Raw genomic sequence first — 49,760 nt, 5'->3', positions numbered from 1 at the left:
CGCGGCGCGTGCCGTTCCTCCCAGATGCCGTGGTCGGGCTCGTGCCAGCGCCGCGAGACGGCCTCGGCCATCGCCTGGACCATCGTCCAGTCGGCGTCCGACAGCGAGCCGCGGGCCGTGGCCAGCTGCACCACGAGGTCGACGACCGGGCCGAACACGTCCAGCTGCACCTGCTGGTTGGCGAGGTTGCCGACGCGCACCGGACGCGAACCCGCGTACCCGGGCAGCGTGTCGATCACGGCCTCGGCACCGAGCTGCGTGCCGTGCAACGTGTACAGCGGGTGCAGGCGCTCGGGACCGGGGATGGTCTCCAGGACGCCGTGCAGCCACGCCAGGAAGCCGTCGGCCTCGGCGAAGGACCCCACCGACACGAGCGCGGCGGCGGTCATCGCGCCGTCCCGCAGCCAGCAGTAGCGGTAGTCCCAGTTGCGGACACCGCCCAGCTCCTCCGGCAACGACGTGGTGGCCGCCGCCATGATCGAACCGGAGTCCTTGTGCACCAGGCCGCGCAACGTCAACGCAGAGCGCAGCACCAGGTCGGTCTGCACGGTCGGCAGCCGAAGCCCCGCCGCCCAGTCCGACCAGTAGCCCGCCGCACGATCACGGCGGACCGACTCGGCCAGCGCGTGCTCGGAGAGGTCGTCGGTGCCGCACCGCAGCTCCAGCAACACCGCCGCGCCCTCACGCGGCCGGACGACCGCGCGAGCGGTCTCCTGGACGCCGTCGGAGGTGATCTCCCAGTCGACGCCCGGCGAGCGCAGCACCATCGGGTCGGACGTGCCGACCACGCGCAGGCCGTCGCGCTCACGCAGCAGCCGCACCGGCACCTGGCCGAACTCGGGCCGCGGCGCGAACGTGATCACCGCGTTGGTGGAGCCGCTGATCCGCCGCACGAGGTCCGTGCGGTGCGACGCGAGGTCGTGCTCCAGGTAGTCCGTCACCAGGAGCCGTGACCAGCGGGTCTCCACGATCATCGTGCCCGGCAGGTAGCGCTGGCCCAGCGGCAGCGACCCGTGCTCCGGCTTGATCGAGAAGTGCCCCGCGTCCGGACCGCCCAGCAGATCGGCGAAGATCGCGGCCGAGTCCGGTTCCGGGTGGCACAACCAGTTGACCTTGGCGTCGGGCGTCACGAGGGCCACCGAACGCTCGTTCGCGAGCATCGTCAGCCGCTCGATCGGCACGGCCTGGTCGCCGTGCAGCCACGCCCGGCGCTCCTCCAGGAGGAACGCGAGGACCGTGGCCACGTCGGCCGGGTCTTTCACGTAGTGCTCGGCCAGCGACTCCCCGGCACCCACGCGGATGCCGACGTCGGGACCGGACAGGCGCGCGAACGCCTTCTCGTCCGTCACGTCGTCGCCCAGGAAGATCGCCGCGGTGGCGCCGACCTGGTGCCGCAGGATGTCGAGGGCGTGGCCCTTGTTGGTCTCGACGACCGCGAGCTCGATGACGGCCTTGCCCTCGGTGACCTGCACACCTTCCCAGGTGCACGGACCGGAGCGGACGGCGTCGAGCACGCGCTCGCCGATGGAGGCCTCGGCGCGGCGCACGTGCACCGCGATCGAGGCCGGCTTGACCTCGAGGTGCACGCCCTCGTGGTCGTCGACGATCGCTTCCAGCTCCGCTTCGATGCGGCGCAGCAGCGCCTTGGCGTTCGCGTCCAGCGCGTGGACGAAGCCGACGTCGAACTCGGAGCCGTGGGAACCGACCAGGTGAACCTCGCCGGGCAGGCGAGAGAGCGTGGCCAGGTCGCGCAGCGCACGACCTGAGATCACGGCCGATGTGGTCTCGTGCAGGATCGCGAGCGAACGCAGCGCGTTCACCGACTCCGGAAGCGGGCGAGCCTGCTCCGGGTCGGCCACGATCGGCGCGAGTGTTCCGTCGTAGTCGCTGGCGACCAGCAGTCGCGGGGTCCGCGCGAGCTGACAGATAGCTCTGCGCAGGTCGGCGGGGAGGGCCTCGGCGGTCAACGCCCCTCCTGGAGCACTCGTCGGGTTGATATGGGGATCTGAAAGGATTCAGACCGAGGTCTGCGTGCCCAACGCCTCCAGGAACGACCTCGCCCAACGGTCAACGTCGTGGGTGAGGACTTGGCGGCGCAGCGCGCGCATCCTACGGCGGCCTTCAGCAGGATCGATGTCGAGGGCGGCCTGCAGAGCGTTCTTGACACCGTCCAGATCATGGGGGTTCACCAGGAACGCACTGGTCAGTTCTGCGGCAGCGCCGGCGAACTCGCTGAGCACCAGAGCTCCACCAAGATCATATCGGCAGGCCACGTACTCCTTGCAGACCAGGTTCATTCCGTCCCGAACAGGCGTCACCACCATGACGTCGGCGGCGCTCATGAACGCGACGAGCTCCTCGCGGTTCACCGACTGGTGCAGGTAGTGCACCACCGGTTTGCCGACCCGCCCGAACTCGCCGTTGATCCGGCCGACGGACTGCTCGATGTCCTTGCGCATGGTCTTGTAGTGGTCGACGCGCTCCCGGCTCGGCGTGGCGAGCTGGACCATCGCGACGTCCTCGGGGTCGACGCGGCCGTCCGCGATCAGCTCGTACAGAGCCCGGATCCGGACGTCGATGCCCTTCGTGTAGTCGAGACGGTCCACGCCCAGCAGGATGCGCTTGGGGTTGCCGAGGTCCTCTCGAATCTGCCTCGCGCGGGCCTGCGTCTCCTTGCGCCGGGCCACCGCGTCGAGGCCCGCGCTGTCGATCGAGATGGGGAACGCGCCGACGCGCACCGTTCTGTCGCCGACCTGCACGACACCTGGCCGGGTCCTGACACCGACCGTGCCGCGGCTGGGCTCCAGGCCGACGAGCCGGCGAGCCAGCCAGAGGAAGTTCTGCGCGCCGCCGGGCCGGTGGAAGCCCACCAGGTCGGCGCCGAGCAGCCCGCGGATGATCTCCGTGCGCCACGGGAGCTGCATGAACAGCTCGACCGGCGGGAACGGGATGTGGAGGAAGAAGCCGATCTTCAGGTCGGGTCGCTGTTCGCGCAGCATCGCCGGGACGAGCTGCAGCTGGTAGTCCTGCACCCACACCGTCGCACCCTGCGCGGCGATCTTCGCGGTCGCGTCGGCGAACCGCTGGTTGACCTGCCGGTAGGAGTTCCACCAGTGCCGGTGGAACGCGGGCTGCGCGACGACGTCGTGGTAGAGCGGCCAGAGCGTGCCGTTGGAGAAGCCCTCGTAGTAGTCCTCGACCTCTTTGGCCGACAGCGGGACCGGGTGCAGCAGCAGGCCGTCGTCCTCGAACGGCGACACGTCGGCGTCGGCCACGCCCGGCCAGCCGACCCACGCGCCGCTGTGTGAGCGGAGGAACGGTTCGAGCGCGCTCACCAGCCCTCCAGGACTGTGCTTCCACCGCTCTGTGCCGTCGGGCAGGCGCTCCAGGTCAACCGGGAGCCGGTTGGCCACGACTACGAATTCCGCCCCGTTCTCGCCAATGTCCATGCTCACAAACACCCAGGCTAGTGCGGACGCGTGTCCGGGGCGTGTCGTGTAACCCCCGTCACAGCAACGTTCACTCCAACCGACGCTTGGTGGGTTTGAGCGGTCCGGACATGCGCGGACCAGCGAACTTGCGCTCCAAACGGCCCAGTCCGGTGCGCACCGGCTGGGCCAGGTACTCGCCGAACACGACCCCTCCGGCCAGTGCGAGAGCAATACCACTCGCGAACACCAAAGTGCTCAAACCGGCCGGATCGCCCTCCGCGGTGAGCTGGAACAGGCCCCGGTAGGTGGTCCAGCCGGGCAGCAACGGGACCACGCCCGCCTGCACGACGACGAGCGTCGGGATGCGCAGCCGGCGGGTCATCGTCGCGCCACCGAACCCGGTGATCGCGGCGGCCACGGCCGAGGACAGCAGCGCGTCCAGACCGAAGCTCGTGACCAGACCGTAGGCGGCCGTGCCGATCGCGCCGGAGATGGCGGCGGCGACGAGCGCACGAGGCCGGGCGTAGCAGGCGAGCGCGAAGAACGCACTGGTCGCCGCGCCGGCCGCGAACTGCATCGGCACCGCGGAGATCAGCGCGGGCAACGGGTCGCTGAGCTTGATGTCCAGTCCGAAGTGGACAGCGGCGCGGATCGCCAGCGCGACGCCCGCGATCAGACCGGCGCTGAGCAGCACGGTCTCGACGGTGCGGCCCGCGGCGGTGACGTTGTAGCCGGAGATCGCGTCCTGCACGGTGCTGACCAGCGCCAGCCCGGACAGCAGCACGACGATCCCGACGGCGACCAGCAGGCTCGGCCGCACCGGCAGCAACCCGGTCGAGAAGATGGCGAGCGCCGCGCCGGTGCCGAGCGCACCACCGACGAGCTGCTGGAAGAAGAACGGCAGGTTGCGCCGGTTGAGGACACGGCCGACCCGGTCGACCACGGCGGTGATGGCCGCGGCGGTGATCGCGAGCACGAGCCCGCCACCGACGAGGAACGCGACCGCTCCGGCCATTCCTCCCCATGCGGCCGTGGCGACCCAACGCGGATACGGGTGCTTGGCGTTGGTGATGTCTTCAAGCTCTTTGTGAGCGTGCTCGATCTCGCCGAGATTGCGCACGAGATGTTCGACCGCGGCGAGTCGCGTGTAGTCGAGACTGCGTTGCCGGACGACTCGGATCGACGTGATCGGGGGCGCCTCTGTGCCGCGGTGACAGGACACGCTGATAGAGGTGTAGATCACGTCGACTTCCGTGTGCGGAAGTCCATAGCTCTCGGTGACTGAGAGAATCGTGGCTGTTACGTCCGCCGCGCCCGCGCCGCTGGACATCTGGACCTCGCCGATCTTCAGAGCGAGATCGAGTACCAGGTGAACCGTGGTGTCATCGGGCAGAGCGGGGCCGTGCAGGTTGTTCGTGGAAATCTCGCGCACCTCCGTCGTGTGATCGTGAGAGGTCCTTCGACTGTTGCTGTGGCGTCTGCCACCTCCGATCGGGCGACCCAAAAAGGAGGACATGATCACTGTCCGTTGGTTACCCTCCTGACCTGGTCAAGGCGGCCTGTCCGGCGCACTGATCCACTCAGTTGGTTGGTGTGCCTCCTACCGGAGCAATCCGATCACACTGAGAGCAGACCGTTCGCCGCAGGTAGCTCCCGCAACGGGCGCTTACGATGTTCGCGAACACGAGCCAGGCCGGCGTAGCTCAATTGGCAGAGCACTCGCCTTGTAAGCGAAAGGTTAGGGGTTCGATTCCCCTCGCCGGCTCTTATCCGACGAGGGTTCGCCCAGGTGGGCGGGCCCTCGTCTCAATTCGATGTGACAGTTCGTCAGCTTTTGCGAACCAGTCCGGTGAACCCCGCGACTGACAATGTGGCGAACGACCATCCCAGGATCTGCACCACCCAGCCTGCTCCGGTCGCCCACTGCCCGGCTGGTCCGTTCGCCAGTTCGCACCTCGGTGTGCCGCCGAGCTTCACGAGCGGGATGGCGAGATCCGCCGCAAGACTGATTCTGTTCACCGGTGAACAGGCGTCCGGGCCGCGGTCCTTGGCCGGTGCAAGGCCGTTATAGGCATTCGTTGTCCACACGAGACAGAGCGCCAGGACGAACGTGACGAGCAGTCCGGCGACCGCTCTCGACGGCTTGTAGCCGTAGCCGAGGGTGACGCCGAGGAACCAGTGCCAGAGCTTGTTGCCGGGGTCGCCGCGGCGGCGGAGGTCCCGTTGCTGGGCGATCAACACCTTGCGGGCGGTGTGCTCGTGGCCGGCGGCGCGGTGCACGGCCGCAAGTTGTTGGTACGGCTGGGCTTCGTAGGTGAACGTGTGATCGCGCAGCATCCGGAGCCACACATCGGTTTCCTGCGGCTGGTTCGGGTAGGTCAGTCCGTCGAGCGCCAGGCTGAACCAGGGAGCCTCGACCAACTCCTCCTCGCCGAGCGAGAGCAGGTTGCCCACCTTCGTGCCGGACAGTTCGAGCTCGTGCCCTCTGCGGCGGTTGACCAGCTCGCTCGACTCGATGACGAGCTCGCCGTTCACCACCGCGTCCATGAGGTCCACGGTGGACAGCCTGCTGTTCGACTCGATCGTGGCGTTGGTGATCGTGATGCTCGCACCCACCTTCGTGCGGTGGAGCACGAAGGCCTGGCCGTGGTCGTTGCGCACCGATCCGTTGACGACGAGACCCGCGCCGATGTGCGTGTCGACCATGCGGACCGTGTCGGCGCCGTTCGAGCGAGCGTCGAACGCGTTGAGCCGCACCTCGTGCAGGAACTGCGCGCCGTCGAGGAGCAGGGCCGTGCCCGCGGCGCTGCGCAGCACGGCCCCTGACATCCGCAGGTTCCTCGCCGTGGCATCGGTCAGCAGCACTGCCGCGCTGTCGCCGCTCGCCTTGACGAAGGCGTTGTTGAGGTTGAGGTCCCCGCCGATGGTCGCGTTGTTGGCGACGAGGGCCAGACCGTCCTCGCTGACGATCACCGCCTCGTGGAGGTACACCTCACCGCCGATGTCGCAGCTGTCGAGCCAGACCCGGCTCGCGTACAACCGGTCGGCCTGCACGCTCCGGCTGACGTGCAGGCCGGTGGCGAACAACGGCATCGCGGTCGCGCCGGACAGCAGCAGTGACCCGTCGATGCGTGCGTTCTCGAGGTCGACGATCCCGGTGCAGCGCGTGCCCCGCATCGTGAGGTAGCGGGTGCGCAGGTTCTCGGCGTGCAGTCCCGGCAGCGTGGACCCGTCGAGCGACAGCGCCGGCAGTTCGGTGTCGTGCATCGAGAGGGGTTCCTCGAACACGCAGTCGTCCAGCTGCAGGGCCGTCGAGGTGCTGATGAAGTCGAGGTCGAGGGCACCGGCGACGCGTGCACCGACCACCAGGATTCCGCGTGGGTCGACACTGCCCGAGCGCAGCAGGTCGCGGATGGCCTGGGCGCGCAGCACGTTGTCGTGGCGACGACCGAGACGGAGGATCTCACCGGCCTCGGCGGCGCGTTTCATGTCCTGCTCTGTCTCACTAGGACGTGACATTGTGGGCACCATGTCCTACCTCGCGGATAGCGCGCGCTACGACCAGATGACTTACCGGCGCAGTGGCCGCAGCGGTCTCAAGCTGCCGGCGATCTCGCTCGGTCTGTGGCACAACTTCGGCGGCGACCGGCCGTACGAGCTCGGCCGCGGCATCGCGCGGCGGGCGTTCGACCTCGGTGTCACGCACTTCGACCTCGCCAACAACTACGGGCCGCCTTATGGCTCGGCGGAAGTCACGTTCGGGCAGATCCTCTCCGATGATCTCAGGCCCTACCGCGACGAGCTCGTCATTTCCACCAAGGCCGGCTACGACATGTGGCCAGGGCCGTACGGGGAGTGGGGCAGCCGCAAGTACCTGCTGAGCTCGCTCGACCAGTCGTTGACCCGGATGGGCCTCGACTACGTCGACATCTTCTACTCGCACCGGTTCGACCCGGAGACTCCGCTCGAGGAGACGATGGGCGCGCTGGTCAGCGCGGTGCAGCAGGGCAAGGCGCTCTACGTCGGCATCTCGTCGTACTCGCCCGCGAAGACCCGTGAGGCGGCCGAGATGCTGCGAAGTGCGGGCGTGCCGCTGCTGATCCACCAGCCGTCGTACTCGATGCTCAACCGCTGGATCGAGCCGGAGCTGCTGGACGTGCTGGAGGAGGTCGGCGCGGGCTGCATCGCGTTCTCGCCGCTCGCGCAGGGCATGCTGACCGACCGCTACCTCGACGGCGTGCCGGCGGACTCCCGTGCGGCGCAGAACAAGTCGCTGTCGACGGACCTGCTGAGCGACGAGAACCTCAGCCGGATCCGCGCTCTCAACGACATCGCGAAGTCACGAGGTCAAAGCCTGGCGCAGCTCGCGCTGACGTGGACGATCCGCGACCCGCGCGTCACGTCGGCGTTGATCGGCGCGTCGTCCGTCAACCAGCTGGAGCAGAACCTCGCGGCCCTGCAGGCACCGCCGCTGACCGACGACGAGCTGGCCGAGATCGACAAGCACGCAGTCGAGTCGGGCATCGACCTGTGGGCCACGAGCTCCCAGGCCGACTGACCAACCGCACGCGGGGACCTTTCGTGCGCTTCTGCCGCACGCGGGGCCCCCGCGTGCGGTCCTGCCAAACGAAAGCTCCCCGCGTGCGGTCAGAGCGGGTGGCGGGGGAGGCGGATGGTGAAGGTCGTGGCGCCTGGGCGGCTGGCCAGGGTGATGGTGCCGCCGTGGGCGTGGACGAGGGATTGGGCCACGGCGAGGCCCAGGCCGCTGCCGCCGCGTTGGCGGGTCCGCGAGTTGTCGACGCGGTAGAACCTGTCGAAGATCCGCTCCTGGTCGGTCTCCGTGATGCCCGGACCGGTGTCGCTCACCTGCACGACCGCCCAGCCGTCCTCGGCCCGCACCCGCACCGACACCGCGGTTCCGGCCGGCGTGTGCACGGCCGCGTTGGTCAGCAGGTTGTCGAGCACCTGCCGCAACCGCGTGGCGTCCGCGCGCATGGTCACCGTGTCCGCGTCGATCTCCAGCGAGTGCGACGGACGGACCGCGCGGAAGGCGTCTCCGGCCGCCTCGGCGATCTGCGCCAGGTCGAGCTCCTCCGGGCGCAGCGGCGGTTCGGACTCCGCGGAGTCCAGGCGTGCCAGCAACAACAAGTCGTCGAGCAGCACGCTCATCCGCGACGCCTCGGACCGCAGCTTCTCCAGGTGCTTCTCGCGTTCGCCCGGCTCGTTGGCCGCCGCGTACCGGAAGAGGTCCGCATAGCCGCGCAACGACGTCAGCGGCGTGCGCAGCTCGTGTGACGCGTCGGCGATGAACCGCCGCAGTCGTTGCTCTGCGGCCGTGCGTGCGGCCAAAGAAGTGTCGATGTGCGCGAGCATCTTGTTGAACGCCTCGCGCAGCTCGTCCACCTCGACACCGCCGCCGTCGCCGTCCACCCGCACGGTGAGGTCGGCCGAGTCGGTCAGGTCCTGCGAGGAGATGTCGTGCGCGGTGTCGGCCATGTCCGACAGCGGCCGCAGCCCTCGCCGCAGCAGCGCCTGACCGCCGACGACCAGCGTGACCAGGGCAGCGAGGAACGCCGCCACGCTGACCGTGATCAGCTGGGAGATCGTGCCGTCCCGGTCGTTCATGGGCGCGGCGCTGACCAGGACGATCTCGTTCTCCTTGATCGGGCACGCGCGCAGCCGGAACTTGCCCTCGCCGCGCAGGTACCCGGTCTCGAGGGTGTCCTTGGTCAACGCCTTCTTCGCGATCTCGTCGAACTCCTCGCGGTCGTCCGGGTGCTGGTCGCCGGGCTGGGCGACCAGTTCGCCGTTCTCCACCTTGTAGACGACCGCGAACCAGGTCGGCGGGAGCTTGGTGACCTTGCCGTAGTACTCGACGTCGTGGGACGCGCCGGTCTGGCTCATCGCCATCTGGTCGTCGAGCCGCTTGTCGAGGAACGTCTTCATCGACGTCACCATGACCGCGCCGACGATCGCGAACACCGCGAGCGCCAGCGCGCCCAGACCCAGCGCGAGCCGCGTGCCGAGGCGGAGCGGCCGGTTCATCCGGGGTTTCACTCCGCGGCTCGGCGGAGCACGTACCCCACACCGCGCACGGTGTGGATCAACGGCTCGCGGCCGTCGTCGAGCTTGCGGCGCAGGTGGGAGACGACCAGCTCGACCACGTTCGAGCGGCCGCCGAAGTCGTACTCCCACACGTGGTCGAGGATCTGGGCTTTCGTCAGCACCGCCGGTGAACGGCGCATGAGGTACCTGAGCAGCTCGTACTCGGTCGGGGTCAACGTCACCAACTTGCCCGTGCGACGGACCTCGCGCGTGTCCTCGTCCATCACCAGGTCTGCGACCTTCAGCACAGATCGCTTCCACGACGGGCCTGTCGAACGGCGCAGCACGGCCCGCAGCCGGGCCATCAGCTCCTCGACCGAGAACGGTTTGACGAGGTAGTCGTCGCCCCCGCGAGTGAGTCCCGCCACACGGTCCGCAGTGCCGTCACGAGCCGTCAGAAAGACCACGGGGACCATCGCCCCGGCCGCGCGCATCCGATCAAGAACGGTGAATCCGTCCAGGTCAGGCAGCATGAGGTCGAGCACGACGATGTCCGGTTGGAACTCGGCGGCCTCTCGCAAAGCCTCCTCACCGTTGAGCGCGGTCGCGGCCTGCCAGCCCTCGTACCGGGCGACCGTCGCGACCAGGTCAGCGATGTGCGGCTCATCGTCGACGACGAGCAATCGAACCGAGTTCCCCTTGTCCACGTGCTCATGGTGCGTCACCTGGTGCTCACCTCGCTCGATCGACAGGAAGTCGACAGCGCGGGCATAGGGGAGCCACAGCTCGGACGCTGAGGATCGAGAAAGACCGAACCGACTGCCGACCGCCCTGACCGAGGAGCCCGCCGTGACGACCACCCTGCAGCAACCCGTGCGACCGGCTCCGGCCGGCCGGGCGACGCCGCACAAGGTGCTGGCCAAAGCCGGCCTCTACGCGTTCCTCCTGGCCAACGCGGCGTTCGCGACGTACCTGTTCAACGCCGCCGGCGTCGGCTCGAACAAGCTGGTCAACTTCGGCCGGCTGACCGGGCTCTACGGCGCGCTGGCGATGGCGTTCCAGCTGCTGCTGGTCGCGCGGCTGCCGTGGCTCGACCGCCGGTTGGGCATGGACAAGCTGACCTCGTGGCACCGCTGGACCGGCTTCACGATCTTCTGGATGCTGATCGGCCACCTGACCTTCATCGCGTTCGGCAACGCGGGAGACGACGGCCCGATCGCGGAGATCATCCGGCAGGCCACCGAGCTGGAAGGCATCCTCCGCGCGCTGGTCGCGTGGACGATCATCATGGTCGTCGGCGTGGTGTCGGCCCGGTTCGCGCGGCGCAAGCTGGCGTACGAGACCTGGCACTTCATCCACCTGTACACCTACATCGCGATCTTCCTGGCGTTCACGCACCAGGTCGCGGTCGGCAGCACGTTCCGCAAGTCCGCGCTCGCGACCGGCTACTGGTGGGCGCTCTGGGCGTTCGCCATCGGGTCTGTCGTGATCGGACGGTTGGTGCTCCCGTTCTGGCGCAACTGGCGCCACCAGTTCCGCGTCGCCGCGGTCGTGCCGGAGGCGCACAACGTCGTCTCGGTCTACATCGAGGGCAAGGACCTGGACCGGCTGGGCGCTAAGGCAGGCCAGTTCTTCCTGTGGCGCTTCCTGACCAAGGACCGCTGGTGGCAGGCCAACCCGTTCTCTCTGTCCGCGGCGCCGAACGGCAAGTACCTGCGGCTCACCGCGAAGGCGCTCGGTGAAGGCAGCGCCGACATCCGCAACGTCAAGGTCGGCACCCGCGTGTTCGCCGAGGGCCCGTACGGCGCCTTCACGACCATGCACCAGACCAAGCAGAACGCGCTCCTCGTGGCGGGTGGTGTCGGTGTCACGCCGATCCGCGCGCTGCTGGAGGAGATCAAGGGGCACGTCGTGGTGCTCTACCGCGTCACCGACCCGCGCGAGGCCGTGCTCCTGCGCGAGCTCGAAGGCCTCGCACGGGCCAAGGGCGCGGTGTTGCGCCTGGTCACCGGCTCCTCGAAGACGATCACCGCGAACGGTCCGTTGCTCGGCCCGGAGAACATCAACGCGCTGGTGCCGGACGTGTTGGACCGCGACGTGTTCATCTGCGGCCCCAACGGCATGACCGACGCCGTGGTGCGCAGCCTCGACGAACTGGGAGTGCCCAGCAACCAGGTCCACGCCGAGCGCTTCGCGCTGGCCAACTGAGAGGTCGACGACGTGAAGAGGGCAATTCCCGTTCTGGCGCTGAGTGTCGCGGGCCTGGTCCCGGTCTGGCTGTACTCGCCGGGCCCGGCGCACGAGGGTGAGATCAGCGAGGTCGCCGCGCCGGAAACCCAGCAGCAGACCCAGGCACCGAAGACGACCAGTGCGGCTCCCAAGACGTCCGGGGCCGCACCGACGACCCAGCAACAGCAGCAGCAGCAGCCGACCCAGCAGCAGGCCCAGGCCCGCACCGTGAACGGCCCGGCCGTGAACACGTCCGAAGGCACCGTGCAGGTCCAGGTCACGTTGCAGGGCACCAAGATCACCGACGTGAAGGCCGTGCGGGCACCCAACAGCGAGCCGACCAGGATGGCGTTGCCGATCCTGAAACAGGAGGCGCTGAAGGCCCAGAGCGCTGACATCGACACGGTGTCCGGCGCGACCGCGACCTCGCAGGGCTACAAGCAGTCGCTGCAGGCCGCGCTCGACGGAGCGCAGTAGCGATGTCGTTCCGGGGCGTCGAGCAGATCATGGGCCTGCCGATCTCGGTGGACCTGCGGGACCGGGACGCCGCCCTGGCCGAACGGGCTTTCGCCTGGTTGAGAGAGGCAGACGCCCAGTTCTCGCCGTTCAAGCCGGACAGCGAGGTGTCGAGGCTGGACCGGGGTGAGCTCACCAGGGAAGAGCTCACCCCGGACCTGGTCGAGGTCCTCTCGCTGTGCGACTGGTACGAGGAGTCGACCGGCGGCGCGTTCACCGCCCAGGTGCCGGGACGCGGGCTCGACCCGTGCGCCGTGGTGAAGGGCTGGGCCGTGCAGCGCGCCGCCGACATCCTGCGCGAGGGCGGAGCGACGGCGTTTTGCGTCAACGCCGGTGGCGACGTCGTCGTGGCCGGCGAGCCCGAGGCCGGAAAGCCTTGGCGCGTGGGCGTTCGGCATCCAGACATCGCTGATCAGATGTGTGTCGTTCTTGGAGTGCGGGACGGAGCTGTTGCCACGTCAGCGTTGTACGAGCGCGGCCAGCACATCCTGGACGGCCGTACCGGTAAGCCCGTCACGGGAATTCTTTCGGTCACGGTTTTCGCGGACGATCTCGCCATCGCCGATACCACTGCCACAGCAGCGTTTGCGCTGGGCAGGGACGGGATCGAGTGGGCAGCGGCGCAGGAGGACTGCGAGGTCTTCATCGTCGACGAAGATCGTCGGGTGTTCCGCAGTCCTGGACTTCCGGTACACATCTGTTAACATGCCCGGCCAACGGAGCTTCGACTCCGGGGCACGGATTTCGTTGATCAAGAGCTGATCGGAGCTCGCGCTCGGGGCAAGACCCGGCCAGCTGTTGACCAACTACTCGTGCGGAACAGCCCGTGGGTGAGCGAATTCGGGAGCGCTCCCCACGGGCTGTTCCTGTTTTCCGGTGATCTCCTGGACGGCCACGTCCGTGGTCGGCACGAGCCTTGATCCTTCCGGCCCGTAGACCGCGCGAGGCTCCGGGAAGGCGAAGAGCAGCGCCAGGAACAGCACCGCGGCGAGGACGATCGACAGCGGCAGGCTGATGTCCACCCCACCGGCGAGATCACCCAGCGGCCCGACGAACTGGCCGGGGATGTTGGTGAACAGCAGGCCGACGACCGCCGCGACCCACCACGCCGTCATGCCGCGCCAGTTCCAGCCGTGCGCGAACCAGTACCGCCCGCCGCGTTGCCGCCGGTTGAAGACCTGCAGCGCCTCCGGGTCGTACCAGCCGCGCCGGGTGAACAGCCCGAGCATCATGACGACCATCCACGGGGTGGTGCAGGTGACGATCAGCGTGGCGAACGTCGAGATGCTGCGCACCAGGTCGAACCCGAACCGGCCGATGAAGATGAAGGCGATGGACAGCGTGCCGACCAGCACCGTCGCCCGCACGCGCGACAGCCGCGGGAACACCGACGAGAAGTCCAGGCCGGTGCCGTAGAGCGCGGTCGTGCCGGTCGACATGCCGCCGATCAACGCCAGCAGGCAGACCGGCAGGAAGAACCACTGCGGGGCGATCGCCAGCAGCCCGCCGACGAAGTCCTGGGTCGCCGGGTCCACAAAGGACGGTGCCTTGGTGGCGATGATGCCGGCGGTGGCGAGGCCGAACAGGAACGGGACGAGCGTGGCGACCTGGGACAGGAACGCGGCGGCGACCACCCGGCGGCGCGGGGTGCTCGCCGGGATGTAGCGCGACCAGTCGCCGAGGAACGCGCCGAACGACACCGGGTTAGACAGCACGATCAGCGCCGAGCCGATGAACGCGGGCCAGAACAGGTCGTCCGAGGTGATCATGCCGGCGTACGACGGGTCGAAGTCGCCCGCGAAGGCCACGACACCGAGCACGAACAGCGCGGTCGCCGAGACGACCGCGATCTTGTTGACGAAGAGCATGAACCGGAACCCGTACGTGCACACGACGAGTACGAGCACGGCGAAAACGGCGTACGCGATGGCGTAGCTGACTGTGCTGCGCGGCAGTCCGAACAGCCGGTTCGCGCCGCCGACCAGCGCGTCACCCGAGCTCCAGACCGCGAGCGAGAAGAAGGCCACCGCGACCAGCAGCGACAGGAACGAGCCGACGATCCGTCCGTGCACGCCCAGGTGCGCCGATGACGACACCGCGTTGTTGGTGCCGTTGATCGGGCCGAAGATCGCCATCGGGCAGAGGATCAACGCGCCCACCAGCACACCCAGCAACGTCGCGGCCAGTCCCTGCCAGAACGAGAGCCCGAACAGGATCGGGAACGCGCCGAGCACGCACGTGGAGAACGTGTTGGCGCCACCGAAGGCCAGCCGGAACAGGTCGAACGGCGTCGCCGTGCGCTCCTCGTCCGGGATTCGCTCGATCCCGTTGGTCTCAACCTGCGTGACCGGGGGTGCGTTCTCTGCCATGGGCGCGGTCTCCTCGCAGGTCAGCAGCCAGTGCGCCGACGCTACAAACCCGGCGTGCCCCCAACCATTGGATGATTCATCCAATCTCCGTCCGCAAATTGGCCAAAACATCCTGCCTTTTTGGCACGCGGGGGCCCCGCGTTTCCCAGGCGGGTACGCGGGGCCCCCGCGTGCCAAAAATTAGGCGTAGCGGTCCTCGTTGAAGTCGAGGTTCACGGCCGAGCAGCCCAGGTCGCGGCCCATCGCGTCCAGCACGTCGACCAGCTCCAGGCTGCTCAGCCAGTCGCGAGGGATGGCCTCGGTGCCGTGCAGCGCGCCGAGGATGTTGCCGGTCAACGCCGCCGTGGCGTCACTACCGCCGGAGTGGTTGGCCGCAGCGCGCATGGCGTCCACGAACTGCACGGGCTTCGGATGCGTGAGCACCGTGTAGACCGCGATCGCCAACGCCTCGGGGCCGGTCCAGCCGCTGCCTAGCCGGTCGACGCGCACCGAGCCGGTGCCGTCGTGCTCCTCGGCCAGCACCACGGCGCGCGTGAGCACGGTGGCCGTGTAGGTGTCGTCGCGCAGGACACGACCGATGACCTGGTCGATCGCCTCGCGCAACGGCCTGCCCTTCACGGCGAGCAGGTGGATCAGCAACGCCAGCGCGCCGCCCGAGACCCAGCCGCCGGTGCCGCCGTGCGTCAAAGCAGCAAACCGGCAGCCCAGGTCGTACGCGATGGCCGCGGAAGGTGCGAAACCCGCAGGTGCGGTGCGCGTGACGCCGTTGCAGCCCGACGACTCGTTGTGCGGATCGGTCGGGGTGGACATCGTGTCCGCCGCGAGCGCGCGCAGGCACGTCAGGCCCGGCGAACGGCTCTCGTACAGCCGTTCGTCCGCGAGCAGCCCTGCCGCGCCCCGCTCGGGGGCCGGTTGCTGCTGGGTGACGAGCCAGCGCCGGTAGCTGTGCCACACCATCTCCGACGGTTCCCACTCACCGGTCCGCTTCCCGCGCACCCAGGCGCGCAGGTAGCCGTCGGCGGTGAAGAGCGTCAGCTGGGTGTCGTCCGTGAAGAGCGCGGGCTTCGGCGGGGCGAGCACACCTTCGGCACCGTGTTCGCGCTGGATGTCAGCCCAGCCGAGGTACTGCACAGGCGCGCCGAGCGCATCACCGAGAGCGCCGCCGAGAAGACACCCGGCGCCGCGGTCAACCACGGAGTTCCGATCTCGCGGCACGGGGTGAACAGTAGCGTCCCGCGAACTTGAACCGTACTTGTATCTGAGACCCCGGCCGGCACACCTGTTGAAGTGACAAGGTCAGCGGGCGTGAGGGAGGGGCATGCGGAGCAAAACCGGACTCGAGTTCGGCGTGCTCGGTCCACTCCAGGTGCTCGCGGACGGTCGGCTGATCCAGCTCGGTCGTCGCGGCATGCGCGGACTGCTGGCCATGCTGGTCGTCGAGGCGAACCGACCCGTCTCGATCGACCAGATCGTCGACGCGCTGTGGACCGACTCGCCGCCGGCCACTGCACGGACGATCGTGCACGGCTATGTCTCGCGGCTGCGCAAGGTGCTGGAGGAGGCCGACCCGTCGGCCTCCGCGACGATCCGCACGACGCCGACCGGCTACCAGCTCACCGTCGACCCGTGGCGCCTCGACCTGCACCGCGCCCGGCAGCTCGTGGCGTCTTCCCGCGGCAAGCCCGCCGCCATCAGGGCGGGCTTGCTGCGCGAGGCGTTGGGTCTGTGGCGCGGGCCGGTGCTGTCCGACGTGCCGGGCGACCCGATGACCTCCGACCTGGAGGAGCTCCGGCTCTCCGCGTTGGAGGAACGCATCGACGCCGAGCTCGAACTGGGCCGGCACCTGGAGCTCGTGGGCGAGCTGCGCGGGTTGTGCACCGAGTACCCGTACCGCGAACGCCTGGTGGCGCACAGCATGCGGGCGTTGTACCGGTCCGGGCAGCGGGCTGACGCTCTGGAGGCCTATCAACGGTTCCAGCGTCGGGCCAGCGAGGAGCTCGGCATCGATCCCGGGCCGCAGCTGCGGTTGCTGCAGGAGCAGGTGCTGCGCGACGACCCCGCTCTCAGCTTGATCGGCCCGGTCGAGTCGCGTCCGGTCGCGCCGCGGGCCGGGATCGTGGCGCCGGCGTTGTTGCCCGCTTCTGCTTCGCGGTTGTTCGGCCGCTCTGACGACATCGCCTGGCTGGACCACGTTTGTGCGGCGCGGAACCTGCTCGGCACGACGGTGGCTGTGCTGACCGGTGCTCCTGGGGTGGGCAAGAGCGCTCTCGCGATCACGTGGGGGCACGAGAACGCCGAGATGTTCCCGCACGGCGTGCTGTTCGCTGCTCTGGGCGACACCGAGCCGAGTGAGGTGCTGACCAGGTTCCTGGTGGCGCTGGGTGTTCCGGCCGATGGTGTGCCGGTAGGTGTGGAGGACCGCGTCGGGCTGTACCGGTCGCTGCTCAACCGCCGCCGCGTGCTGGTGGTGCTGGACGACGCGACGGGCTTCGAGCAGGTGCAACCGTTGCTGCCGCCGGGTTCCGGCTCGGTGGTGCTGGTGACGTCGCGCTCGCACCTGGAGCGGCTGGTCGTCACGAACAGCGCTCGGGTGCGCAAGCTCGGCCCGTTGGACGACGAGGCCGCGCGGGAGCTGGTGGACGACGTGCTGGGGAGGCCGTTGTCCGCGGAGGACCCGGTGGCTTCCAGAAAGCTCGCCGAGCTTTGTGGTGGGTTGCCGCTGGCGTTGCGAGTGGCCGCCGCGAAGCTGGTGATCAGTCCTGAGTGGACGGTCGAGGAGCTGGTCGGGGAGCTGGCCGACGACGGGCACCGGTTGCGTGGCTTGGACCTACCTGAGGCAGGCGTGGGGTGTCGCGGGCGCTGGACCTGTCGACCCGCGACCTGCCGTCAGAGCTCGGCGAGGTGTTCACGTCCGTCGGCCTGGCGCCCGGCCGCTGGATGTCGTCGCACGCCGTTGCCGCGCTGACCCGGATCCGGCTGGAGTCCGCCCGTTCGCGACTGGCCCAGCTCGTCGAGGTGAACCTGCTGGTCGAGCCGTGGCCGGACGGGTTCACGATGCACGAGCTGGTGCGGCTGTACGTGCGGGGAGCGGGCCGTTCCGACTTGGACTCGTTGCGGCGCTTGGTGAACTACTACCTCGTCGCGTGCGACCACGTCCGCCGGGCCATCCGACCGGCGCGCGACGGCCTGGACTTCGCGTTGGGGGACAACGGTTCCACGTCGTTACCGGGCTTCGGCGACCCGATCGACTGGTTCGACCAGGAGTGGCCCAACATCGTCGCGATCGTGCACGCGGCCGCCGAGTCGGGCTTGCACGACCAGGTGTGGCAGCTGGTTCGGCTGCTGCACCCCTACGCGACCGTGCGCGCACTCACCGGGGAGTGGGTGGCGTTGGTCGGGTTCGGCCTGGCCGCGGCCGAGGTGACGGGGAGCCGCCTCGGACAGGTCCTGATGCTGGACACGACCTACACGACGAACGCCCGGCTGGGACGACCTGTCCTGCTGCCGGACGCTCGCCGCGCGCACCGGATCGCGACCGAGCTGGGCGAGCGCCAGTATCTGGTGCTGACGCTCGCCCAGCTCGCGGACGTCCTGTTCCGGCTGAAGCACCACGACGAGGCGTTGCTGCACTTCTGGGAGTCGGTGCAACTCGCGCAGCAGGCAGGTGACGTCGTCGGTGAGGGCCACGGGCTGAACAACGTCGCCCAGGTCGAACAGGCCCGTGGACGCGTGGACGTGGCTCTGCAGCACCAGGCTCACGCGGTCGAGGTGTACCGGCGTTCCGGTGACCAGGTGGCGTTGATCCGCGGTCTCGCGAACCTGGCCGAGCTGTCACTGCAAGCCGGCTCCTTGGACCAGGCCGAGTCGCTCGCCCGCCAGGTCGTTGACCAGGCAGCCGTCGCCGAGGTGACCTATTTGGAGGGATTTGGTCGCCAGGTGCTCGGCGGAGTGCTGCTCCGGCGGGCGGAATGGGTTGCTGCGGCAGCGGAATTGACGGAGGCGCTGCGGCTGTACGCGCAGGTCAACTCGGCTCGCGCGGTCGAGGTGCGGGCGGCTCTGGACTCGCTGTCGTCCGAGGTTTAGCGGGTGTTTAGTCGTCTGGTCCCAAAACATGGGATGTTGGAGGTGCAGGCCGCCGAGTGGGGGATTACCGAGGGGGTAAGGCGGCCGCGTTGAAGAGGCCCGACCGGCATTCGGGGGAGTTTGCCGGTCGGGCCGTTCTGCTTGTCAGAAGTTCTCTTCGGTGCACCTGGCGAGCGGCAACAGCTCTGGGCGCTTCGGCGCCAGGCCGTCGCCCATCGACTCGCCCCGCAGCGTCCGGCCGATCCACGGGACGACGTGTTCGCGCGCCCACTTCAGGTCGGCCTTGCGCTGGGTGACCCAGTCCGTTTGTTCGAGTGCGGGCCACGGTGCGTCCCACGCGTGGTCGTCCGTCAGGCCCAGCACTTCCGCCGTCCTCAGGGCGACCCGCTGGTGGCCTTCCGGGGACAGGTGCAGCCTGTCCTCGCTCCACGCGCGACGGTCGTGCAGTGCGTGCATCGACCAGAGATCGACCATGCGGCAGTGGTAGCGCTCGGCGATCGACCACAGGTGGGTGTTGTAGATGGCGATCTTGCCGCGCAGGCTCCTGAGGAGCGGGGTGGATCGGGTGTCGAAGCCCGTGAAGATGACCACGTCTGATCCTGCGGCTCTGAGGTCGGCGACCGCTACCTCGTAGACCTCGGCGAGAGCATCGGGGTCGCTGTTCGGGAGCATGATGTCGTTGCCGCCGCCGCAGAAGGTGACGAGGTCCGGTTTGAGGTCGATGGCCAGGGGGACCTGTTCGTCGATGATCTCCTGGAGCATCTTGCCCCTGATCGCGAAGTTGGCGTATCTGAACTCAGGTGCTCTCTCGGCGATCATTCCGGCCAGGCGGTCTGCCCAGCCGACGTAGGTGTCTCCCGGGCCCGGGTCGTCCATGCCCTCGGTGAAGCTGTCCCCCAGAGACACGAGACTGTTCCATCGCAGCAGCACGTGCGTTCCCCCTACTCTTGCGACTCCCTGCCTTGCCGTGCGTTGCCTGCGGCTCCCGATCGCAGGCGACTGCTTAGCATGCACAACGAAACGGTGGTTACGCCACCGTCGGTTACGGCATCGTAGGATTTGTCGCTTTGGGTGACGATTCTTTTACCACTCGATCGAGTGGAGCTTGAGGCTGATCTCGGGTGATCCATGGGGATTCGAGGGGATTCGTCTTGTTTGGTCGCTAGTTTCTGCCGGGTGCGTTACGGATTGCCGCTTCCTACCGTTTCGTTGGGTGTCGCGCTTCTCACAGTCGGGGTGCTGGCCGGGGTGGCCATGTCGACCGGGGTTGTTCCTGTGCCCGGGCCGTCTGGGGCGGCCCCTGACGAGCCGGAGGTGGAGCAGCTCGGTGGGGAGGAGCCTCCGATGGAGTTCACTCCCGTGCCTTCCGCGGTGAAGGTGGCGCCGTCGTCTTCGGGTGCTCGGGGGCCGGTGGTGGTCACTCCGCCGCCGCATTCGAATCCGGTGGTTCGGCCGGAGGGTTCGGAGCCTCGGAGCAGCGTGGTGGGGACGACTGTGGTGCCTTCGGTGGACTTGCCGGTGGTGTCATCTTCCAGTGCAGCCTCGTCGGTGGCCGTCGTTCCGACGGACGCACCGGTTCCGTAGGCGGGCGTGGTGGCGTCTGCAAGTACCGCCAACTCATGATCAAAATGCTGATAACTGCTACCAACGTGGAAAACCCCCGCAGCGACATCGGCGCGTGATGTCGCTGCGGGGGCCGTGGGACCTTTCCGAGGGGGAGCGCCGCCGCCGATCAGCTCCCCCTCGGAAAGGGGTGGGACCACTGCTCGGGACGCCGCCGCCGATCTGCCCCGAGCAGTGGGGTTGGGACCGTCTCAGGGGGCGCCGCCGCCGATCTACCCCCTGAGACGGGGTCTGGGTCAGCCGCTGGCCACCACGTCCAAAGTGGACGGGGTGGAGGGCTGGTGGTCGTCGTAGGCCGAGCGCAGCCTCAGCTCCGCGCCCGGCGAGGCACCGATGGTGTCGAGTCCGAGTAGAGCGGCGCCGACCACCGGGGGGAGGTCGACCACGCGGACCTGGGCCAGGGGCGCCACGTTCAGGATTTGCTGGCGGATCGGGGCCAGCAGGAACTCGCCCTGGCCCGTCATCACGCCGCCGCCGAGGATGACGTCCACGGCTTCGTCCACCAGGTCGAGCTTCTTCAGGGAGACGGTGGAGAGCAGGACGATCTCTTCGACCAGGCGGTCGACGATGGCCTGGGCCACGGCGTCGCCCGCGGCGGCGACCTCGAAGAGGATCGGGCTGAGGGGGTGCGGGTCGAACTTGATCTCCTCGAAGTGGAGCTTTTCCACGACGTTGGAGATCGAGGTCTCGCCGTAGTAGGACAGCAGGGCGGGGAGGAGCTCGGTGGGCTTGCCTCGGCCGTCTTCTGCGCGGACGGCCAGCCAGAGAGCCTGCTCGCCGAGGTGGCCGCCGCCGCCCCAGTCGCCGGAGATCTGGCCCAAGGCCGGGAAGCGGTGGGTGCGGCCGTCTGCGGCTACGCCCACGCAGTTGATGCCTGCGCCGCAGACCACTGCCACGCCGACGCCGGACGCGGTGCCGGAGCGCAGGAGAGCGAAGGTGTCGTTGCCGACGACGACAGAGGGAGACCAGCCTCGCTTGGTGATCTCTCGCGTCAGGTCCTCCTCCTCGCGGGGCAGGTCGGCGCCCGCGAGGTAGGCGGCTGTGTGCGAGGCGATCGGCTCGTCGGGGGACAGGCCCGCTTGAGCGGCGGCTTCGCGTGCCAATGCTTCGAACACGTCGAGGCCGCGCTTCATGCCCACTGTCTGCGGAGGGGCGCCGGGGCCGCGCGTCTGCGCGAGCACCTTGCCGTCCGCGTCTACCAGCAGGACTGCGGTTTTGCTGTTCCCGCCGTCGATGGCGAGCACCCGGTCGGTCATCGGTTTCAGTTTCCCTTCACCCACGGCAGCAGATCGCGGTTCTGCGCGATCAGCTCATCGGCCAGCTGGTCCGCGATGGCGTGCTGGCCGATCAGCGGGTGGGCGAGCAGTGCGTTCGCCACTCGGTCGCGGCCGCCGTGGATCGCGGCCTCCAGTGCGAGGTATTCGTAGGCCGTCACGTGCGAGATGAGGCCGGAGATCGACGGTTCGACCGGGCGGACGGGCAGCGCGACGCCGCCGTTGGAGTCCACTGTGGACGAAACTTCGATCACGGCATCGTCCGGGAGGAACGGGAGTGAGCCGTTGTTCTGGACGTTCACCACGTGCTTCTCGGCGCCGGCGCCACCCGTCAGCGCGTGCACGAGCTGCACGGCCGCTTCGGAGTAGTAGGCACCGCCGCGCTGGGAGAGCTGTTCCGGCTTGGTGACCACGGAGAGGTCGCTGTAGATGTCGAGCAGCTCCTTTTCCACCGTGGCCACGACTTCGGCGCGCGGGGGTTCGGTGAGCTGCTTCTTCACGACCTCGTCGTGGTTGTAGAAGTAGTTCAGGTAGTACGAGGGAACCATGTTCAGGCGTTGCATCAGCGAGGCGTCGATGCCGATGTGTTCGGCGAGACCCTCGGCGTGCTGGGAGAGCAGCTCCGGCAGGCGGTCGACGCCGTCGACGTACACACCGCGTTCCCAGGTGAGGTGGTTCAGGCCGACGTGCTCCAGTTCGACCGAGGACGGGTCGACGCCGAGCAGGCCCGAGGTCCAGCGCTGGAAGGTGATCGCCACGTTGCACAGGCCGATCGCCTTGTGGCCCGCCTGGAGCAGAGCGCGCGTGACGATGCCGACCGGGTTCGTGAAGTTCACGATCCAGGTGTTCTCGCCGGCGATGGAGCGCACTCGGTCGGCGATGTCCAGGACGACCGGCACGGTCCGCAGGGCCTTGGCGAGGCCACCCGCGCCGGTCGTCTCCTGGCCGACGCACCCGCACGTGAGCGGGAACGTCTCGTCGGAAGCTCGGGCCGCCTGGCCGCCGACACGCAGCTGGAGAAGCACCGCGGACGCGCCCTCTACGCCCTGTTCCAGGGACGTGGTGGTGCGCACCTTCGCCGGGTGGCCCGCGTGGTCCAGCAGACGCTGGCTGAACGGACCGATGATCGACAGACGGTGCTCGTCCGGGTCGACGAGGACGATCTCGTCCACCGCGAGGCTGGTGCGACGGCCCGCAATGCCGTCGATCAGCTCCGGTGTGTAGGTGGACCCGCCACCGACGACGGTGAGTTTCATCCCTTGACTCCTGTGAAGGTGATGCCCTTGACGAACGACTTCTGGGCGAAGATGAAGAGGATGATCGCCGGGATCATCGTCAGGAACGTCACCGCCATTGCTGAGTTCCACTGCACGATGTGCATGCCCTTGAACGAGGCGAGGGCCAGCGAGAGCGTCCACTGGTCCTTCACCTCGCCCGTGTAGAGCAACGGGCCGAAGTAGTCGTTCCAGGTGAACAGGAAGCAGAACAACGCGGTGGCCGCGATGCCTGGCCTGGCCATCGGCACGATGATCCGCACCAGTGCCTGGAACTCCGAGCAGCCGTCCACCCTCGCGGCGTCCACATAGGACTGCGGGATGGTCAGCATGAACTGGCGCAGCAAGAAGATGCTGAACGCGTCGAACAAGAAATAGGGAGCGATCAACGGCACCAGCGTGCCGGTCAGGCCGAGCGACGACCACGTGTCGTACAGCGGCACCGCGACGACCTGCGGCGGCAGCATCATCGCGCCGATGACCAGCAGGAAGGCCACGTTCCGCCCGCGCCACTTGAGCTTCGCGAGTGCGTAGGCCGCCGGGATCGACGAGATCAGCATGCCCGCGGTCGCGAGCAGCGAGTACGTGAGGCTGTTGAACAGGTACTGGAACAGCGGGGCCTTGTCGAAGACCTCGATGAAGTTCTCCCAGTGCCATTCGCGCGGCCACAGGTCCGCGGTGAACGCCTGGTTGTCCGACATCACCGCGGTGAGGAAGACGAACACCACCGGAGTCGCGAACATCAGGCCCAGCGCGATGCCGAGCGCGTGCGTGGCGACCCAGTTGAGGATTCCCCTGACATCGCGGGGTTTCTTCGGCTGTTCCGGCTCGGTGGAGACGTCCACCGGTGGCTTGGTGAGCGTGGCGGTCATGCTCCCGGACCCCCTTCTTCAGCCGAGGAGTTCTTGCGCATCCGCTGCACCAGCACGATGGTCACGGCGAACGAGATGGCGAACAGCACCGTCGCCATCGCGGCGGCGTAACCCATGTCGAACTGACGGAAACCCTTGGTGTACAGGTAAACCGGGAACGTCAGGGTGGAGTTCTCCGGGAATCCGAGGTACTTCGTCGAACCGGTTGTGTCCGCCGAACCGGAGGCCGCGGATCCCGCGACCACCGCCTGGGTGAACAACTGCAGCGCGAGGATCACCGAGTTCACGATGCCGAAGAGCAGCACCGGGGAGATCGTCGGCAGCGTGACGTGCCACCAGCGGCGGATCGGGCCGGCGCCGTCGAGCTCGGCCGCTTCGTACTGCTCCTGCGGCACGTCCAGGATCGCCGCCAGGATGATGATCATCAGGTCACCGGAGATCCACAGCATGATCGCGGTGATGCCGGGCTTGGCCCACGACGGGTCGGAGAACCAGAGCGGGCTCTGCAGCCCGAAGATGTCGAGCAACTTGTCGAGCGGGCCGTCGTTGGGGCGCAACACCATGAAGAACACGAGTGTCGCGGCCACCGGCGGCGCCAGCGAGGGCAGGTAGCAGAGTGTGCGGATCAGGCCGACACCGGACTTGAGACGTGCGATGACCGACGCCACGCCCAGCGCGAACACCGTCCGCGCGATCGTGAGCACCACGACGAACCACAGCGTGTTCGTGAGCGACTTGATGAGCAGGTCGTCCTTGAACATGAACGTGTAGTTGTCGAGGCCGGTGAACTCCGGTGCGTTGATCAGGTCGTACTTCGTGAAGGAGAAGACGACCGTGGCGATCAGCGGATAGCCGAAGAACAGGACGAACCCGATGAGGGCCGGGGCCATGAACCCGAGTACGGCGAGACGGTGGCGGGCACGAGCCCGCCCCCTGCCGGGGGCGGGTCGGGCGCCGAGCGTGGCGGTCATCGCGCAGATTCCCTTACTTGCCGCTCTTGGCGATCTGGTCGTCGATCGACTGGTCGACCTTCTTCAGGCCGGCCGCCAGATCCGGGACCTTGCCGGACGTGTACTCGGCCGCGAAGTCCGTGACGGCCTTGATGTGCGCGTCACCGATCGGGGTGACCGGGTTGCCCTTGAGCTTGTCGCTCTTGGCCAGGTCGATGAACGTCTTGAACTGCTCGTCGACCTCCAGGCGCTTGTCGTCCATGGCGGCCTTGGTGCTCGGGACGTTCTTGATGGCGTTCGAGAGGTCGACGATCGTGTCGGTGTCGAACGACAGGTGCTTGATCAGCTCCCACGCGGCGCCGGGGTTCTTGGCGCCCTTGGGAATGCCCATGATCGTGCCGGTGGTGAAGGCGGTGCCGTAGTCGGCGGGCTTCCAGGTCGGGAACGGAGCCGTGTTGAACTTGATCTGCGGCGCCTGCGCCTTGAGGAAGGCGGTGCGGTACTCGCCGTCCATCATGATCGCGATCTTGCCCTGGTGGAACGCGTGGTCAGCGGAGTACTCCTGGCCGAGGCCCGCGCGGAAGCGCTCCAGCTGGTCGAACCCGTAGAAGTCCACGAGCTTCTTCTGGAACGTCATCATCTCGGTGAAGCCGGGGGAGGAGGCGAGGCCCGACTTGCCGTCCGCCGTGGCCCACTCGGCGCCGAAGTTCGGAGCCAGGATGGTCGGGCGGTTGGCGTAGAAGCCCATGGTGGGCAGGTAACCCGCGACCTCGATGTCGCCGTTCGGCGCCTTCTTGGTCAGCTTCTTCGCGTCCTCGAACAGCTCGTCCAGCGTCTTCGGCGGGGCCGTGATGCCGGCCTCGGCGAACTGGCCCGTGTTGTAGTACATGGCGTACACGTCGGTGAGCATGGGCATCGCGCAGCGGTTGCCCTTGTACTCGGTGTAGTCGCGCACGGCCGGCGAGATCTGGTTCAGATCGACCTTGTCGCGGTCGAGGTACGGCTTCAGCGGCTGGAACGCGCCGGTGGAGCAGAACGAGCCGATGTTGTCGGTGGTGAACGACAGCGCGACGTCAGGCGTGTTGCCCGACCGGATGCCCGCGGTGATCTTGTCGTCGTCCTGCGAGCCCTCGTGCTTGATCTCGATGTTCGGGAACTTCTTGTTGAACGTCTTGAGGGCCTTGGTGACCTCTTCGTACTCGCGGTCGGAGTAGTTGCTCCAGACCGTGAGGGTCAGCTTGTCGTCCTTGCCAGGAGCAGCTGCGGCGTCGTTATTCGCGCCGCCACCCTTGCCCGCCGCACATGCGGTGAGGGTCAGCGCTGCGGCGACACAGAGCAAGGCAGCACGGGTGTGCTTGCGCATGTGCACTCCTTCTCGATCAACGTGGGGACCCGGCGACCACAGGGCCGCGGAATGGAGCCGTGGTGGCTGCCGGGAGGCCGAACACCGTTTCGCGGGCGACGGCGAGTGCCGAGTGCAGTGCGCCGCTGCGCACCGGCTTCCCGGTCACCAACGCCAGCTGGACGGGTGTTCTCGGCACCACCAGTTGCCGCAGTTCCGCGGCAACGAGGTCGTTGAGCGTCGTTCCGCCTGCCTGGGCGATGTCGCCGGACAGGAGGATGAGTTCCGGGTCGAGCACCGCGACGACGCTAGCCACGCCCGTGGCGATGCGCTTGGCGAGATCGACCATGAACTCCCGGCCCGCAGGTCCCGCGGCCAACGCCTTGCGCACGGCACCGTGACCGTTGCGCGCGGCGAGCCCGTGAGCCCTGGCGAGCTTGCAGATCGATGCGTTGCTGAGCAGCTCACCGTACGTACCGCCGGAGCGGTCCGTGTCGGTGTCGGCGGCCGCGCGGTCGGGGATCATCAGCCCGTCGATCTCGCCCGCGCCACCGGAGGCGCCGCGCAGCAGCACCCCGTTGATCACGACGGCGGCACCGACGAGGTCGGCGGGCCAGATGACGACGAAGTCGCGCACCTCGGTGGCCCGGCCGGCGACCATCTCCTCCAGCGCGACGAGGTTGACGTCGTTCTCGACGCTCACCGAGGTCGCGAGCTGCTCCCGCAACCGGCCGGGCATGTCGAAACCGCTCCAGCCGGGCAGATGTGGTGCATAGGCGAGCTCGCCGTTCGCGGGGTTCACCGCTCCGGGACAGCCCACGACGACGTGCAGCAGTTGGTCGGGGGCGAGGCCTGCCTGCCCACACGCCTTGCCGACCGCGCTGACGAACGCCTCGAGCACGCCGTGCTTCACGGGCATCGGCGCCTTGTGCTCGGTGAGCACGGCACCGGAGATGTCCGCGATCGCGATGTCGACCGTCTCGGGGGTGAGGTCGATGGCGGCGATGTGCGCGAGGGCCCCGTTGACCGACCACAGCTGGGCACGCGGCCCGCGTCCACCGCCGCGCAGTCCGTTGCGGACCACGGAGTCGCCGGCTTCCAGCCTGGTGAGCAGCTGTGCAGTCGCCGGCTTGGAAAGACCGATCAGGCCTTCCAACTCCGACCTGGTCAGCGGCCCGTTGCGCAGCAAAGCCTCGATGGCTGCGCGGTCGTTGATCTCCCGCAGCAGTCGTGGGCTTCCGGCACGCATTAGGTCCGCTCCTGTCTGTTAACTTTCCAGACGATTTCCGGTGACGGTAGTGACCTGCTTCACGCGGGTCAATCCCCGATATAGGTCCGTTACCTGACTTAGGTTCGCCTAAGGCAGTCTGGAAGCATGACCGACGTGCGCCAGGAGTCGCTCGCATCACTGCTCGGAGGCCGGGGCGGCGCCCTCGACGCCTCCCTGCCACCGCTGGCGTTCGTAGCGGGCTGGCTGCTGTGGAGCCACTCGATCGGCGCGGGTGCGGTGGTCGCCGTGCTGTGCGGCGTGGTGATCGGCGTAGTTCGCTTCGTGCGTGGCGAAAAGCCCCGCGCCGTCGTGTTGTCCGTGCTGCTGGTCGTGGCCGCGGCTCTGGTGGCGCTCTACACCGGACGCGTCGAGGACTTCTTCCTCATCCAGCTGCTGTCCAACGTGGCCTCCGCCCTCGCGTGGGCGGGCTCGATCGCGGTGCGCTGGCCGTTGCTCGGCGTGGTGGTGGGAACGCTTTTGGGGCAGAAGACGCGGTGGCGGCGAGATCCTGCCCTTTTGCGCGCTTACTCAGTCGCCTCATGGGCTTGGGTCGGGCAGTACGTGCTGCGGGTCGCCGTCTTCACTCCACTGTGGCTGGACGCCCAGGTCGTCTGGCTGGCCACGGTGCGGGCTCTGCTGTCGTGGCCGCTGCAGATCGTCTGCATCCTGGTGTCGGGGTGGCTGCTGCGGCGCGCGCTGCCCGCGGACCACCCCGGCTTCCGTCATCCGCAGGTGCCCGAGTCCGCTGCTTAGTGCTGTGGCGAGTACTGCTGCTGCGGTGGATAGGGGTGCTGCTGCGGCGGGCCGTACGGCTGTTGCTGTTGCTGCTGCGCGTAGTACTGCTGCTGGGCCCAGTACTGCTGTTGCTGATGCGTCCGGCTTTTCCTGCGGCTGATGATGACTCCGATGACCGCCACGACGATGGCGAACGGGATGGCGAAGAACCCCATCAGGAAGAAGGGATCGGGGCCTGCTGCGAGTACGTGGATCACTTGGCACCTTGGCACATCTGGTGACAGAACGTCACGACTCGTGCACGATCCGCTGTAATCCACGGCTCAATGCTTCTTCCGCTTCTTGCCGGACCCCGGCACCGTCCCGGTGTTCTGCGTCGGTGCAGGCGGCTCTGGGAACGCCTCGATGAAGTTCTGCCCTTCCATGAACTTGAAGAAGGGCTTCAGCACGAACCGGTGGAGCAGGAACAGGAACAGGACAGAGGCAACGCCGAGCGTGGCGACCCAGACCGGGTTGATGGCGCCGTTGATCACGTGAAACTGCTTCTGCCACTTCGTCGAACCGGTGAGCAGCGACAGCACTGTTCCCGTCAGCATGAAGAGCGGCATCAAGAAGAACGCTCCGACGACGGTCATCTTGTAAGGCCGGTAGTCGGTGCGGTGGTGAGCGCCCAAACGCCCTGCCCGAATGCTGAGGGCATCGGTCTTGCGAACACCGCTCCGCCACCGCCACCGATCCTCGGTCAGCGCTTCCTCGACCTCCACGCCGGCCGACCGGATCTCGACGGCACGCAGGACAGCTCGCCCGACCTCCTCGGTGACCGGCACGAGCAGCTCGCGCGCCGTGCCGACGACGTGCAACGCGGGACCGGGCGTCACGTCGAACTCGCGCGTCGTGCCTTGCGACCACCCAGTGAAGATCACGACCTGACAGGACATCTCCTGGTCGAGCTCGACGAGGTCGATCGAGCGCAGGGCCGTCCACGGAACGGCGACGACATCGCGTGACCGCTTCAGCCGTGACGCCAGGCTGTCCAGGACCAGCCGGTCCTCTCGCACGCACAGACGCGCCTGGAGACCCCTGGTGACGAACGGGATCTCCAGGTTCGAAGCGAGCAGGGCCGCTGTGACGGGCCGGGTGATGACGAATACGACCGCCTCGCCAAGCGCCCAGCACACCACGCCCAGTCCTGCCGCGACGAGCAGAGCGATCGGCTTGCCGTGATTGGCGGTGATCCGGAAAGCCTCGAACAGAGCCAGGAAGACGCCGGGAAACCCGGCCCACCGAGCCCAGATCCGCCACATGGGCATGCGGCGTCGATGCCACCACAGCCCGGAGATCGTGACTGCCCAGAACGCGACGGCACCGATAACCATGTCGCCAAATCCCAGCAGCTGCACCGAATTCCGGGCAGCCAGCGCGTTCTCCCAGGAGGCGAGCCGTGCGGCGACGACCAGCGCGAGGGCCGCGGTGAGTGCGATCAGCAGCAGCCCGGCGGCCCTCCGCGCGAACGGTTCGATCACAGGTCGCCTGCCATGCGCCTGAACGGACCGGTCTTGCCCGCGTTTGCTCGTTGCTGCTGCCAGTACTCGCGCCAGGCCTCGTCCTTGTCGTCCTGCTTCACCTGCTGGTCGGCCTCGCGGTGGGTCTGGTCGCTCCACTCCTGGACGCCCGCGTTGGCGATGATCTTGGGAGCCTTCGGCACCGAGACGCCTCCGACCTCGCCGTCGAGCATGTCGTTCGCGTTGTCGAAGCGCGGGTCTCCCGTGTGCATGCGATCGCGGAGGTTCGCGTTGCGCGTGTTCGCGAGGGACTCGGCGGCCTCGCTCTTCGCGGCCTTCAGGTCGTCTCCGTGCTTGCCCAGTTCCTTGAGCTTGTCCAGGTCGTCGGCGCCGAGCTTGCCGGCCTGCGCCTTCTTCGCCGTGTTCAGCGCCTTGTTGGCGTGCTTGACCGCGTCCTGGTTGTACTTCGAGACGGTCTTCTCGAGGTTCTTGGTCGTGCCCTTGATCATGTTCCGCGAGTTCTTGGCCTCGTCGGCGACCTTCTCGAGCTGCTTGACGACCTTGCTGATCTTCTTCGCGTTCTTGCCGGCGGTGATCGCGCCTTCGGCCACGGTGTCGGCGATGAAGGCGGCCTCTGAAGCGCCGAAGGTGACCGGTGCCAACGCGGTCGCCGCCGCGAACTTGATGATCGCGTTCGAGACGAAGCTCGCGATGGCGTCCCGGACCGCTCCGCGGACCACACCGACCGCCGAAGCCGCGACGGTCATCGCCTGTGCGGCGGAGGTCGCGTGGCTGGCGCCGCCCTTCACGACGTTCGAGAAGTCCTGCACTGCCTTGCGGTAGCCGTCGATCGCGGCGCCCTGGGCGGCACTCAACGTGTTGAGCGTGCTGGAGTACTTGTCGGCGGTCTCCTGCATGCGCTTGGCGATGTTGCTCCACGTCGCCGCCATCGCGTTGACCGCGTCCGGGTCTCCCGCCAGGAGATCGAGAGCCTCCTTGAGGAACCCGATGTGCTCGATCAGCCAGCCGATGCCGGCCGACAACAGGCTGCCGAGCGGGTCCGTCACGAACCCGAGCAGGTCCATGCCGAGTCCGACCGCGTCGCCGAGGACCGCGGTCCAGTCGCCCTTGACGCCGTCGTAGATCAGGTTGGCGGAGCTGGTGAAGATGCCTGCCGAGTCCCACGCCTGCGTCGGGCTGTCGAAGTTCGAGAACTCGGCCAGGCTGCCTGGGTCGAACCCCTCCGTCGCGTTGAGCGGGTTCAGCTCTCCGATGTTCTTGGGTCCGTCGTCGCTCACGGCTGTGCTCCGTCCAGGCCCTCACGCAGCTTGCCGAACATCTGGGCCATGGCTTCCTCGTGGTCGGCATAGGTCTGGCGCATGCCGGAGAACCTCTCCACCACGGAGTCGCCGGCCTTCTTGACGGTGTCGACGTACTCGCCGGCGTCGTCCGTCCAGTTCCGCATGATCTCGGCGAAGAACATGCCGACGACGCCCCACGCCTGCGGGTGGCCGATGTAGTCCGAAGCCGCGTCGGCCGCACCGGGGAGTCCGGCGATGAGGGCCTTCAGCTCGCGCTCGTGGGCTTCGAGAGCTTGCAGGTCGACCTGGAAGCCGGACATCACCAGCCACCTTCCTTCTTGAAGGGGTCGCGCTGGTCGTAGTCCGTGTCGTCGTCCTCGACCGGACGGCGCGCAGGCCGGGCAGGCGGCGAGGCGGGCTGGGTTGCCGCCGCGTCCTGCTGTTCCTCGTTCACCACGAACTGGCGCGGCGGCGCAGGCGCGTCGTCGGGCTCGTCCGGGACGTCGATCTTCGGGATCTGGGACTCGACGAACCGCATCGCGTCGCTGTTGTCGCCGATGACCGGCGCCATGATCGTGGTGATCTGGCCGACGGCCTGGGCTTGGGCTTGCTTCGCGGTGGACATCACGAGCGCGGCCAGGCGGTCTTTGGGCAGGTCGTCTGCCTTCGAACCGAACGACAGGCTGAGCAGCGCACCCCCGGCGCTGACGCTCACGGTCACGGCGCCGTCCGAACTGGACGCCGAGCCGGTCAGGTTCGCGATCTGGGACTTGGCTTCTTCGGCTCGTTCGAGCAGCGCGGCGGTGCGCTGTTCATAGTCCGAGAGCAGCCGGTGTGGATCGGTCAATGCAGGCCCCCTTGCACATACGTGAGGGGGACGCTACCGAGAGCGACGAAGGCGCGCTGGCGAAACGGGCCAGGTGGCGAACAGCGCTAGCTCTTCAAATTCGTCACCACGACCATTGCCACCATTTCGGTCACGCTGAAGCAGTCCTTGAGCTCAGGCGACACCGTGGTGTCGCCCACCACGGTCACGATCACCGTGGCCTTGGCCGACGCTCGGACGACCGTGCTGCAGACGCCCGTGCCGCCGAGTGCGTCGTAGCCGAACGCGGGATATCCGGCGACATCGGTCTCGCGGAACACCTTGGTGGTCTTCATGTTGTCCTTGCTGGCCTCGAAGGAAATTCCCTTCGTGTTCAGCCCAACGCTGTAACCGGGCATGACGACGTTCTTCTGGTTGAACGAACAACGTGACCCGCGATCCGTCTGCTCCGGCACTGGCGGCTCGAAGTCGCCGAGCCGGGTCAGCTGGGCTGGTGTGAGCACGGCGCACGGCGTGTCCATGAACGCGGTGAGGTCGAGGTTCGGCAAGGGCTTCGCACGGCCGGGAACCTCGGTCGCGCACCCGAGACGAGTGTCGCCAAGGTTGCGGAAACCAGCAGGACTCGCGCGGCGGAAATCAAGATCACCGAGGCAACATCTCACACTGAGTGATCTTGTGCGGCGGAATCCGTGAACTACGCCGGGCGGGGAGCGCCAGGTCCGAGCACGTCGACGGCCGCGAGCCAGGCCGCGCCCGCCGCGCCCTCGGTTGCCATGATCACTTGGGCGTTGCAGCGGGTGAGCAGTTCCTGCTTCAGGTGGATGCCGACCGGGGTCTTGATCAGCGAGCCGACGAGCACGATCGGTGAGGTGTCGGAGGGCTTGCGGACCGCGGAGGCGGTGTCGGCCAGCAACCGGGCCGCGGAACCCACGATCGCCAGGGCCTCCGGGTCGCCGTGGTGGTAGGCCGAGCTGACCAGCGGGGCGAACTGCGCCAGGGCGATGGGCGGGCGGGCGTTGACGGCGTTGATCAGCTGGCCGCGGTTGCGGGCGCCGGCTGCGGTCAGGACCGCGGTGGCCAGGCCTTCGAGGGGCGCGCCGAGGTCGAGCAGGCGCAACGTGGCGCGCACGGCTTCGCGGCCCAGCCAGAACGCCGAGCCGTCGTCGCCGATCAGCCAGCCGTAGCCGCCCGCCTGGCCGATCATGCGGTGGTCCGCGATGCGCCCGGCGATGGAACCGGTGCCTGCCACGAGAACTGTGCCGTCGGGGGAGGAGGTGCCGGTGGCGAAGGCGGCCTCGCAGTCGGTGATCACGCGCATCGGGCAGTGCAGGCCCGCGTTCTCCCACGCCTGCTGGAAGAGCTCGAAGACCGCGGGGTCGGCCATCTTCGAGGCGCCCGCCATGCCGAGGACGCCGGAACGGACCTTGCTGGTGTCGAGGCCGTCCAGCGCTTCCGTCAGGGCCTCGCCGATGTGCGCGGCGGCCACCGAGGGCGGGTGCGAGTTCGGGTTGGCGCCGCCCGCGACACCCTGGCCCAGGCGGGCGCCGTCGAGATCGAGCACCAGCGCCCTGGTCGACGTGCCGCCCGCGTCGAGTCCCACCACCAGATCCATAACGACCGAGTATGCCGAGAGTCGCTCACCTCGGGCACGCCCAACCGGGTGGCTACCGGACCAGCGCCCGGTTACCGCTTGCGTTGTGGTGGAACAACACCAACGATCCAGCAGGAACTCGATCACCCGGATGTACCACAGTGGACAGTGACGGAACGGTCACCTCGTACGAGAACACGGCAGACGGAGCAACGTCGATCAGTTCGTCGGAGTCGGCCGGCGCGGTGTAGCGGCCGTCGACGCCCACGGTGTAGGTCACCGGTCCGGCAGGAAGCACCGAACGCGAGACCGGCAGCACCACGACGTCGCTGTCGAACACGTTCGAGTCGAACGAGCCGTCCAGGCCGTTCAGCGGCTGCTCGTCGACGACCTCCTTCGTGCCGGCCACGACGGTGCGGGCCAGCCAGATGTCGGCGGTCACGTCGTCCTTGTCGTTCGTCGGCTTCACGGCGGTGGTGACGAAGTCCTTGCCACCCACCGAGAACTTCACCTGCGGCTTGGTGTTGCTGCCGAGGTTGGTCCAGGTGTCCCAGGTCGCGACGCCGAACGCCAGCAGATCCGGGGTCGCCGTCGCGCCGACGTAACGGAGGTCGCCGCCGCGAGCCGTGCGGTTGACGGCGCAGTTGTCCTGCACGTCCGGGCCGCACGCGGGCAGGCGGTCGGAGCGGGCGCCGAGCTGCAGCACGGTCATGCGCGCCTGGTAGTCCGGCTGGTCAAGGCCCTGACCCACGATCCGGCCGGACACCACGGTCAACCGCGACACCGGCTTCGGCGCCGCGTAGACCGGCACCCGCAGCGAGCGGTCACCCGTGAACATCACCAGGCCCGACGCCTCCGCCAGGAACTGCCGCCCCTCGTCCAGCTTCACCGTGGGGTCCGGGGTCTTCCGCAACGCCGCCGGGTTCGGGATCCGCAGCTGGAGGCCCACCGACGCCGAACCGCCCGGCGGCAGCACCACGTAAGGCGTGGTGACCTGGAAAGACACCCCTGGCACCGACGTGATCGGCTCGTACTGGGCGTGCAGGCGGACCGAAGTCGTTCCCTTGTTGAGCAACCGGATCGTTCGATTGCTCAGCAACGGCCCACCGACCTCGACCGTGCCGAACGACGCGTCACCGACAGCCAGCACGTCCGCGGACAGCGCCGCCAGCCCGTCCACCCGACCGGCGCCGACCCGCATCGGCGCCTCGCGGACACCGGCATCGGAGTGGATGACGCCGTCAGCGGTGTTCATCAGCGCGGCCTTGATCTCCGCGACCGTCCACTGCGGATGAGCCTGGCGCAGCAACGCCGCGATCCCGGCGACGTGCGGCGACGCCATCGACGTTCCACCCAGCGAGGCACCGTCGGAAGCCGTCCCAGCGGCGGCCGAGAAGATCGTGTCACCGGGCGCGGCCACCGAGATCGACGATCGGGACCGAGAAGAAGAAGGAGTCATCGTGTCCGCGATCGCCGGTTCCAACGACGGCACCGCGAGCTTCAAGGCAGAGGTCAGGTGCACCGAAAGCGTCTTCGCTTCCAATGCCGGGCGCAGAGCCCGAGAAGCCGCCGCCGTCAGCTGGAACGCCGGAATGTGCGCATTACCGGCGATCCCGGCCGCGAACACCGGCAACGAGGTCGGCAGCAGCACCCCGTCCGCCCCGGCCTTCCACGCGTTGTCGGTCCGAGCCCCGGAACCGCAGGCGCGCGTGGCGTCGTTGTCGTCCCACTCCAACCAGACGATCTTCCCGTGCAGGTCCTCGGAGATCGGCTTGCAACCGTCCACATCGGACGACAACCGCACCACGGGACGAGTGAGATCCATGGAGCCCTTGAAGTTGATGCTGTACTGCCCAGGCCACTGCTTGCCGTCGACCTCCAGCCCGTCCAGCATCGAGAACGCGTCGCGGATGTTCGCCACCGAGATCGCTTCGGGAGCGTTGCCCGGCGATCCGGCCACGTCGTAGAAGTCGCCGCCATTCCCAGCAGCGGCAACGACAACGACGCCGTTCTGCGTCAGCTTGCGCACGAACAGGGCATCGGGATCGTCCGAAGCGCCGAAGTCGCTGCCCAACGAAAGATTCACCACGTCGAGCCGGTCGGAGAAGTCCCCGTCACCGTTGGGGTCGAGCGCCCAGTCCAGCGCCTTCGCGGTGAGGTTCGTCCCGCCCTCGCACCCGAACACCTTCAACGCGTACAGCAACGCGTTGGGCGCGGTACCAGGCCCGATCTTCAGCGAGTCCAGGTCCACCGACGAGTACGACCCGCGGAAGGTCGAGCCGTCCGCGTTCACCCCGAACCCGGCCGCGGTCCCGGCCACGTGCGTGCCGTGCCCCTCGCAGTCCATCGGGTCGTCGTCCGGCTCCGGCAACGACCCGGGCTTCCCGGTGTAGGCGTCACCCGCGAAGTCGTGGCCCCCGACGACCTTCGCGGTCGGGTACGACCCGCCGCCGAAGTCCGCGTGGTGGTAGTCGATCCCGGTGTCGATCACGCCGATCCGCACACCGTCCCCGAAACGTCCGAACGACTTCCAGGCATCGGAGGTCCGGGTGAGACGGACGGCGTGCGCGTTGGTGAGCTTCTTCGGCTCCATGCGGTGGACCGCGCGAACCTCGGGCATGCGCGACAAAGCAGACAGGCGGGACTTTTCCGTCGACAGCACGACGCCGGGCACCGCGTTGGACGTTCGGGCAACTTCCCGGCCACCAGACCGGGAAACGACCCGAGCAGCCGTGACGGAAGTGCGCTCCTGGGCTGAACGCGCCTGTGTAACGCTCGCCGTGTCCACCGCAGCCGTCGAGGTCAGCTCCACGAAAACGGTTACGCGCTCGACTGGGCCGGATGGCGTGAGCAGTGCGCCCACCAGGAGTGATGCGGCCACCATCTTCATGATCAAAGCCTCCTAGTCATCGGACGACTTCACGTCGGGACCTAGACGAACGTGCCCTCGCGGGGCTATACATCCGATGTATTTCGTGCGGTGTGACCAGAGGAGGAACGGCCGTGCAGTTTTTGCGCCTGGGGCCGGTCGGTGACGAACGTCCCGCAGTGAGGACCGACGACGGGACGACATACGACCTCCTACCGATCACTCCGGACATCGACGGCGCGTTCCTCGCGAACGACGGCGTCAACCGCGTGCGCGCGGCGCTCGAAGCCGGCGAGCTCGAAGCGCTCAACGACGAAGGACTGCGGGTCGGACCACCGCTCGCACGCCCCGGCAAGGTCATCTGCATCGGCCTCAACTACCGCGACCACGCGGAGGAGACCGGCGCGGACATCCCCGGTGAGCCGGTGATGTTCCTGAAGACGCCCGACACCGTGGTGGGCCCGTACGACGAGGTGCTCGTCCCGCGCCGGTCCGTGAAGACCGACTGGGAGGTCGAGCTCGGCGTCGTCATCGGGCGCACGGCTCGCTACCTCGAGTCCGAAGAGGACGCTCTGGCGTGCGTCGGCGCGTACGTGCTCTCGCACGACGTCTCCGAGCGGGAGTTCCAGATCGAGCGCGGCGGGACGTGGGACAAGGGTAAGAACTGCGAGACGTTCAACCCTCTCGGCCCCTTCCTCGTGCCCGCCGACGAGATCGCCGATCCGCAGAGCCTGGAGATGCGGCTCTGGGTGAACGGCGAGATCAAGCAGAACTCGTCCACCAAGAACATGATCTTCCCGGTCGCGGAGATCGTGCGCTACCTCAGCCAGTTCCTCGTCCTTCGTCCGGGTGACGTCATCAACACAGGTACACCCGCTGGAGTGGCGCTCGGCCAGGCCGAGCCCAAGCCGTACCTGCGCGCCGGCGACGTCGTCGAGCTGGAGATCGAGGGCCTCGGCAAGCAACGTCAGACCCTCGGGCAGGCGTGACCCATGCCGAAGATCACCGCACTGGACGTGCTGGACATCCGGTTCCCGACCTCGCGCGAGCTCGACGGCTCCGACGCGATGAACCCGGACCCGGACTACTCGGCCGCCTACGTCGTCCTGCGCACCGACGACGGGCCTGAGGGCCACGGGCTCGCGTTCACCATCGGCCGCGGCAACGACGTGCAGGCGGCCGCGATCAAGGCGCTGGCCCCGCACGTCGTCGGCAAGGACGTGCCGGAGAACGCGAAGGGCCTGGCAGAGCTGTACTTCGAGCTCATCGGCGACTCGCAGATCCGCTGGCTCGGGCCCGAGAAGGGCGTCGCGCACATGGCGATCGGCGCGGTCGTCAACGCCGCGTGGGACCTCGCCGCCCGCCGCGCCGGGTTACCTGTCTGGCGGTTCCTCGCCCAGATGACGCCCGAGGAGATCGTCAGCCTCGTCGACTTCCGCTACCTCTCAGATGCATTGACGCCCGACGACGCGTTGCAGATCCTGCGCAAGATCGAGCACGGCAAGGCCGAACGCGTCGAAACCATTGCCCGCGAGGGATATCCGGCCTACACGACGTCACCTGGCTGGCTCGGTTACTCCGACGAGAAGCTCGCCGGACTGGCACGACAGGCCCTCGCCGACGGCTTCGACATGATCAAGCTCAAGGTCGGCGGCAGCCTCGACGACGACGTCCGCAGGATGAAGCTCGCCCGCGAGGTCGTCGGCGAGGACATCCGCGTGGCGGTCGACGCGAACCAGCGCTGGGACGTCGACACGGCGATCCGCTGGATGCGCGAGCTGGCGCCGTACAACCCGTACTGGATCGAGGAGCCCACGTCGCCGGACGACGTGCTGGCGCACCGCGCGATCGCCGACGCGCTGGCCCCGATCAGGGTCGCGACCGGCGAGCACGTGCAGAACCGCGTGGTGTTCAAGCAGATGCTGCAGGCAGGCGCGCTCGACGTGCTGCAGCTCGACGCCTGCCGGGTGGCGGGCGTGAACGAGAACATCGCGATCCTGTTGCTGGCCAAGAAGTTCGAGGTGCCGGTGTGCCCGCACGCCGGCGGTGTCGGGCTGTGCGAGCTGGTCAGGCACCTGTCGTTCTTCGACTACGTCGCGGTGTCCGGCGAGGTCGGCGAGCGCGTGATCGAGTGGGTCGACCACCTGCACGAGCACTTCCTGGACCCGGCCGTGGTCGAGAACGGCCGTTACCTGGCACCTGCCGAGCCGGGATTCTCCGCTCAGCTCAAGGAAGAGACGCTGTCCGACTACGTGTACCCGGAGGGTCCCGTGTGGACGGCACTGGAGGGCGAGAATGACTGACTTCGAAGGACTTGTCGCCGTCGTCACCGGCGGTGCGTCCGGAATCGGCCTGGCCACGGCGAACCTGCTGGCCTCGCGCGGTGCCACGGTCGTGGCGCTGGACCTCAACCCGGACGTGAAGGACCCGCTCGTCGGGATCCGCGCGGACGTGTCGGACGACGAGAGCGCCAAGGCCGCGATCGACGAGGTCGTGCAGCGGTTCGGACGGCTCGACGTCGTGGTGAACAACGCGGGCATCGGCTCGCAGGGCGATGTCGCGGCGAACGACGACGACGAGTGGCTCAAAGTGCTCAACGTCAACGTGCTCGGCATGGTGCGCGTGTCGCGGGCCGCGTTGCCGCACCTCAGGAACTCGCCGTCCGCGGCGATCGTCAACACCTGCTCCATCGCTGCGTGGGCCGGGCTCCCGCAGCGTGCTCTCTACTCGGCCAGCAAGGGCGCGGTGTACTCGCTGACGCTCGCGATGGCCGCCGACCACGTGCGCGAAGGCATTCGCGTCAACGCGGTCGCTCCCGGCACGGCGGACACCCCGTGGGTGGGCCGTCTGCTCGACTCGGCACCTGACCCGGCAGCCGAACGGGCCGCGCTGGAGGCACGCCAGCCGCACGGGCGTCTGGTCTCCGCCGATGAGGTCGCGGGTGCGATCGCCTACCTGGCGAGCCCGCTTTCCGGTTCCACCGCAGGCACCATCCTCGCTGTCGACGGTGGCATGTATGGCTTGCGCTTGCGTCCCAAGCAGTCATGAAAGGCAAATGACACGATGAAGCGTCGCAACCTCACCGCCGCGGTGTGCCTCGCGCTCGCCGGTGCACTCACACTGTCCGCCTGTGGTGGCGGGTCCACCGGGACCGGGAGCAGTGGTGTCGGCCCGATCGGCGCCGACCACCCGCGAGCCGACTCCGACTTCTGGAACTCCTACATCAAGTACTTCCCGGACAAGGCCAAGGATCTCGGCGTCAACCTGCTGAACCCCACCAACTCGCAGAACAAGGTGGAGACGCTGGTCGCGAACGCCCAGTCGCTGCAGTCGCAGGGCGCCAAGGCGATCATCATGGCGCCGCAGGACACCGGCGCGATCGCGTCCACTTTGGACCGCTTGGACAAGGCGAAGATCCCGGTCGTCACGGTCGACACCCGTCCGGACAAGGGCAAGACCTACATGGTCGTGCGTGCGGACAACAAGGCGTACGGCGAGAAGGCCTGCAAGTTCCTGGGCGACAAGCTCGCCGGCAAGGGCAAGGTCATCGAGTTCCAGGGCGCGCTGTCGTCGGTCAACGGCCGCGACCGCTCCGAGGCGTTCGCCGCCTGCATGAAGAAGGACTACCCCGGCATCACGGTGTTCGAGGAGCCGACCGACTGGGAGGGCCCGAAGGCATCGGCGGCCCTGCAGACCAGGCTCAACCAGCACCCGGACATCAACGGCATCTACATGCAGGCCGGCGGCGTGTTCCTCGCGCCGACGCTGCAGCTGTTGAAGCAGAAGAACCTGCTGGTCCCGCCGAGCGACCCGAAGCACATCTTCATCGTCTCCAACGACGGCATCCCGTCGGAGCTGAAGGCGATCCGCGACGGTGAGATCGACGCGACCGTCTCGCAGCCGGCCGACCTCTACGCGCAGTGGGCGCTCTTCTACGCGAAGGCCGCGGTCGAGGGCAAGACGTTCCAGCCCGGAAAGACTGACCACGACTCCACGATCGTCGACGTCGGCGGTGGCCGCCTGGAGGACCAGCTCCCGGCTCCGCTGATCACCAAGGAGAACGTGGACGACAAGGCGTTCTGGGGTAACCAGATCTGATGAGTGACTATGCCGCTGTCGCGCGTGGCGTGACGAAGAGGTTCGGGCGGACGCTCGCGTTGGACGACGTGGGCATCGAGATCCGGGCCGGTGAGTCGCACGCGCTCGTCGGTCGCAACGGCGCGGGCAAGTCGACGTTGGTCTCGGTGCTGACCGGCATGCAGGTGCCGGACGCGGGCGAGGTCAGCTTCTTCGGCGAGCCCGCGCCGCCCGTCGCCGACCGCGCGGCGTGGCGGCGTCACGTCGCCTGCGTGTACCAGAAGTCGACCGTCGTGCCGGAGCTCTCCGTCGCCGAGAACCTGTTCATCAACCGGCAGGACCTCGGCGGCGGCCTGATCAGCTGGAAGAAGCTGCGCGCTGAAGCTTCGGCTCTGCTGGAGACCTACGACGTCGCGGTGCATCCGGACGAGCTGGTGTCCGCACTGACGGTCGAACAGCGGCAGCTCGTCGAGATCGCACGGGCGTTGTCGATCGGCTCGCGGTTCGTGATCCTCGACGAACCGACCGCGCAGCTCGACGGCCCGGCGATCGAGCGGCTGTTCGACCGGATGAGGTCGTTGCAGGACAAGGGAGTGACGTTCCTCTTCATCTCCCACCACCTGCAGGAGGTCTACGAGGTCTGCCAGACGGTGACGGTCTACCGCGACGCGCGGCACATCGTCACCGCGCCGGTCGCCGAGATGTCCAAGCCGGACCTGATCGAGGCGATGACCGGTGAGGCCGGTGGGCTGAACGTGCCCAGCGGCGACGACCGGCCGTCGTCCACCGACGAGGTGCTGAAGGTGTCCACGCTCAGCGGGGACCACTTCTCGGACATCTCGCTGGCGGCGACGCGTGGCGAGGTCATCGGGCTCGCGGGCAGTGCGTCGTCGGGCAAGCACGAGTTCGCCGAGACCATCTACGGGCTGCGCAAGCCGTCCGTCGGCACGATCTCGGTGAACGGCTCGGCGGTGCGCGGCGGTGACGTCCCGGCGGCTTTGAAGGCCGGAATCGGCTGTGTGCCACGGGATCGTCACCACCAGGGGCTCGTGCTGGACCTGTCGATCGCGGAGAACGCGACGATGAGCACCGCGCACGCGTTCGTGTGGCCGTCGGCGCAGCGATCCGCCGGGTCGACTGCAATTGCTTCGTACGACGTGAAGGCCTCCGGGCCGGACCAGCCCGTGTCCGACCTCTCCGGCGGCAACCAGCAGAAGGTCGTGATGGCGCGGGCACTCGCCGGCGACCCCTCCGTGCTGGTGCTGATCAACCCGACCGCGGGCGTGGACGTGAAGTCCAAGGAGTCGCTGCTCGGGGTGGTCGACGCGCAGGCGCGCCGGGGCAAGGCGGCGATCGTCGTGTCCGATGAGCTGGACGACCTGCGGGTCTGCGACCGTGTTCTGGTGATGTTCCACGGTTCCGTCGTGCGCGAGTTCTCTCGTGGCTGGCGCGACCAGGAACTCATCGCGGCTATTGAAGGAATGAGCTCGGAATGACGAAGGCCATGACTCCGCCGGTCTCGGCTCCCACACCGCCTGGGAAGCAGAAGTTCCAGTTCGCGCGGTACCAGGACCTCGCGCTGGTCCCGGTGATCATCATTTTGTTGATCATCGGGGCTGTGCTGTCGCCGATCTTCCTGACGCCCGGCAACCTGATCGCGGTGCTCACGCAGCAGAGCGAGCTGTCGTTGCTGGTGCTGGGCCAGGCGATGATCCTGATCGTCGGCAAGATGGACCTGTCGCTGGAGTCGACGGTCGGTCTCGCGCCTGCGCTGGCGGTCGCGTTGATCATCCCCGCGGCTTCCGGCGGGCTCGACGTCGGCCTGTCCGCGTGGATGGCGCTGCCGTTGTGCCTGCTGATCGGTGTTCTGATCGGTGGGCTGAACGGGTTCCTGATCCTGAAGGTCGGGCTGTCCGGGTTCATGGTGACCCTGGGCATGCTGACGATGCTGCGCGGCCTGCAGCTCGCGATCACCGAGGGCAAGTCGCTGATCGACGTGCCGGAGTCGTTCCTGTACCTGGGCTCCACGACCTGGCTCGGGCTGCCCGCGGCGGTGTGGATCTGCGTTCTTTGTTACGCGGTGGGCATCTTCGTGCTGAAGTACCTGCGCGCCGGTCGTTCGTTGTACGCGATCGGCGGAAACTCCGAGGCCGCGCGTGCCGCCGGTATCCGGGTGGACCGCGTGGTGTGGACCGTGCTGATCATCGGCTCGGTGCTGGCCGTGGTCGCGGGCATCCTGATGACCGGGCGGCTGGGTTCCGTCGCCGCGACGCAGGGCGAGGGCATGATCTTCCAGGTCTTCGCGGCCGCGGTGATCGGCGGAATCTCGTTGCAGGGCGGCAAGGGCACGCTGTTCGGTGCTCTGTCCGGTGTGCTGATGCTCGGGCTCGTGGAGCAGATCCTGCGCCTGCAGGGTGTTTCCGGCTTCTACATCAAGGCCTCGTACGGTGCGGTGATCATCCTCGCCCTGATCGTGACCCGGTTCGCGACCGGTCAGAAGCAGGAGTGAGTCTTGGAGACCGTTGCGCTGCACACGCGTCTTAGGGCTGGTCGAGAGGCTGACTACGACCGCGTTCACGCCACCATTCCTGCGGAACTGGACGGCGCGTTGCGCGAGGCCGGGGTGCACTCGTGGCGGATCTGGCGGTCCGGCCGCGAGCTGTTCCACCTCGTCGAGGTGGACGACTACAAGGCGATGCGTGCGCATTTGGCTGAGCACCCGGCGAACATTCCGTGGCAGGCTCAGATGGCAGAACTGCTGGAGGTCGAGGACGACTACTCCGGCGTCGAACCCGATGTGCGACTCGTGTGGGAGCTGCCGTGAAGGTCGCTGTTTCTCGTCTGGGCTTCGGAGCCGCGCCGATCGGCAACCTGTACCGGGAGATCTCCGACGAGGAGGCTTTCGGGGCGGTCGAGGCGGCGTGGCAGACCGGGGTCCGGTACTTCGACACCGCGCCGCACTACGGACTCGGCCTGTCGGAGCGGCGGTTGGGCGTCGCTCTGGCAGGCCGTCCACGCGACGAGTACGTGATCTCCACGAAGGTCGGCCGGTTGCTGGAGCCGTTCGACGGTGAGGGCCTGGACGACGAGGGCTTCGCGGTTCCTCGGCATTTCCGGCGGGTGCGGGATTACTCGGCGGACGGTGTTCGGCGATCCATCGAGTCCTCTTTGGAGCGTCTCGGCACGGATCGGGTGGAGATCGTCTACATCCACGATCCCGATGAGTACTGGGACGTGGCCTTTGGCGAGGCCTATCCCGCACTGGAGGAGCTGCGGTCGCAGGGCGTTGTCGGTGCGATCGGCGTCGGCATGAACCAGTGGGAGATGCCGGAGCGGTTCGTCCGCGAGACCGACATCGACGTGGTGATGCTGGCCGGGCGGTACACCTTGCTGGAGCAGCCTTCGCTGGCTTCGTTCCTACCCGCGTGTGTTGAGCGCGGTGTTTCGGTGGTGGCCTGCGGGGTGTTCAACTCCGGGCTGCTGTCGAAGCCCGTGGTGGCTGCCGACGCCAAGTACAACTACGACGACGCGCCTCTTGAGCTGGTGCAGCGGGCTCGTGCCATCGCGGCTGTGTGCGAGCGGCACGGGGTGACGTTGCCGGAGGTGGCGATCCAGTTCGCCATGGGCCACCCCGCCGTGGTGTCGGTGGTGATCGGCTCTCGGACGGCTGAGCAGATGAACGCCAACGCTGCTTACTTCGCGGCTTCGATCCCCGAGGACCTGTGGGCCGAGCTGAAGTCGACGGGCCTGCTGGGTGCGGAGGTTCCGACGCCGTGATCATCGACGCTCACCACCACCTGTGGGACCTGTCGGTTCGCGACCAGGACTGGATCACCGATCCGCCGATGGGCGTGATCCGCCGGTCGTTCCTGGAGCCGGACTTCATCGAGGCGGCGCCTGAGGTTTCCGCTTCCGTCCTGGTGCAGACGGTGTGCGTGCCGGAGGAGACGCCGGAGTTTCTCGCGGTGGCGGCATCTTCGGACGTCGTCGGCGCGGTGGTGGGCTGGACAGATCTGACGTCTCCCGCCGTGGGTGACGCGCTGGCTTCGTTGACGGATGATCCGAACGGCTCGTGGCTGCGCGGGATTCGGCACCAGGTGCAGGGTGAGCCGGACCCGGAGTGGTTGTGCCGCAAGGACGTCTGGAACGGGCTCGCGGCCGTCGGCGCTGCTGGGCTGGTGTACGAGCTGCTGACGTTGCCGCACCAGCTGCCTGCCGCGCGCAAGACCGTGGCGGCGCTGCCTCAGGTTTCTTTTGTGGTGGATCACTGCTCGAAGCCGGCGATCGGGTCTGATCCCGGCGAGTGGGCCGAGCTGATTCGCTCGTTGGCGGCGCACGAGAACGTGACGTGCAAGCTGTCCGGGCTCGTCACCGAGGCTGACTGGAAGTCCTGGGACGTGGCCGCTCTACGGCCGTACTTCGAAGTCGTGCTCGACGCGTTCGGGCCGGACCGCCTGATGTTCGGCTCTGACTGGCCGGTGTGCCTGCTGGCGGCTTCTTACGGCGAATGGCTCGGGGCAGCTCAGGAGTTGGTGTCGGAGCTGTCACCCGACGAGCAGGCCGCGATCTTCAGCGGGACTGCTCGCCAGGTGTACTCGCTCTAGAACAGCGCCTTCAGCTCGCTGATCAGCTTCGGCGTGGCCCCGGCGAGCGGTTCGCGGACCGGGCCGGCGGGGAGGCCGAGCAGGTTGAGCGCGGCCTTGACCGCCACGGCGCCGGGCTCGCGGGTCATGATCGCGGTGATCACCGGCAACAGCGCCTGGTGGCGGCGCAGGGCTTCCTTGTTGTCGCCCTCGTCGTAGGCGTCGAGCATCGCCTTGATCTCGTTGCCGACGACGTGGCCGACGGTGCTGACCGTGCCGACGCCGCCGATCGAGTACAGCGGCAGGATCAGCTCGTCGTTGCCGGAGTAGAAGTCGAGCCCGGTCTCGGCGATGACCTTCGCCGTCGCCAGCAGGTCGACCTTGCAGTCCTTCACGCCGACGATCCGCGGGTGCTCCGAGAGCCTCAGCAGCGTCTCGGTCTCGATCGCCGTGCCGGTGCGGCCAGGGATGTCGTAGAGCAGCGCGGGCAGACCGGACGCGTTCGCCACCTGCCTGAAGTGATTCTCGACGCCTTCCTGCGTGGGCTTGCTGTAGTACGGCGTGACGACGAGCAGCCCGTCCGCGCCGTTCTCCTCGGCCTGCTTCGCGAGCTCGATGGTGTGGCGGGTGGAGTTGGTGCCGACTCCCGCGAGGACGTGGGTGTCGCCGACCGCTTCCTTCACGGCCTTGATGACCTGCGCCTTCTCGGCGTCGGTCGTGGTCGGCGCCTCGCCGGTCGTGCCGTTGACGACCAGCCCGTCCACGCTCTGCTTGTCGACCAGGTGCTGCGCCAGCTCCTGCGCACCCTTGAGGTCCAGGTCACCGTCGGGGGTGAACGGGGTGACCATCGCTACCAGCACTCGTCCGAACATGACTCAAGCGTGGCTCGGGTTTATGGAAAGTTCCAGTTAGAAGTTCTGCTCGGAACGTTAAGCTGAGCTTTGTGTTGGACGTTCGCCGCTTGCGGTTGCTGCACGCTCTCTCGGTCCACGGCACGGTCACGGCCGCCGCCGAGGCGCTGCACGTGACCTCTCCCGCGGTCTCCCAGCAGCTGGCTGCCCTGGAGCGCGAGGCCGGGGTCGCCCTGGTCGAGAAGGACGGGCGTCGGCTGTCCCTGACCCGCGCCGGGCACGTGCTGGCCGCGCACACGCAGCTGGTTCTGGACCAGCTCGCCGCCGCGGAGGCCGACCTGGCCTCGCTGCGGACTTCCGTGTCGGGCCTGGTGCGCATCGGCGCGTTCGTGTCCGTCGCCGCATTGCTGCCGCGCGTGATCCAGGTGCTGCGGTCGGCGCACGGGTCCGATGTGGAGCTTTTCGTGCACGAGATGGAGCCCGAGGCGTCACTGCCTGCGTTGCGGCGCGGGGACATCGACATCGCGGTCATCCACTCGTACAACATCATGCCGCGCTCGTTGCCCGAGTCCTGCGAGTCGTTCGAGCTGTTCGTGGAACCGGTGAACGTGGCGCTGCCTTTGTCGGATCCGTTGGTGCAGCAGGATTCCGTGGACTTGGCGCTGTTGGCTGACCGGCCGTGGATCATGCCTCGTACGGATGCTTCTTGTCACGAGCTGACGCAACGGGCGTGTGGTGCTGCTGGGTTCGTGCCGCGCGCACAGGCCTATTGCGATGATTTTGGGGTTATGTGCGGCCTAGTGGAGGCCGGGCTAGGGGTTGCGTTGGTTCCATCGGTTGCGCGGCGGCCTGGGGTGGCGTTGAGGCCGTTGAAGCAGCAGGTTTTTCGGACTGTGTCAGCGGTTGTGCGGAATCGGGCCGATGGACAGCCAGCCGTTCGGGTGGTCTTGGAGCAGCTTCGCCAGGTCTAGGCGCAGTGAGAATCTCAGATTCCAGATCACGCCGATAACGTCTCATTCGTGTCCGAACCCACGTTCCGGCAGCGGCGCCTTGGCAGAGTGCTCCAGGAGCTGCGGGAGAGGGCTGGCTTGAGCCAGAAGGACATCGCCGACCGGCTGCACTACAACATCGCCAAGGTCAGCCGCATCGAGAACGGACAGGTCCCGGACTACAGCGCGTTCGAGACGATGCTCGACTTCTACGGTGTGATCGCGGACGACGTCGCCCCGTACATCGAGATGTGGAATCTCGCGGTTGAGAAGGCCTGGTGGCACCAGTTCAGAGAGGAGGGGCGGGGCTACCTCAGCCTTGAGCACGATGCGATCAAGATCAGAATGGTGGAGCCCTGCTACATCCCTGGTCTGCTGCAGACCAGGTCGTACATGCGCGCCCTGTTCAGCGGTTCACGGACGCCACGTTCGAAGAAGTGGATCGAACAGCAGATCGCCATTCGTGAACGCCGTCAGCGGCGCCTTCACGGCGATGATCCGCTGCAGCTCCACGTGGTCATCGGCGAGGCGACGATGGTCCATGCCGATCGCAGACAGTTGTTGCATCTCAACGGCCTAGCCGAGCTGAACAACGTCACGATCCAGGTGCTTCTCGATTCCGCCGGCCTGCATGACGGGCACAACGGTGGGTTCACCGTGCTCGACTTTCCATACCCCGGCGACCCGCAGGTCCTGTACGTCGAGTACAGCCGAGGGTCGTTCCAGAGTGATGATCCGGCTCTCGTGCAGGCTGCTAGCCTCGATTTCAAGCACCTCTCGAAGCTGGCGTTGACCCCCGATCAGTCCGCCGCGTGGATCGAGAGGTTGGCTACCGAGAGGTAGGGACCGCTGTGTGGCGCAAGAGCAGTCGTAGCAACAACGGCGAAGAAAGCAACTGCGTTGAGGTTGCGCTGACCAGCTCCACAGCGCTCGTTCGTGACTCGAAGAACAAGGCTTCGATCGTCGCCGTGCCCGGTTGGAAGAGCTTTCTGGGTGCCGTTAAGCGCGGAGACCTAGGCCAGGTCTGAAAGCCACTGCTCGACGCCGGCCACGTGCACCGTGGACCAGCTGCGGGCGAGCTCCGGCTGGTGCGCGGCCAACGCGTCCACGATGGCACGGTGTTCGGCGACCGTGCGGTCCACGGCGTTCGACTGCGTGATGCCGCGCCAGATGCGGACGCGGACGGTCGGCCCGGCCAGCGTGTCGAGCAGCTGGGCCAGGTAGGCGTTGCCCGAGCACTGGGCGATGGCCCGGTGGAAGTCGAGGTCGTGCTCGACCAGTTCCTCCACCGACTTGGCGGACTCGGCGGCGTCGCACAACGCCCGGAGCCGCGCGATCTCCTCCTGGTCCACCCTTTGGGCAGCCATGGCGGCGGCTGCGGGTTCGAGGATGCGGCGGACCTGGAGGACTTCGAGGACCGAATCTTCGCCCCGGTGCAGATCCAGGACGAAGGAGAGGGCGCCGAGGAGGTCGTCGGCGCGCAGGGACGAGACGTAGGTGCCGTCGCCCTGGCGGACATCAAGTACACGAACGAGTGACAGTGCCTTCACGGCCTCGCGCAGGGAGTTGCGCGAGAGTCCTAGGCGTTCGGCCAGGTCAGCCTCACGCGGGAGGCGGTCGCCGGGCTTCAGTTCGCCCGAAACGATCATCTCCTTGACGCGCAGGATCGCATCGTCAGTGACTGCCACGGCACCCTCAACTCGTTGTAGACCTCGGATGTCTGAGGACCAGTATGCGCCACGGATGGTCATCTGCCGTGCATCGTCCGGCTATCCCGGTTCGAATGGCCGTGATTCACCGATTGGTATGTGAGATGGTTATCTCTTAACGATACGTGACGGGAACCCCTGTTGTCGCCATAATGGTCTGGACCATTCTAGGAGGGATCTTGGACGCCGTTGTCGCAGCACCGCGCGCTTTGCTCGGTCGCACGATCGTCGGTCCTGCCTCGGTGCGGATCAGAGATGGCCGCATCGTCGAGGTGACCACCGGTGAAGCACCGCCCGGCGCGGAGGTCCTCTCCGACGGACTGCTCACACCGGGGCTCGTCGACGTCCAGGTGAACGGCGCCGTCGGCGTCGACTTCGCCGAGGTGGATGCCGACAGCATGCGGTTCGTGGCGGAAGCCTTGCCGTCCACCGGTGTGACCCGGTTTCTGCCCACACTGATCACCGCGCCGGTGGACGTGGTCCTGAGGCAGGCACGGGCCGTGCTCGCCGCTTCGGCCGCGTTGCCGGACGGGGTCGGGGCCAGGCCGCTCGGCGTGCACCTCGAAGGGCCGTTCCTGTCGCCCAAGCGGGCCGGCGTGCACGATCCGTCGTTCATGGTCGAGCCCGGGCCGGACCAGATCTCGGCGCTGCTGGAGGACGAGACGCTCCGGCGTGCGCTCCGGATGGTGACTTTGGCGCCTGAGCAGCCCGGCGGTCTTGAGGCCGTGCGGCGGCTGGTCGAGGCCGGGGTGCTGGTTGCTGTCGGGCACTCGGATGCCACTGGTGAGCAGACCCGTGCGGCGGCTGACGCCGGGGCGCGGATGGTCACGCACCTGTTCAACGCCCAGCGGCCGTTGGGACACCGCGAACCAGGCGTGCCAGGTGTGGCCCTCGTCGACGAACGCTTCACGCTCGGCCTGATCGCGGACCTCGCACACGTCGGGCCTGACGTGTGCCGGTTGGTGTTCAACGCGGCCGGTGAACGAGTGGCGCTGGTGACCGATGCCGTCGCGGCGGCCGGGATGCCTCCTGGCCGGTACCACCTGGGTGGGGCCGACGTCCTGCTCACCGAGGACGGCGTGCCGCGGTCACCGGAGGGCACGATCGCCGGTTCGGCGCTCACCCTCGACCGCGCGGTCCGCAACATCGTCTCCGTCGGCGTGCCGATGGCGGACGCGCTGGCATCGGCCACGATCGTGCCGGCCGAGGTCATCGGCGAGTCCGGGCTGGGCCGCCTGGCTCCTGGCGCCGTGGCTGACCTCGTGTGGTGGGACGACAACCTCCGCCCCAAGAAGGTCTGGGTAGACGGCCAGGTCGTCTTCGACGCCGAGGCGCCCGCACCACGGGTCGCGGCAGGCTCGGCCTGCTCGGTGCGGCGCTAGTCGCCCGCGGCACGAGCCTTCGCGGCCTGCGCCTCGAACTGCTCCACGCGCTCGCGGAACTGCGCCA

At 67.8% G+C, this 49,760-nt stretch carries 45 protein-coding genes and 1 tRNA gene; 21 read left to right on the top strand and 25 right to left on the bottom strand.

The window, feature by feature from the left end:
• The 3 genes from otsB to ABZX92_RS21475 all read right to left on the bottom strand — a co-directional run.
• Positions 1-1,967: trehalose-phosphatase (gene otsB, locus ABZX92_RS21485; protein ID WP_355561998.1), on the bottom strand; the 1,967-nt coding region annotated here is incomplete at its 3' end.
• A gap of 48 nt (positions 1,968-2,015) precedes the next feature.
• Complete coding sequence (locus ABZX92_RS21480) at positions 2,016-3,449, bottom strand: trehalose-6-phosphate synthase (protein ID WP_112262674.1); 1,434 nt, start codon at positions 3,447-3,449, stop codon at positions 2,016-2,018.
• A gap of 70 nt (positions 3,450-3,519) precedes the next feature.
• Positions 3,520-4,863, bottom strand: a complete 1,344-nt coding sequence (locus ABZX92_RS21475; protein ID WP_355561995.1) for a threonine/serine exporter family protein — start codon at positions 4,861-4,863, stop codon at positions 3,520-3,522.
• Positions 4,864-5,123: 260 nt separating this feature from the next.
• On the opposite strand from ABZX92_RS21475, the gene ABZX92_RS21470 reads away from it, so the two are divergent.
• Positions 5,124-5,196 (top strand) — tRNA-Thr (locus tag ABZX92_RS21470).
• Positions 5,197-5,258: 62 nt separating this feature from the next.
• Here ABZX92_RS21470 and ABZX92_RS21465 read toward each other — a convergent pair.
• Positions 5,259-6,920: a hypothetical protein gene (locus tag ABZX92_RS21465; RefSeq protein ID WP_355561992.1), complete on the bottom strand. Its 1,662-nt coding sequence runs from the start codon at positions 6,918-6,920 to the stop codon at positions 5,259-5,261.
• Between the two features lie 40 nt (positions 6,921-6,960).
• Here ABZX92_RS21465 and mgrA point away from each other — a divergent pair, with 40 nt between their 5' ends.
• Complete coding sequence (gene mgrA / locus ABZX92_RS21460) at positions 6,961-7,989, top strand: L-glyceraldehyde 3-phosphate reductase (protein ID WP_355561989.1); 1,029 nt, start codon at positions 6,961-6,963, stop codon at positions 7,987-7,989.
• An 89-nt stretch (positions 7,990-8,078) separates the two neighbouring features.
• Here mgrA and ABZX92_RS21455 read toward each other — a convergent pair whose 3' ends face one another.
• Together ABZX92_RS21455 and ABZX92_RS21450 are read right to left on the bottom strand one after the other, a co-directional pair.
• Positions 8,079-9,476 carry a HAMP domain-containing sensor histidine kinase gene (locus ABZX92_RS21455; RefSeq protein ID WP_355561986.1) on the bottom strand — a complete coding sequence of 466 codons (1,398 nt, stop codon included), beginning with the start codon at positions 9,474-9,476 and terminating at the stop codon, positions 8,079-8,081.
• Positions 9,477-9,484: 8 nt separating this feature from the next.
• Positions 9,485-10,183, bottom strand: a complete 699-nt coding sequence (locus ABZX92_RS21450; RefSeq protein ID WP_355562004.1) for a response regulator transcription factor — start codon at positions 10,181-10,183, stop codon at positions 9,485-9,487.
• 166 nt (positions 10,184-10,349) lie between these two features.
• Between ABZX92_RS21450 and ABZX92_RS21445 the strand changes: the two genes are divergently transcribed.
• From ABZX92_RS21445 to ABZX92_RS21435, 3 genes are read left to right on the top strand one after another with little or no spacing between them, the layout of a single operon-like run.
• Positions 10,350-11,684 carry a ferredoxin reductase family protein gene (locus ABZX92_RS21445; RefSeq protein ID WP_355562001.1) on the top strand — a complete coding sequence of 445 codons (1,335 nt, stop codon included), beginning with the start codon at positions 10,350-10,352 and terminating at the stop codon, positions 11,682-11,684.
• 12 nt (positions 11,685-11,696) lie between these two features.
• Positions 11,697-12,182, top strand: coding sequence for an FMN-binding protein (locus tag ABZX92_RS21440; RefSeq protein WP_355561983.1), 486 nt, complete (start codon positions 11,697-11,699; stop codon positions 12,180-12,182).
• A gap of 2 nt (positions 12,183-12,184) precedes the next feature.
• Entirely contained in the window at positions 12,185-12,925 is a 741-nt protein-coding gene (locus tag ABZX92_RS21435; RefSeq protein WP_355561980.1) for an FAD:protein FMN transferase, read from the top strand.
• A gap of 102 nt (positions 12,926-13,027) precedes the next feature.
• On the opposite strand, the gene ABZX92_RS21430 is transcribed toward ABZX92_RS21435, so the two are convergent.
• Together ABZX92_RS21430 and ABZX92_RS21425 are read right to left on the bottom strand one after the other, a co-directional pair.
• Positions 13,028-14,590, bottom strand: coding sequence for a cytosine permease (locus tag ABZX92_RS21430; protein ID WP_355561977.1), 1,563 nt, complete (start codon positions 14,588-14,590; stop codon positions 13,028-13,030).
• Positions 14,591-14,770: 180 nt separating this feature from the next.
• The gene (locus ABZX92_RS21425) at positions 14,771-15,805 is read right to left on the bottom strand and encodes an ADP-ribosylglycohydrolase family protein (protein WP_355561974.1); all 1,035 of its coding nucleotides are present in this window, start codon (positions 15,803-15,805) and stop codon (positions 14,771-14,773) included.
• A 103-nt stretch (positions 15,806-15,908) separates the two neighbouring features.
• Between ABZX92_RS21425 and ABZX92_RS21420 the strand changes: the two genes are divergently transcribed.
• Together ABZX92_RS21420 and ABZX92_RS21415 are read left to right on the top strand one after the other, a co-directional pair.
• Complete coding sequence (locus ABZX92_RS21420; protein ID WP_355561971.1) at positions 15,909-17,555, top strand: BTAD domain-containing putative transcriptional regulator; 1,647 nt, start codon at positions 15,909-15,911, stop codon at positions 17,553-17,555.
• Positions 17,438-18,673, top strand: coding sequence for a tetratricopeptide repeat protein (locus ABZX92_RS21415; RefSeq protein ID WP_355561968.1), 1,236 nt, complete (start codon positions 17,438-17,440; stop codon positions 18,671-18,673). The genes ABZX92_RS21420 and ABZX92_RS21415 overlap by 118 nt, the downstream gene beginning before the upstream one ends.
• A gap of 144 nt (positions 18,674-18,817) precedes the next feature.
• Here ABZX92_RS21415 and ABZX92_RS21410 read toward each other — a convergent pair whose 3' ends face one another.
• The 7 genes from ABZX92_RS21410 to ABZX92_RS21380 form a co-directional block, all read right to left on the bottom strand.
• Positions 18,818-19,579, bottom strand: a complete 762-nt coding sequence (locus ABZX92_RS21410) for an SGNH/GDSL hydrolase family protein (RefSeq protein ID WP_355561965.1) — start codon at positions 19,577-19,579, stop codon at positions 18,818-18,820.
• A 953-nt stretch (positions 19,580-20,532) separates the two neighbouring features.
• Positions 20,533-21,552, bottom strand: coding sequence for a BadF/BadG/BcrA/BcrD ATPase family protein (locus tag ABZX92_RS21405; protein ID WP_355561962.1), 1,020 nt, complete (start codon positions 21,550-21,552; stop codon positions 20,533-20,535).
• Between the two features lie 5 nt (positions 21,553-21,557).
• Positions 21,558-22,826: a 6-phospho-beta-glucosidase gene (locus ABZX92_RS21400; protein WP_355561959.1), complete on the bottom strand. Its 1,269-nt coding sequence runs from the start codon at positions 22,824-22,826 to the stop codon at positions 21,558-21,560.
• Entirely contained in the window at positions 22,823-23,716 is an 894-nt protein-coding gene (locus ABZX92_RS21395) for a carbohydrate ABC transporter permease (RefSeq protein WP_355561956.1), read from the bottom strand. The genes ABZX92_RS21400 and ABZX92_RS21395 overlap by 4 nt, the downstream gene beginning before the upstream one ends.
• Positions 23,713-24,687, bottom strand: a complete 975-nt coding sequence (locus ABZX92_RS21390) for a sugar ABC transporter permease (protein WP_355561954.1) — start codon at positions 24,685-24,687, stop codon at positions 23,713-23,715. The genes ABZX92_RS21395 and ABZX92_RS21390 overlap by 4 nt, the downstream gene beginning before the upstream one ends.
• 13 nt (positions 24,688-24,700) lie before the next feature.
• The gene (locus tag ABZX92_RS21385; protein WP_355561951.1) at positions 24,701-26,029 is read right to left on the bottom strand and encodes an ABC transporter substrate-binding protein; all 1,329 of its coding nucleotides are present in this window, start codon (positions 26,027-26,029) and stop codon (positions 24,701-24,703) included.
• A gap of 16 nt (positions 26,030-26,045) precedes the next feature.
• The gene (locus ABZX92_RS21380; protein WP_355561948.1) at positions 26,046-27,257 is read right to left on the bottom strand and encodes an ROK family protein; all 1,212 of its coding nucleotides are present in this window, start codon (positions 27,255-27,257) and stop codon (positions 26,046-26,048) included.
• A gap of 126 nt (positions 27,258-27,383) precedes the next feature.
• Between ABZX92_RS21380 and ABZX92_RS21375 the strand changes: the two genes are divergently transcribed.
• Positions 27,384-28,031 (top strand): DUF3159 domain-containing protein, encoded by a 648-nt coding sequence (locus ABZX92_RS21375; protein WP_355561945.1) that lies wholly within the window; start codon positions 27,384-27,386, stop codon positions 28,029-28,031.
• Here ABZX92_RS21375 and ABZX92_RS21370 read toward each other — a convergent pair.
• The 8 genes from ABZX92_RS21370 to ABZX92_RS21335 all read right to left on the bottom strand — a co-directional run bounded on the left by ABZX92_RS21370 (position 28,028) and on the right by ABZX92_RS21335 (position 36,123).
• A complete protein-coding gene (locus ABZX92_RS21370) occupies positions 28,028-28,270 on the bottom strand; it encodes a hypothetical protein (protein WP_355561942.1) in 243 nt (80 codons plus the stop codon). The genes ABZX92_RS21375 and ABZX92_RS21370 overlap by 4 nt on opposite strands.
• Before the next feature lie 66 nt (positions 28,271-28,336).
• Entirely contained in the window at positions 28,337-29,536 is a 1,200-nt protein-coding gene (locus tag ABZX92_RS21365) for a hypothetical protein (RefSeq protein WP_355561940.1), read from the bottom strand.
• Complete coding sequence (locus ABZX92_RS21360; RefSeq protein ID WP_355561937.1) at positions 29,533-30,813, bottom strand: hypothetical protein; 1,281 nt, start codon at positions 30,811-30,813, stop codon at positions 29,533-29,535. Before ABZX92_RS21360 ends, ABZX92_RS21365 begins: the two co-directional genes overlap by 4 nt.
• Positions 30,810-31,136 (bottom strand): hypothetical protein, encoded by a 327-nt coding sequence (locus ABZX92_RS21355; RefSeq protein WP_355561935.1) that lies wholly within the window; start codon positions 31,134-31,136, stop codon positions 30,810-30,812. Before ABZX92_RS21355 ends, ABZX92_RS21360 begins: the two co-directional genes overlap by 4 nt.
• Positions 31,136-31,663: a YbaB/EbfC family nucleoid-associated protein gene (locus ABZX92_RS21350; protein ID WP_355561932.1), complete on the bottom strand. Its 528-nt coding sequence runs from the start codon at positions 31,661-31,663 to the stop codon at positions 31,136-31,138. Before ABZX92_RS21350 ends, ABZX92_RS21355 begins: the two co-directional genes overlap by 1 nt.
• 86 nt (positions 31,664-31,749) lie before the next feature.
• Positions 31,750-32,304 carry a DUF3558 domain-containing protein gene (locus ABZX92_RS21345; protein WP_355561930.1) on the bottom strand — a complete coding sequence of 185 codons (555 nt, stop codon included), beginning with the start codon at positions 32,302-32,304 and terminating at the stop codon, positions 31,750-31,752.
• A 32-nt stretch (positions 32,305-32,336) separates the two neighbouring features.
• Positions 32,337-33,254, bottom strand: a complete 918-nt coding sequence (locus tag ABZX92_RS21340; protein WP_355561927.1) for a BadF/BadG/BcrA/BcrD ATPase family protein — start codon at positions 33,252-33,254, stop codon at positions 32,337-32,339.
• A gap of 52 nt (positions 33,255-33,306) precedes the next feature.
• Positions 33,307-36,123 carry a S8 family serine peptidase gene (locus tag ABZX92_RS21335; protein WP_355561925.1) on the bottom strand — a complete coding sequence of 939 codons (2,817 nt, stop codon included), beginning with the start codon at positions 36,121-36,123 and terminating at the stop codon, positions 33,307-33,309.
• A 113-nt stretch (positions 36,124-36,236) separates the two neighbouring features.
• On the opposite strand from ABZX92_RS21335, the gene ABZX92_RS21330 reads away from it, so the two are divergent.
• From ABZX92_RS21330 to ABZX92_RS21290, 9 genes are read left to right on the top strand one after another with little or no spacing between them, the layout of a single operon-like run.
• On the top strand, positions 36,237-37,091 hold the full coding sequence (locus tag ABZX92_RS21330; RefSeq protein WP_355561922.1) for a fumarylacetoacetate hydrolase family protein: 855 nt from the start codon (positions 36,237-36,239) through the stop codon (positions 37,089-37,091).
• A gap of 3 nt (positions 37,092-37,094) precedes the next feature.
• On the top strand, positions 37,095-38,405 hold the full coding sequence (locus ABZX92_RS21325; RefSeq protein WP_355561919.1) for an enolase C-terminal domain-like protein: 1,311 nt from the start codon (positions 37,095-37,097) through the stop codon (positions 38,403-38,405).
• The gene (locus tag ABZX92_RS21320; RefSeq protein WP_355561916.1) at positions 38,398-39,150 is read left to right on the top strand and encodes an SDR family oxidoreductase; all 753 of its coding nucleotides are present in this window, start codon (positions 38,398-38,400) and stop codon (positions 39,148-39,150) included. The genes ABZX92_RS21325 and ABZX92_RS21320 overlap by 8 nt, the downstream gene beginning before the upstream one ends.
• A gap of 15 nt (positions 39,151-39,165) precedes the next feature.
• Positions 39,166-40,200 (top strand): sugar ABC transporter substrate-binding protein, encoded by a 1,035-nt coding sequence (locus ABZX92_RS21315; RefSeq protein WP_355561913.1) that lies wholly within the window; start codon positions 39,166-39,168, stop codon positions 40,198-40,200.
• Positions 40,200-41,675, top strand: a complete 1,476-nt coding sequence (locus ABZX92_RS21310; protein ID WP_355561910.1) for a sugar ABC transporter ATP-binding protein — start codon at positions 40,200-40,202, stop codon at positions 41,673-41,675. The genes ABZX92_RS21315 and ABZX92_RS21310 overlap by 1 nt, the downstream gene beginning before the upstream one ends.
• Positions 41,672-42,688, top strand: a complete 1,017-nt coding sequence (locus tag ABZX92_RS21305; RefSeq protein ID WP_355561908.1) for an ABC transporter permease — start codon at positions 41,672-41,674, stop codon at positions 42,686-42,688. Before ABZX92_RS21310 ends, ABZX92_RS21305 begins: the two co-directional genes overlap by 4 nt.
• Positions 42,689-42,691: 3 nt before the next feature.
• Positions 42,692-43,003 carry an L-rhamnose mutarotase gene (locus ABZX92_RS21300; RefSeq protein WP_355561905.1) on the top strand — a complete coding sequence of 104 codons (312 nt, stop codon included), beginning with the start codon at positions 42,692-42,694 and terminating at the stop codon, positions 43,001-43,003.
• Positions 43,000-43,956, top strand: coding sequence for an aldo/keto reductase (locus ABZX92_RS21295; RefSeq protein ID WP_355561903.1), 957 nt, complete (start codon positions 43,000-43,002; stop codon positions 43,954-43,956). Before ABZX92_RS21300 ends, ABZX92_RS21295 begins: the two co-directional genes overlap by 4 nt.
• Positions 43,953-44,783 (top strand): amidohydrolase family protein, encoded by an 831-nt coding sequence (locus ABZX92_RS21290; protein ID WP_355561900.1) that lies wholly within the window; start codon positions 43,953-43,955, stop codon positions 44,781-44,783. Before ABZX92_RS21295 ends, ABZX92_RS21290 begins: the two co-directional genes overlap by 4 nt.
• On the opposite strand, the gene dapA is transcribed toward ABZX92_RS21290, so the two are convergent.
• Positions 44,780-45,634, bottom strand: coding sequence for a 4-hydroxy-tetrahydrodipicolinate synthase (gene dapA, locus ABZX92_RS21285; RefSeq protein ID WP_355561897.1), 855 nt, complete (start codon positions 45,632-45,634; stop codon positions 44,780-44,782). The genes ABZX92_RS21290 and dapA overlap by 4 nt on opposite strands.
• Before the next feature lie 71 nt (positions 45,635-45,705).
• Between dapA and ABZX92_RS21280 the strand changes: the two genes are divergently transcribed.
• Genes ABZX92_RS21280 through ABZX92_RS21270 form a run of 3 tightly spaced genes read left to right on the top strand, consistent with a single transcriptional unit; the run spans position 45,706 to position 47,630 of the window.
• Complete coding sequence (locus ABZX92_RS21280; protein ID WP_355561895.1) at positions 45,706-46,584, top strand: LysR family transcriptional regulator; 879 nt, start codon at positions 45,706-45,708, stop codon at positions 46,582-46,584.
• A 48-nt stretch (positions 46,585-46,632) separates the two neighbouring features.
• Positions 46,633-47,445, top strand: coding sequence for a helix-turn-helix transcriptional regulator (locus ABZX92_RS21275; RefSeq protein WP_355561892.1), 813 nt, complete (start codon positions 46,633-46,635; stop codon positions 47,443-47,445).
• Positions 47,415-47,630, top strand: a complete 216-nt coding sequence (locus ABZX92_RS21270; RefSeq protein WP_355561889.1) for a DUF397 domain-containing protein — start codon at positions 47,415-47,417, stop codon at positions 47,628-47,630. Before ABZX92_RS21275 ends, ABZX92_RS21270 begins: the two co-directional genes overlap by 31 nt.
• Here ABZX92_RS21270 and ABZX92_RS21265 read toward each other — a convergent pair.
• The gene (locus ABZX92_RS21265; RefSeq protein ID WP_045311469.1) at positions 47,616-48,290 is read right to left on the bottom strand and encodes a FadR/GntR family transcriptional regulator; all 675 of its coding nucleotides are present in this window, start codon (positions 48,288-48,290) and stop codon (positions 47,616-47,618) included. The genes ABZX92_RS21270 and ABZX92_RS21265 overlap by 15 nt on opposite strands.
• A gap of 200 nt (positions 48,291-48,490) precedes the next feature.
• Here ABZX92_RS21265 and nagA point away from each other — a divergent pair, with 200 nt between their 5' ends.
• Positions 48,491-49,693: an N-acetylglucosamine-6-phosphate deacetylase gene (nagA, locus tag ABZX92_RS21260; RefSeq protein ID WP_355561886.1), complete on the top strand. Its 1,203-nt coding sequence runs from the start codon at positions 48,491-48,493 to the stop codon at positions 49,691-49,693.
• Positions 49,694-49,760 lie beyond the last annotated feature (67 nt).

Origin of the sequence: Lentzea sp. NPDC006480, from assembly GCF_040611995.1 — a bacterium.
GTDB lineage: Bacteria > Actinomycetota > Actinomycetes > Mycobacteriales > Pseudonocardiaceae > Lentzea.
The sequence above is the reverse complement of the archived record's forward strand: the minus strand, read 5'-3'. Positions and strand labels throughout refer to the sequence as shown.

Bases quoted from the DNA above. Each gene is read 5' to 3' on its own strand.
- ABZX92_RS21480 (WP_112262674.1), bottom strand. From the start codon at position 3,449: ATGGACATTGGCGAGAACGGGGCGGAATTCGTAGTCGTGGCCAACCGG.
- ABZX92_RS21465 (WP_355561992.1), bottom strand. From the start codon at position 6,920: ATGAAACGCGCCGCCGAGGCCGGTGAGATCCTCCGTCTCGGTCGTCGC.
- mgrA (WP_355561989.1), top strand. From the start codon at position 6,961: ATGTCCTACCTCGCGGATAGCGCGCGCTACGACCAGATGACTTACCGG.
- ABZX92_RS21455 (WP_355561986.1), bottom strand. From the start codon at position 9,476: ATGAACCGGCCGCTCCGCCTCGGCACGCGGCTCGCGCTGGGTCTGGGC.
- ABZX92_RS21435 (WP_355561980.1), top strand. From the start codon at position 12,185: ATGTCGTTCCGGGGCGTCGAGCAGATCATGGGCCTGCCGATCTCGGTG.
- ABZX92_RS21430 (WP_355561977.1), bottom strand. From the start codon at position 14,590: ATGGCAGAGAACGCACCCCCGGTCACGCAGGTTGAGACCAACGGGATC.
- ABZX92_RS21420 (WP_355561971.1), top strand. From the start codon at position 15,909: ATGCGGAGCAAAACCGGACTCGAGTTCGGCGTGCTCGGTCCACTCCAG.
- ABZX92_RS21405 (WP_355561962.1), bottom strand. From the start codon at position 21,552: ATGACCGACCGGGTGCTCGCCATCGACGGCGGGAACAGCAAAACCGCA.
- ABZX92_RS21400 (WP_355561959.1), bottom strand. From the start codon at position 22,826: ATGAAACTCACCGTCGTCGGTGGCGGGTCCACCTACACACCGGAGCTG.
- ABZX92_RS21395 (WP_355561956.1), bottom strand. From the start codon at position 23,716: ATGACCGCCACGCTCACCAAGCCACCGGTGGACGTCTCCACCGAGCCG.
- ABZX92_RS21390 (WP_355561954.1), bottom strand. From the start codon at position 24,687: ATGACCGCCACGCTCGGCGCCCGACCCGCCCCCGGCAGGGGGCGGGCT.
- ABZX92_RS21385 (WP_355561951.1), bottom strand. From the start codon at position 26,029: ATGCGCAAGCACACCCGTGCTGCCTTGCTCTGTGTCGCCGCAGCGCTG.
- ABZX92_RS21380 (WP_355561948.1), bottom strand. From the start codon at position 27,257: ATGCGTGCCGGAAGCCCACGACTGCTGCGGGAGATCAACGACCGCGCA.
- ABZX92_RS21375 (WP_355561945.1), top strand. From the start codon at position 27,384: ATGACCGACGTGCGCCAGGAGTCGCTCGCATCACTGCTCGGAGGCCGG.
- ABZX92_RS21355 (WP_355561935.1), bottom strand. From the start codon at position 31,136: ATGTCCGGCTTCCAGGTCGACCTGCAAGCTCTCGAAGCCCACGAGCGC.
- ABZX92_RS21340 (WP_355561927.1), bottom strand. From the start codon at position 33,254: ATGGATCTGGTGGTGGGACTCGACGCGGGCGGCACGTCGACCAGGGCG.
- ABZX92_RS21335 (WP_355561925.1), bottom strand. From the start codon at position 36,123: ATGAAGATGGTGGCCGCATCACTCCTGGTGGGCGCACTGCTCACGCCA.
- ABZX92_RS21325 (WP_355561919.1), top strand. From the start codon at position 37,095: ATGCCGAAGATCACCGCACTGGACGTGCTGGACATCCGGTTCCCGACC.
- ABZX92_RS21320 (WP_355561916.1), top strand. From the start codon at position 38,398: ATGACTGACTTCGAAGGACTTGTCGCCGTCGTCACCGGCGGTGCGTCC.
- ABZX92_RS21315 (WP_355561913.1), top strand. From the start codon at position 39,166: ATGAAGCGTCGCAACCTCACCGCCGCGGTGTGCCTCGCGCTCGCCGGT.
- ABZX92_RS21310 (WP_355561910.1), top strand. From the start codon at position 40,200: ATGAGTGACTATGCCGCTGTCGCGCGTGGCGTGACGAAGAGGTTCGGG.
- ABZX92_RS21305 (WP_355561908.1), top strand. From the start codon at position 41,672: ATGACGAAGGCCATGACTCCGCCGGTCTCGGCTCCCACACCGCCTGGG.
- dapA (WP_355561897.1), bottom strand. From the start codon at position 45,634: ATGTTCGGACGAGTGCTGGTAGCGATGGTCACCCCGTTCACCCCCGAC.